Source organism: Streptomyces sp. SID12488 (assembly GCF_010548275.1).
GTDB lineage: Bacteria > Actinomycetota > Actinomycetes > Streptomycetales > Streptomycetaceae > Streptomyces.
This window is the reverse complement of sequence record NZ_JAAGLT010000028.1, coordinates 57,672-114,079: the sequence shown is the minus strand read 5'-3', so window position 1 is coordinate 114,079 and position 56,408 is coordinate 57,672. Positions and strand designations below refer to the sequence as shown.

General features: G+C 69.5%; 52 protein-coding genes and 3 pseudogenes (1 of these 55 only partly in view). 27 read left to right on the top strand and 28 right to left on the bottom strand.

Going from position 1 to position 56,408, the window contains the following annotated elements:
- Positions 1-232 precede the first annotated feature (232 nt).
- Positions 233-1,723 carry an aldehyde dehydrogenase gene (locus G3I56_RS33020; protein ID WP_164415459.1) on the top strand — a complete coding sequence of 497 codons (1,491 nt, stop codon included), beginning with the start codon at positions 233-235 and terminating at the stop codon, positions 1,721-1,723.
- A complete protein-coding gene (locus tag G3I56_RS33015) occupies positions 1,720-2,439 on the top strand; it encodes a gamma-glutamyl-gamma-aminobutyrate hydrolase family protein (RefSeq protein WP_164415457.1) in 720 nt (239 codons plus the stop codon). The genes G3I56_RS33020 and G3I56_RS33015 overlap by 4 nt, the downstream gene beginning before the upstream one ends.
- Positions 2,440-2,723: 284 nt before the next feature.
- Here G3I56_RS33015 and G3I56_RS33010 read toward each other — a convergent pair whose 3' ends face one another.
- Together G3I56_RS33010 and G3I56_RS33005 are read right to left on the bottom strand one after the other, a co-directional pair.
- Positions 2,724-3,299, bottom strand: a complete 576-nt coding sequence (locus tag G3I56_RS33010; protein ID WP_164415503.1) for a MarR family transcriptional regulator — start codon at positions 3,297-3,299, stop codon at positions 2,724-2,726.
- A gap of 750 nt (positions 3,300-4,049) precedes the next feature.
- Positions 4,050-4,649 carry a TetR/AcrR family transcriptional regulator gene (locus G3I56_RS33005; protein WP_164415455.1) on the bottom strand — a complete coding sequence of 200 codons (600 nt, stop codon included), beginning with the start codon at positions 4,647-4,649 and terminating at the stop codon, positions 4,050-4,052.
- 423 nt (positions 4,650-5,072) lie between these two features.
- Between G3I56_RS33005 and G3I56_RS33000 the strand changes: the two genes are divergently transcribed.
- The gene (locus G3I56_RS33000; protein WP_164415453.1) at positions 5,073-6,518 is read left to right on the top strand and encodes an aminotransferase class V-fold PLP-dependent enzyme; all 1,446 of its coding nucleotides are present in this window, start codon (positions 5,073-5,075) and stop codon (positions 6,516-6,518) included.
- A gap of 32 nt (positions 6,519-6,550) precedes the next feature.
- Here G3I56_RS33000 and G3I56_RS32995 read toward each other — a convergent pair.
- The 4 genes and pseudogenes from G3I56_RS32995 to G3I56_RS32980 form a co-directional block, all read right to left on the bottom strand.
- A pseudogene (locus tag G3I56_RS32995) lies at positions 6,551-6,814 on the bottom strand (transposase); the annotation flags it as partial.
- 405 nt (positions 6,815-7,219) lie between these two features.
- Positions 7,220-8,950 (bottom strand): LPXTG cell wall anchor domain-containing protein, encoded by a 1,731-nt coding sequence (locus G3I56_RS32990; protein WP_203691190.1) that lies wholly within the window; start codon positions 8,948-8,950, stop codon positions 7,220-7,222.
- A 178-nt stretch (positions 8,951-9,128) separates the two neighbouring features.
- Positions 9,129-10,157, bottom strand: coding sequence for a hypothetical protein (locus tag G3I56_RS32985; RefSeq protein ID WP_164415292.1), 1,029 nt, complete (start codon positions 10,155-10,157; stop codon positions 9,129-9,131).
- A 4-nt stretch (positions 10,158-10,161) separates the two neighbouring features.
- The gene (locus G3I56_RS32980) at positions 10,162-11,070 is read right to left on the bottom strand and encodes a MerR family transcriptional regulator (RefSeq protein WP_164415451.1); all 909 of its coding nucleotides are present in this window, start codon (positions 11,068-11,070) and stop codon (positions 10,162-10,164) included.
- Positions 11,071-11,519: 449 nt separating this feature from the next.
- On the opposite strand from G3I56_RS32980, the pseudogene G3I56_RS32975 reads away from it, so the two are divergent.
- A pseudogene (locus G3I56_RS32975) lies at positions 11,520-12,356 on the top strand (IS5 family transposase).
- 450 nt (positions 12,357-12,806) lie between these two features.
- Here G3I56_RS32975 and G3I56_RS32970 read toward each other — a convergent pair.
- Positions 12,807-14,225, bottom strand: coding sequence for a non-reducing end alpha-L-arabinofuranosidase family hydrolase (locus G3I56_RS32970; RefSeq protein WP_164415449.1), 1,419 nt, complete (start codon positions 14,223-14,225; stop codon positions 12,807-12,809).
- Positions 14,226-14,844: 619 nt separating this feature from the next.
- On the opposite strand from G3I56_RS32970, the gene G3I56_RS32965 reads away from it, so the two are divergent.
- Both G3I56_RS32965 and G3I56_RS43380 read left to right on the top strand, forming a co-directional pair.
- The gene (locus G3I56_RS32965) at positions 14,845-16,134 is read left to right on the top strand and encodes a tachylectin-related carbohydrate-binding protein (RefSeq protein ID WP_164415447.1); all 1,290 of its coding nucleotides are present in this window, start codon (positions 14,845-14,847) and stop codon (positions 16,132-16,134) included.
- A 368-nt stretch (positions 16,135-16,502) separates the two neighbouring features.
- Entirely contained in the window at positions 16,503-16,694 is a 192-nt protein-coding gene (locus tag G3I56_RS43380) for a hypothetical protein (RefSeq protein ID WP_203691188.1), read from the top strand.
- Between the two features lie 111 nt (positions 16,695-16,805).
- On the opposite strand, the gene G3I56_RS44265 is transcribed toward G3I56_RS43380, so the two are convergent.
- The 4 genes from G3I56_RS44265 to G3I56_RS32945 all read right to left on the bottom strand — a co-directional run bounded on the left by G3I56_RS44265 (position 16,806) and on the right by G3I56_RS32945 (position 20,050).
- A complete protein-coding gene (locus tag G3I56_RS44265) occupies positions 16,806-17,096 on the bottom strand; it encodes a hypothetical protein (protein WP_239135243.1) in 291 nt (96 codons plus the stop codon).
- Between the two features lie 1,059 nt (positions 17,097-18,155).
- The gene (locus tag G3I56_RS32950) at positions 18,156-19,343 is read right to left on the bottom strand and encodes a tachylectin-related carbohydrate-binding protein (RefSeq protein ID WP_164415443.1); all 1,188 of its coding nucleotides are present in this window, start codon (positions 19,341-19,343) and stop codon (positions 18,156-18,158) included.
- A gap of 56 nt (positions 19,344-19,399) precedes the next feature.
- Entirely contained in the window at positions 19,400-19,573 is a 174-nt protein-coding gene (locus tag G3I56_RS43375; RefSeq protein ID WP_203691186.1) for a hypothetical protein, read from the bottom strand.
- Positions 19,574-19,741: 168 nt separating this feature from the next.
- Positions 19,742-20,050 (bottom strand): hypothetical protein, encoded by a 309-nt coding sequence (locus G3I56_RS32945; RefSeq protein ID WP_164415441.1) that lies wholly within the window; start codon positions 20,048-20,050, stop codon positions 19,742-19,744.
- Between the two features lie 160 nt (positions 20,051-20,210).
- Between G3I56_RS32945 and G3I56_RS32940 the strand changes: the two genes are divergently transcribed.
- On the top strand, positions 20,211-21,206 hold the full coding sequence (locus tag G3I56_RS32940; protein WP_164415439.1) for a helix-turn-helix transcriptional regulator: 996 nt from the start codon (positions 20,211-20,213) through the stop codon (positions 21,204-21,206).
- A gap of 158 nt (positions 21,207-21,364) precedes the next feature.
- On the opposite strand, the pseudogene G3I56_RS44260 reads toward G3I56_RS32940, so the two are convergent.
- From G3I56_RS44260 to G3I56_RS32925, 3 genes and pseudogenes are all read right to left on the bottom strand, one after another.
- Positions 21,365-21,460: pseudogene (locus G3I56_RS44260) on the bottom strand (DUF5990 family protein); the annotation flags it as partial.
- Between the two features lie 602 nt (positions 21,461-22,062).
- Positions 22,063-23,112, bottom strand: coding sequence for a helix-turn-helix transcriptional regulator (locus tag G3I56_RS32930; RefSeq protein ID WP_164415435.1), 1,050 nt, complete (start codon positions 23,110-23,112; stop codon positions 22,063-22,065).
- 11 nt (positions 23,113-23,123) lie between these two features.
- Positions 23,124-23,705, bottom strand: coding sequence for an ester cyclase (locus G3I56_RS32925; RefSeq protein ID WP_164415433.1), 582 nt, complete (start codon positions 23,703-23,705; stop codon positions 23,124-23,126).
- A 116-nt stretch (positions 23,706-23,821) separates the two neighbouring features.
- Between G3I56_RS32925 and G3I56_RS32920 the strand changes: the two genes are divergently transcribed.
- Positions 23,822-24,442 (top strand): TetR/AcrR family transcriptional regulator, encoded by a 621-nt coding sequence (locus tag G3I56_RS32920; protein ID WP_164415431.1) that lies wholly within the window; start codon positions 23,822-23,824, stop codon positions 24,440-24,442.
- Between the two features lie 436 nt (positions 24,443-24,878).
- Here G3I56_RS32920 and G3I56_RS32915 read toward each other — a convergent pair whose 3' ends face one another.
- On the bottom strand, positions 24,879-25,610 hold the full coding sequence (locus G3I56_RS32915) for an alpha/beta fold hydrolase (protein ID WP_164415429.1): 732 nt from the start codon (positions 25,608-25,610) through the stop codon (positions 24,879-24,881).
- Positions 25,611-25,766: 156 nt separating this feature from the next.
- Between G3I56_RS32915 and G3I56_RS32910 the strand changes: the two genes are divergently transcribed.
- On the top strand, positions 25,767-26,162 hold the full coding sequence (locus G3I56_RS32910) for a helix-turn-helix domain-containing protein (RefSeq protein WP_164415428.1): 396 nt from the start codon (positions 25,767-25,769) through the stop codon (positions 26,160-26,162).
- 130 nt (positions 26,163-26,292) lie between these two features.
- Here G3I56_RS32910 and G3I56_RS32905 read toward each other — a convergent pair whose 3' ends face one another.
- The 4 genes from G3I56_RS32905 to G3I56_RS32890 form a co-directional block, all read right to left on the bottom strand.
- The gene (locus G3I56_RS32905) at positions 26,293-27,195 is read right to left on the bottom strand and encodes a helix-turn-helix transcriptional regulator (RefSeq protein ID WP_164415426.1); all 903 of its coding nucleotides are present in this window, start codon (positions 27,193-27,195) and stop codon (positions 26,293-26,295) included.
- Between the two features lie 64 nt (positions 27,196-27,259).
- A complete protein-coding gene (locus tag G3I56_RS32900) occupies positions 27,260-28,189 on the bottom strand; it encodes an alpha/beta hydrolase (RefSeq protein ID WP_164415424.1) in 930 nt (309 codons plus the stop codon).
- A 69-nt stretch (positions 28,190-28,258) separates the two neighbouring features.
- On the bottom strand, positions 28,259-28,726 hold the full coding sequence (locus G3I56_RS32895) for a cupin domain-containing protein (protein WP_164415422.1): 468 nt from the start codon (positions 28,724-28,726) through the stop codon (positions 28,259-28,261).
- Positions 28,727-28,787: 61 nt separating this feature from the next.
- Positions 28,788-29,168 (bottom strand): nitroreductase/quinone reductase family protein, encoded by a 381-nt coding sequence (locus G3I56_RS32890; RefSeq protein WP_203691184.1) that lies wholly within the window; start codon positions 29,166-29,168, stop codon positions 28,788-28,790.
- Positions 29,169-29,458: 290 nt separating this feature from the next.
- Between G3I56_RS32890 and G3I56_RS32885 the strand changes: the two genes are divergently transcribed.
- Positions 29,459-29,773, top strand: coding sequence for a hypothetical protein (locus tag G3I56_RS32885; RefSeq protein ID WP_164415420.1), 315 nt, complete (start codon positions 29,459-29,461; stop codon positions 29,771-29,773).
- 51 nt (positions 29,774-29,824) lie between these two features.
- Here the strand turns inward: G3I56_RS32885 and G3I56_RS32880 are convergent, their stop codons facing one another.
- Positions 29,825-30,700: an undecaprenyl-diphosphate phosphatase gene (locus tag G3I56_RS32880; RefSeq protein ID WP_164415418.1), complete on the bottom strand. Its 876-nt coding sequence runs from the start codon at positions 30,698-30,700 to the stop codon at positions 29,825-29,827.
- Between the two features lie 348 nt (positions 30,701-31,048).
- Between G3I56_RS32880 and G3I56_RS32875 the strand changes: the two genes are divergently transcribed.
- Genes G3I56_RS32875 through G3I56_RS32865 form a run of 3 tightly spaced genes read left to right on the top strand, consistent with a single transcriptional unit; the run spans position 31,049 to position 33,959 of the window.
- Positions 31,049-32,299 (top strand): Gfo/Idh/MocA family oxidoreductase, encoded by a 1,251-nt coding sequence (locus G3I56_RS32875; RefSeq protein ID WP_203691182.1) that lies wholly within the window; start codon positions 31,049-31,051, stop codon positions 32,297-32,299.
- Positions 32,296-33,231: a PmoA family protein gene (locus tag G3I56_RS32870; RefSeq protein ID WP_164415415.1), complete on the top strand. Its 936-nt coding sequence runs from the start codon at positions 32,296-32,298 to the stop codon at positions 33,229-33,231. The genes G3I56_RS32875 and G3I56_RS32870 overlap by 4 nt, the downstream gene beginning before the upstream one ends.
- Complete coding sequence (locus tag G3I56_RS32865; protein ID WP_164415413.1) at positions 33,228-33,959, top strand: cupin; 732 nt, start codon at positions 33,228-33,230, stop codon at positions 33,957-33,959. The genes G3I56_RS32870 and G3I56_RS32865 overlap by 4 nt, the downstream gene beginning before the upstream one ends.
- Before the next feature lie 6 nt (positions 33,960-33,965).
- On the opposite strand, the gene G3I56_RS32860 is transcribed toward G3I56_RS32865, so the two are convergent.
- Complete coding sequence (locus G3I56_RS32860) at positions 33,966-34,748, bottom strand: TVP38/TMEM64 family protein (protein WP_164415411.1); 783 nt, start codon at positions 34,746-34,748, stop codon at positions 33,966-33,968.
- 454 nt (positions 34,749-35,202) lie between these two features.
- Between G3I56_RS32860 and tuf the strand changes: the two genes are divergently transcribed.
- A complete protein-coding gene (gene tuf / locus G3I56_RS32855) occupies positions 35,203-36,372 on the top strand; it encodes an elongation factor Tu (RefSeq protein WP_164415409.1) in 1,170 nt (389 codons plus the stop codon).
- Positions 36,373-36,553: 181 nt separating this feature from the next.
- Positions 36,554-37,345, top strand: a complete 792-nt coding sequence (locus G3I56_RS32850; protein WP_239135251.1) for a fused MFS/spermidine synthase — start codon at positions 36,554-36,556, stop codon at positions 37,343-37,345.
- A gap of 30 nt (positions 37,346-37,375) precedes the next feature.
- On the opposite strand, the gene G3I56_RS32845 is transcribed toward G3I56_RS32850, so the two are convergent.
- A complete protein-coding gene (locus G3I56_RS32845) occupies positions 37,376-38,677 on the bottom strand; it encodes an MFS transporter (protein ID WP_164415406.1) in 1,302 nt (433 codons plus the stop codon).
- Between the two features lie 114 nt (positions 38,678-38,791).
- Complete coding sequence (locus G3I56_RS32840) at positions 38,792-39,898, bottom strand: hypothetical protein (protein WP_164415404.1); 1,107 nt, start codon at positions 39,896-39,898, stop codon at positions 38,792-38,794.
- Positions 39,899-40,754: 856 nt separating this feature from the next.
- Here G3I56_RS32840 and G3I56_RS32835 point away from each other — a divergent pair.
- Both G3I56_RS32835 and G3I56_RS32830 read left to right on the top strand, forming a co-directional pair.
- Complete coding sequence (locus tag G3I56_RS32835) at positions 40,755-42,650, top strand: RICIN domain-containing protein (RefSeq protein ID WP_164415402.1); 1,896 nt, start codon at positions 40,755-40,757, stop codon at positions 42,648-42,650.
- Between the two features lie 192 nt (positions 42,651-42,842).
- Positions 42,843-43,502 carry a DedA family protein gene (locus G3I56_RS32830; protein ID WP_164415400.1) on the top strand — a complete coding sequence of 220 codons (660 nt, stop codon included), beginning with the start codon at positions 42,843-42,845 and terminating at the stop codon, positions 43,500-43,502.
- Between the two features lie 86 nt (positions 43,503-43,588).
- Here G3I56_RS32830 and G3I56_RS32825 read toward each other — a convergent pair whose 3' ends face one another.
- Complete coding sequence (locus tag G3I56_RS32825; RefSeq protein WP_164415399.1) at positions 43,589-44,116, bottom strand: gamma carbonic anhydrase family protein; 528 nt, start codon at positions 44,114-44,116, stop codon at positions 43,589-43,591.
- 107 nt (positions 44,117-44,223) lie between these two features.
- Here G3I56_RS32825 and G3I56_RS32820 point away from each other — a divergent pair, with 107 nt between their 5' ends.
- Positions 44,224-45,027: an acyltransferase gene (locus G3I56_RS32820; protein WP_164415497.1), complete on the top strand. Its 804-nt coding sequence runs from the start codon at positions 44,224-44,226 to the stop codon at positions 45,025-45,027.
- Positions 45,028-45,051: 24 nt separating this feature from the next.
- On the opposite strand, the gene G3I56_RS32815 is transcribed toward G3I56_RS32820, so the two are convergent.
- A complete protein-coding gene (locus tag G3I56_RS32815) occupies positions 45,052-45,909 on the bottom strand; it encodes an EamA family transporter (protein WP_164415397.1) in 858 nt (285 codons plus the stop codon).
- 178 nt (positions 45,910-46,087) lie between these two features.
- On the opposite strand from G3I56_RS32815, the gene G3I56_RS32810 reads away from it, so the two are divergent.
- Positions 46,088-46,660: a helix-turn-helix domain-containing protein gene (locus tag G3I56_RS32810; protein WP_164415495.1), complete on the top strand. Its 573-nt coding sequence runs from the start codon at positions 46,088-46,090 to the stop codon at positions 46,658-46,660.
- Positions 46,661-46,703: 43 nt separating this feature from the next.
- Positions 46,704-47,261, top strand: a complete 558-nt coding sequence (locus G3I56_RS32805) for a YbaK/EbsC family protein (RefSeq protein ID WP_164415395.1) — start codon at positions 46,704-46,706, stop codon at positions 47,259-47,261.
- A 68-nt stretch (positions 47,262-47,329) separates the two neighbouring features.
- Here the strand turns inward: G3I56_RS32805 and G3I56_RS32800 are convergent, their stop codons facing one another.
- Positions 47,330-48,502, bottom strand: coding sequence for a 4-hydroxybenzoate 3-monooxygenase (locus G3I56_RS32800; protein WP_343240118.1), 1,173 nt, complete (start codon positions 48,500-48,502; stop codon positions 47,330-47,332).
- Positions 48,503-48,719: 217 nt separating this feature from the next.
- On the opposite strand from G3I56_RS32800, the gene G3I56_RS32795 reads away from it, so the two are divergent.
- Entirely contained in the window at positions 48,720-50,168 is a 1,449-nt protein-coding gene (locus G3I56_RS32795) for an alginate lyase family protein (protein WP_164415493.1), read from the top strand.
- A 27-nt stretch (positions 50,169-50,195) separates the two neighbouring features.
- On the opposite strand, the gene G3I56_RS32790 is transcribed toward G3I56_RS32795, so the two are convergent.
- Positions 50,196-50,603, bottom strand: a complete 408-nt coding sequence (locus tag G3I56_RS32790) for a CoA-binding protein (protein ID WP_164415391.1) — start codon at positions 50,601-50,603, stop codon at positions 50,196-50,198.
- A gap of 163 nt (positions 50,604-50,766) precedes the next feature.
- Here G3I56_RS32790 and mftR point away from each other — a divergent pair, with 163 nt between their 5' ends.
- Entirely contained in the window at positions 50,767-51,456 is a 690-nt protein-coding gene (gene mftR / locus G3I56_RS32785) for a mycofactocin system transcriptional regulator (RefSeq protein WP_343240117.1), read from the top strand.
- A 135-nt stretch (positions 51,457-51,591) separates the two neighbouring features.
- Here mftR and mftG read toward each other — a convergent pair whose 3' ends face one another.
- On the bottom strand, positions 51,592-53,139 hold the full coding sequence (gene mftG / locus G3I56_RS32780; RefSeq protein WP_164415389.1) for a mycofactocin system GMC family oxidoreductase MftG: 1,548 nt from the start codon (positions 53,137-53,139) through the stop codon (positions 51,592-51,594).
- A 142-nt stretch (positions 53,140-53,281) separates the two neighbouring features.
- On the opposite strand from mftG, the gene mftA reads away from it, so the two are divergent.
- The 5 genes in view from mftA to mftE are tightly spaced (at most 8 nt apart) and all read left to right on the top strand, a layout consistent with a single transcriptional unit that may run on beyond the window.
- Positions 53,282-53,428 (top strand): mycofactocin precursor MftA, encoded by a 147-nt coding sequence (gene mftA / locus G3I56_RS32775; protein WP_164415387.1) that lies wholly within the window; start codon positions 53,282-53,284, stop codon positions 53,426-53,428.
- Positions 53,429-53,436: 8 nt separating this feature from the next.
- Entirely contained in the window at positions 53,437-53,721 is a 285-nt protein-coding gene (gene mftB / locus G3I56_RS32770; RefSeq protein ID WP_164415385.1) for a mycofactocin biosynthesis chaperone MftB, read from the top strand.
- Positions 53,718-54,944 carry a mycofactocin radical SAM maturase gene (mftC, locus tag G3I56_RS32765; RefSeq protein ID WP_164415383.1) on the top strand — a complete coding sequence of 409 codons (1,227 nt, stop codon included), beginning with the start codon at positions 53,718-53,720 and terminating at the stop codon, positions 54,942-54,944. Before mftB ends, mftC begins: the two co-directional genes overlap by 4 nt.
- Complete coding sequence (gene mftD, locus G3I56_RS32760; protein WP_164415381.1) at positions 54,937-56,142, top strand: pre-mycofactocin synthase MftD; 1,206 nt, start codon at positions 54,937-54,939, stop codon at positions 56,140-56,142. The genes mftC and mftD overlap by 8 nt, the downstream gene beginning before the upstream one ends.
- Positions 56,143-56,144: 2 nt before the next feature.
- Positions 56,145-56,408, top strand: the 5' end (the start) of a protein-coding gene (gene mftE, locus G3I56_RS32755; protein WP_164415379.1) for a mycofactocin biosynthesis peptidyl-dipeptidase MftE. The gene runs 468 nt beyond the window's last position; only the first 264 of its 732 coding nucleotides appear in the window; its start codon is at positions 56,145-56,147; its stop codon lies beyond the right edge, outside the window.

The following is a 56,408-nucleotide window of genomic DNA, read 5'->3' as shown; positions in this document are numbered from 1 at the left end:
CATTGACCGACCGAGGGCGGTGGTCGGCCCCCGGCCGCCGAAGCAGACACCAAGCACCGGTACGCCGAGGTGGTGATCCATGCGCAGGGGCGCGAGCTCGCCCGTGCATGTCCATGGCCCGTTGACCGTACGACCGAACGACAAGCCGGTCGAGACCCCGGTCTCCCCTGCGGAGACCGCCCGTGGCTTATTGTTTGGATTCAAACGTAATGCCATGACCTGGAGGCTACGCATGCTGGACATCACCCACGACGACTGGCTGCGCCGGGCCAAGGCACTGGACGTGTCCGGTGCGCACCACATCGACGGCGCCGACGAACCCGGCGGCGGGCAGTCCTACCCGGCCCTCTCGCCCCGCGACGGGCAGGTGCTGGCGCACGTGGCCGACGCCCAGCCCGCCGAGGTGGACGCCGCTGTGGCCGCCGCGCGCCGGGCCTTCGACTCGGGGCCGTGGCCACGCCTCGCACCTGCCGACCGGGGCCGGGTCCTGTTGCGGATCGCTGATCTGCTGGAGGAGCAGCGTCACCGGCTGGCGCTGACGGTCAGCCTGGAGATGGGCAAGCCGATCACGGACGCGTACGACATCGAGCTGCGCGCCGCGATCAACACCTTTCGGTGGTACGGGCAGCTGGCGGACAAGCTCACCGACGAGTCGCCGCACACCGCGCCCGACGCGCTCGCCCTGGTCACCCGCGAACCGGCGGGTGTCGTCGGCGCGGTCGTCCCCTGGAACTTCCCTCTCACGCTGGCGAGCTGGAAGGTCGCTCCGGCGCTCGCGGCCGGCTGCACCGTGGTGCTCAAGCCGTCGGAGAACTCGCCGCTGTCCGCGTTGCTGCTCGGTCGGCTGGCGACCGAGGCAGGGCTGCCGCCGGGCGTACTCAACGTCGTCACCGGCGACGGGCCCACCGCCGGACGGGCGATCGGCCTCCACCCGGACGTCGACGTGCTGGCCTTCACCGGATCCACCGCCGTCGGGCGGCACTTCCTGCGGTACGCGGCCGACTCCAACCTCAAGCGCGTCTGGCTGGAGCTGGGCGGCAAGTCACCCAACATCATCCTCCCGGACGCACCCGACCTGGAGAAGGCCGCCGAAACCGCCGCCTGGGGCATCTTCTTCAACCAGGGCGAGATGTGCACGGCCCCTTCGCGGCTGCTCGTCCACTCCTCCATTGCCGAGCGCGTGACGGACACCATCGTGGCGCGGGCCCGGGAACTACGGATCGGTGACCCGCTCGACCCGGCGACCGAGATGGGGGCGCTGGTCGGTGAGCGCCACCTGCAGCGCGTACTGGAGCACATCGGCACCGGCCTCAACGAGGGCGCTCGGCTGCGGGCCGGAGGCAGCCGCACACTCGCCGACACCGGCGGCAGTTACCTGCAGCCCACCGTCTTCGACCACGTGGATCCGGGCATGCGGCTGGCCCGTGAGGAGATCTTCGGCCCGGTCCTGTCCGTCCTCACCTTCGACGACGTCGACGAGGCGGTACGGCTGGCCAACGCCACCGAGTACGGCCTCGCCGCCGGCCTGTGGACCTCCGACCTGTCCACCGCCCACCAGGTCTCGCGGGCGCTGAAGGCCGGCACGGTCTGGGTGAACTGCTACGAGGAGGGCGATCTCACCGTGCCCTTCGGCGGCGTGAAGCAGTCCGGCAACGGCCGCGACAAGTCCGCCCACGCCATCGAGAAGTACACCGAACTCAAGACCACCTGGATCCAGCTGTGACGACGCCCGCGCGACCGCTGATCGCGATCCCCGCCCGCTTCGCCGCCTCCACCTCCGCCCTGCGCTACGCCGCCGAGGTCAACGCTCGCGCGCTGGTCGAGGCGGTCTGGCGGGCCGGCGGCGAACCGGCCACCATCCACCCCGCCGAGCCCACCGCCGCAGGCGTGGCCGCCCGCCTCGCCCGCTTCGACGGCGTCCTCCTCCCCGGCGGTGGCGATCTCGCTCCGTACCGCTACGGCGCGACCGACACCCACGACAGCGTGTACGACGTCGACGACCTCCAGGACGCCTTCGACCTGGAAGTCGCCCGCCAGTCCATCGACCTGGGCCTGCCCCTGCTCGCGATCTGCCGCGGCCTCCAGGTCGTCAACATCGCCCTCGGCGGCACCCTCCACCAGGACATGGGCGGTCCGGACCGCGAGCACCGACATGTCGTGCACCCGATGGCGATCCGGCGCGGCTCGCTGCTGGAACAGGCCACCGGCGCCGAGAAGGTGGAGGCATCCTGCTACCACCACCAGCGGGTCGACCGTACGGGCGCCGGCCTCACGATTACCGCCCGGGCCGCCGACGACACGGTGGAAGGGCTCGAACTGCCCGGAGTTCTCGGCTGGTTCGCCGCGGTCCAGTGGCACCCCGAGGACACCGCCCTCGAAGACCCCGCCCAGCAGGGACTGTTCGACGCCCTTGTAGGCGCCGCACGCGACCGCCGTTGACAGCACGAGAACTCACCGCCGTCTTCCTCGACGGACGCCGCACAAGTCCTGCCCCCGCGGCTACCTCGCTCCCGGCATAGCTCTGCGGCGCATCATCGCCGCCCGAGGGCTGGGACCGCAGGACATCGCCATCGCCCGATGCGATCAGCTGCCGCGGTCCACCGGCGGGGAGTGGGATCGCTGCCCCCGCGTCACCGGTAACGCGGGGGCTCCGAGCGCCGCCGGCCGTCATCGCGGCGGAGGCGTTCTCCCTCTGAGTCCTGCCCCGCTGCGCGGGCTCCCCTTCACGCCTTCGGCTTCGGACGGCGACCACTGCGACGCAGGGCGGGCTCGGCACCGTTCGGCAGGGCGCGCCGACGCTCCTCGCCGTGCTCCTCGACCTTGAGCACAACTCGCCGCAGTCCGTCCGCGACGCTGCGGCACTCGTCGTCCAGCTGTTCGACCACGAATGCCTCCTCCTCGTTGAACTGCGGAAACACCCGCCGCATCAGTTCCTCACCCTCGTCCGTGAGGCTGAGCAGAACCAGCCTCCCGTCGGTGGGATGACCGCCCCGTCGTATTAGCCCCCGAGCCTCCAGCGTGCGCGCGACCCCAGTGAGTGTGCCCTTGGAGATCCCCGCTTCCTCAGCCACGTGCCGGGTCTCCGGCTCGCCCCAGATCCAGACCACCCAGAGCACGACGAACGCCGTCCAGGTGAGATCGGATCCGCGGAGTACGGAGTTCTCCAGATGCTGCCGCACCGCCGAGGCCGCCCGGTGGATATTGGCCACCACAGCCATCTGCTCATGGCGGATCGGGATGCCGCCGAGCTTCGCAGCGGCCAGCTTCTCGGCTTCGGTGATGGATCGATGGCCGGGCAGGGGCACACCCCTTCGACGTCTCTGCGACGCACTGGATCGACATTACCGTTCGGCCCCAAATTGTACGAAGCTCGAGTGAGGGAGCGCTCGGCCATCGGCCGCCGATGTGCCCGTGGGCGGCTTCGCTTTCCGTATGGGGTGGTGGACTTGCCGGCGGCGAGGTCGCTGAGGTGCTGAGGTGCAGCGGAAACAGCCCCGGTGCTGGACGTCACCAGGAGATGCTGGACAACCGCCGTCAGTTCCGGATGCTGGTGGTCGCCCTGAACTGCGACCAGGGTGCGGCCGACGTGCAGACAGAGCTGCACACCTGGCGAGGCGGTTGCCACGGGTTCGATGTCATCACGCCGTCGATTCCCCTGTCCGGTCATGTCCCGCGGGGTTCGGGGAGACTCGTTGGCGCGAACACCGGCTGGATGAGCCGGCGAGCCGGCGCGGTGTACTGCCCGGACGAGGGCATCGCCGCCAGCGTGCCACGGCACCTGCCTACGCCGCCGCTGCCGAGAAGCCCGGCGCGGCGATTCTCGCCCCTTCGTATGTCTGCAGGGCGGAAGACGGCGCGAAGCCGGGCCGGCGGTGGTGCACGCCAACCGGACTACGGCACAAACGAGCTGCTGAGGCGTTCCCGGCTGCCGTAGTTTTCCGCTGTGGACGGTGGTGTCGCGGGTCCATGGGCACCGGTGGTTGTGACACAAGGGGTGGATCAGATGCAACTGATCCACAGGTGAGTACTTCTGCGTCTGCGTGCTCAAATCATGAGGTGCTGGTCTGCAACCCCGCGATGAGTCCGTCGAGTATCCGCAACTGGCGGGAGGGTGTGGTCAGGCGAGCCGCGAAGATCGCGTTGATCTGGAGTCCCATCAGCGTGGCCATCGCAAGGTCCAAGAACGCATCGAGATCGCAGGATGGGTTGATCTCTCCCGCTTCAGCCGCAGTGTGCAGGTACGAGAGCATCTGATCGCGCCAGCGCGATATCGCCTGGTCGTAGACGCCGATCAGTTCCTGATCGGCTACCGCGTAATTCCAGAAGCCGATGACCACGCGGGCCTCATTGAGACGCTCGTCGTCCAGGGGCATGATCTCGACGCAGAACTTGCGGAACGCGTTCAGGCCGTTGGCGCCGGCGATGGTGTGGGCGGCCCGCTGCTCGGTGGCTGCATTGGCGCGCTCCAGCGCGGCCCGCAGAATTGCTGCTTTGGTGGGAAAGTATCGTGCGAGCGCACCGTTGGTGAATCCAGCTTCGGCGGCGAGATCCCGCATGTTCAGCGCCGCGAATCCTCGCCGCGCGACAAGGCGCCATACGGCTTCGATGATCTCTTCACGCCGCGCGTCGTGGTCCACGATCTTGGGCATGGTGACACCTTACCAACGGGTAGACGCCTGAATGCTGAGGGCTGTGGTCGCACTCGCGGGCCTCACGGCGGATGACCCTGAGGGGTCGTGTGACCCGCAGACCCAACGCTGTGACCTGGTGAACCTCTGACGCCACGTGCTCGCGGCAGGGGCGCACGGAGCGAGGGCGAAGAGGTGTCATTCCCGGTGGCCGTGAGAGGGGTCCCCATGGCGCCCCCTTCCCAGCGACCCCACAAGGGATTACATTGGAGCTATTAATCTACAACTGTAGACGACAGGCTCTGGTGCGGCACCAGTCGGTACGCGGCATCGAGGCCCTCTGAATCCGGTAGCGGCCAGTTCGCCCCGGGCACCTGATCGTCCCCAGCGCTCAGGTAGGCGCTCAGCCCTCGTCATGACCAACACCACCTCTTAGGACAGAGCATGCCTGATCTTGAGCCAGATGAATTCCGCCGCCAGGGCCACCAGTTGGTCGACTGGGTCGCCCAGTACCGCACCTCGCTCCCTTCCCTGCACGTGCGGCCGAAGGTCTCGCCGGGCTCCGTGAAGGCGCAGCTTCCTCGTGAACTGCCTGAGCAGCCGTCCCAGTCGCTGGGCGATGATCTCATCGCCTTGCTCAACGACGTGGTCGTCCCCTCGTCGCTCCACTGGCAGCACCCGGGCTTCTTCGGCTACTTCCCAGCGAACGCGTCCCTGCTGTCGCTCCTCGGTGACATCGCATCGGGCGGGATCGGAGCGCAGGGAATGCTCTGGTCGACATCGCCGGCCGGGACGGAGATCGAGCAGGTCCTGCTCGACGGCCTGGCGGATGCCCTGGGCCTTGGTCGCGAGTTCACTTTCGCCGGGGGTGGAGGCGGTTCGCTGCAGGATTCGGCTTCGTCGGCATCGTTGGCTGCCCTGCTGGCTGCGCTGCAGCGCAGCAACCCGGACTGGCGCGAACACGGCGTGGACGGCACCGAGACGGTGTACGTCACTGCCGAGACCCACTCGTCACTGGCCAAGGCCGTGCGTGTGGCCGGGCTCGGCGCGCGAGCATTGCGGATCGTCCCCTTTACCCAGGGCACGCTGTCCATGTCGGCGGATGCCCTGGCAGACATGCTGGCCAAGGACGTGGCCGCCGGAAAGAGGCCGGTCATGGTCTGTCCGACCGTGGGAACAACCGGCACGGGTGCCATCGACCCCGTGAGAGACGTCGCGCTGGCAGCGCGTGCGTACGAGGCGTGGGTGCACGTCGACGCCGCGTGGGCAGGAGTCGCGGCGTTGTGTCCCGAGTTCCGCTGGCTCCTGGACGGCGTGAACCTTGTCGACTCGTTCTGCACCGACGCACACAAGTGGTTCTACACCGCCTTCGACGCCTCGTTCATGTGGGTGAGGGATGCCCGAGCGCTGCCCACAGCGCTGTCCATCACGCCGGAGTACCTGCGTAACGCTGCGACCGAATCGGGCGAAGTCATCGATTACCGCGACTGGCAGGTCCCGTTGGGCCGTCGTATGCGTGCGTTGAAGATCTGGTCGGTGGTGCACGGCGCCGGACTGGAAGGCCTGCGCGAAAGCATCCGCGGCCACGTCGCCATGGCCAACTCCTTGGTCGGCCGGATTGAGAGCGAGTCGGGCTTCGCCCTGGCCACCCCGCCATCACTGGCACTCGTATGTCTGTACCTCGTCGACCGGCAAGGGCGTCCCGACGACGCCGCTACCAAGGCAGCAATGGAGGCGGTCAACGCCGAAGGGCATTCCTTCCTCACGCACACATCGGTCAACGGTCACTTCGCGATTCGCGTCGCCATCGGCGCGACGACGACGCTGCCCGACCACATCGACACCCTGTGGGAATCGCTTCGCAAAGCCGCTCGCCAGAGCGGTGGATGACTACTGACCTTGCCGGATTGGCTTCGGGTGCCGGGGTTGAGGGTCAGGCCGGTTTCGGTGAGGCAGCCGTCGATGAGTCCTGGGTGGGGCCGGATGTGGGCGAGGCCTCGGCGGAGGGTGCGGGTGAGGTGGTCAGGGTCGGTGAATGCGGTGTTGGCCATCGGGTCTCTTCGTAACAGGGACCAAACCCCTTCCACCGGGTTCAAGTCGGGGCTGTAGGAGGGGAGCTGGACGATCGTGAGCCAGTCGTGGCCCGCAGCGCAATCACGCAGGCCAGCGGTGCGATGGGTGTTGAGACGCATACCGCATGACACCGGCATACCGCAGGGATCACTCAAGGTCACTACCCGAAGGCAACCCGCAAAGCTCAGTAACCATCGGCATCGTAAAGTTGAGTCGGCGGTGCGCACTGTTGAGCCGAGACCTGCCAAGGGCCATGCACATGACGGCCGTCGGCGTCGCCGTGCCGGGTCTTGCACTCTGTCGTCGTACTGCCCGGAGTAGGCGCCGTTGTTGGCCGTGTGGCAGATCTCTGTCCCGGAGCCGGCGAGCGGGCGGCCGTGGCCGTCCAGGACGCGCCCGGAGCCGATCTGCCGCTTGTTTGTTTTCTGACCGTCGACGTCGGCGCGGAGGCCGACGGCCCGGCGCGCACGCCACGGGCGGGTGGCGTTGCTGCCGGGCCGTCAGTCACTCACGCGGTCTCACTTCCCGTGCAGACTCCCGCGGCGACGTCCGCGAAGCACCAGCACGCCGCCGGCAACGATGACCAGCAGGCCACCGAAGGCGCTGTACGTGACAGCGTTGCTCGCCCCGGTGGAAGCCAGGGGGCCGGACGCGCTGCTGCTCGGGGTCGGCTGGCCGACGGGTGCGCCGAACTCCCCCTGCGCACGGGTGCCGGTCGTGCCGGACGCGGAGACAACCGGCGTGGGGGCGGTCGGTGTGGCTGCGGTCGGCGTGGCGGCGGGCGTCAGCTTGTCAGCGCGGGCAGTACCCGACGCGGGCTTCAGCTGAAGAGTCGTGATCGAGTACGGCGGCAGCGTCTGTGCGATCGCCGTGCCCTGCTTCACCGTAGTCAGGGCGGTTCCTCCCTTGGCATACGAAACGGTCGTGACCGCCCCTGCGGCCGGGGTGAATCCGGCGTACGAGAGTGACACCCGCGCCGTGTCCTGCGGGCTCTTGTTGATCAGCATGACGTTCAGACCGCCGTTGCTGCTCCGCACCGCGTGCACAGTGACCGACGAGTTGCGCGAGGACGACTTGACCATGGTGTCGCCGGGCCGCGCCAGTGCGGTCAGTGAGCGGATGCCCCAGTAGGTGGGGAAGGGCGTGTCGCGCGACGGTTCGCACTTTCCCCCGGCGCAGGTTCCAGCGGAGAGCACACCCCCGTCCTGGTAGTCGGTCTGGCCGTGGACGGTGGTGGGTGCGTCGCCCGAGCCGTTGTGCAGGTTCCACCAGTCCACGTGGGTGGCACCTTGCTCGAACCAGGTCATGTAGGTGTCCGGCGCGAACAGGGCCGCGGCCTGGCTGGTCAGGGCGGGCGAGAAGACGGTGTCCGTCTCGGTGACCGCGATCTCCACCGAAGCGGCGTTCGAGCCCGCGTACTTGGCGATCAGCGAGCGCAGCGAGGACCTGACACCGGCGATCCGGGAGGAGGTGTTCAGCAGGTCGGCCGTGGTGGTGCCGCCCGGGTACCAGTGGACGATGACGAAGTCGATCGAGCGTCCCGCGATGGAGAGCACCGTGTTGTTCCAGTCGGCGGTGTCACCGGGTGCCTTCTCCTTATCCGGCCAGTAGCCGGGGGTGGTGAGCACCGCTCCGATCTTCACCTTCGGGTCCACGGCCTTCATCGCCTTCGCGTAGGCGACCAGGTTCTTCGCGTACTCCTTCGGGCTCTTGTCGGCGTGCGTGTCGGTTTCCCAGCCCTTGCCGTTGCCGTAGTGCCCGTTGCCGTAGACCTCGTTGCCGATCTCCCAGTACTTCACGCCGTAACCTTTGTCGACGTTGGCGTACTTGACCCAGTCGGCGGCCTCCTTGGGAGTGCCGGAACCGTAGTTCGCGGTCAGAATCGGCTGGGCGCCGACCTTCTTCGCGGTGGCCATGAAGTGGTCGAAGTCGGTGTTGGGTACGACCCAGCCACCGTCGCTCATGGTGTGGGTCTTCCAGTGGTAGCCGTCCGCGCCGGAGCCACCGGGAAAGCGCAACTGCCGAACTCCCGCGGCCTTCATCAGCGATGACACCTTGACGTCCCCCATGTGCTCGTCGCCGACGCCCGTGTTGAGGCCGACACCACTGCTGGGCACCGTGCCCAAGGAGGTACCGGCATTCACACTGATGTCGACGGTCGGCGCGGCGACCGCGCTGGGCGCCAGGGCGCCGACGCCGGCCGAGGCGGCGAGCACCGCCACCGCCCCCGCGACAAAGCGCCGGCGCATCGGGCTACGGCGGGGCGTGCGACCCCGAGGCATCGGCTGCTCGGCGGATCTCGGGTTGTCTGGTGACACTTGTGGAGCTCCGATCGGGTGTTGATACAGAAGGCGTAGCGCCGCTGACCACGGCTCGCCCTCGTCGGTACACCCCCAAGTGGCCACTCAGAGCGGAAAGGTTGCCATCTCAATCATTTTTTTCGCCGAGTCGCGGTCGCACCGGGTCACCGGACCCGGTGACCCGCCCGGGCTCCCTTTCCACCTCGACGGTGCGAACCATCACATGCTTCCGGCCGCACACCGCCCCGCGCGGCTGTGCGGCTGAAGCCGCACAGGAAGCACAGGAAGAGGGAAATTCCCGAGTGTCCGCGGACCTCACTCCATCGAGCGGTTGAACTGCGAAGACGCCCCCGCGTCGCATCTGATGCGAAATTCTCGCGTCAGATGCGATAGACGGAGAGTGATGGCAAATGAGTGGGGACGGGGCCTCGTTCCAGGTTCTGCTCGGCTGCATCTGATCGACGGTCTGCCGCTGCTGCGGCCGGACGAGCGAGTCTTCGAGGCGATGATCAAGGGCTGGCGCAACCAGCAGCTCGCCCGGAATCTCTCGCCGGGATACGTCAACGACCAGGAACGCACGGTCCGGGCCTTCACCCAGCATGCCGATGCCATGCCGCGGCAGTGGACGCCGCAGCACGTCGATGAGTGGTCGGCGGATCTGCGGGCCGTGCACGGCTGCGTCCGCTCCACCTTGCGGAACCACCAGGGTTCCGTGCGCCAGTTCTGCGACTTCCTGACCAATCCGGCCTATGGCTGGGGCGACGAGTTCCTGCGGCACTTCGGGACCCACCCCGTCCAGGTGGTCTACGACTGGAACGCCGCGACGCACGCCGATGAAGCCGAGGGCGAGCCGGAACGCCGGGCCTTCACCCGGACCGAGTTGGAAGCGTTCTTCGACCACGCTGACGAGGAAGTCCTGCGCGTCCGCGGCAAAGGCCGCAAGGGCTGGTTGCCGGCCTTCCGGGACGCCGCCTTGTTCAAGACCCCTTACGCCTACGGCCTGCGCCGCAAGGAGCCCCAGATGTTGGATCTCACCGACTTCGGCCGCAACCCGGAGGGCCGGGAGTTCGGACAGCCACGGCCCGTAGGCGATCAGCTCGTCCCGGTCGAGCGGCACCGCAAGGTCGGCGGCCTGCCCCGTGCCGTGGTCGAGCACCAGGTCAGGTCTGATCCGCGGCGCGCAGGGCCCGCGCCAGCCATTCGAGCTCCTCGGTCGCGTCGGGCGATGAATTCTGCCCGCGCACACGGGCGACGAGCCTGCGGTAGTGCTCCGCTCCTGCCTCGATCCCGGCCTCCAGGCTGCGCAGCACGGCGGCCCGATCGGCGTCACCGAACAGCTCGGACAGCACCTCGGCCGCTGCCGGCCCCTCGGGAGCGACCCCGCCCTTTCTGACCTCCGTGACGGTCTGCACGATCTGCCTGGCCCACCAGATGGACGCCCCGGGGGGACGGCCCTGCCCCGGTATGGGCGTGTTGAGCTCCATCCATGTGCGCAACCGGGCGCGGAAACCGGGCTCTCGCACCAGTTCGGCCAGTTCGATCCAGGCGTCGACCTGCTCAGGTGTGGGATCGTCGGGCAATTCGATGCTGAAGGCGCGCATACGGTCGAGCAGGCGAGGGTCGTCGAGGCCGCCGAACACCTCCTCCTTGAACTCGTCGATGATCTGCTTGCGTTCGGCGGCGGAAAGCCGCGCCAACCGGTTCATCAGTGCTGTCTCCTCAACGGTCGAACCCCGCTTCGCCACGGTGGACAGGACGGCCCGGCTCACCTTGAGGGAGCGGATCTGCGCGTCGAGCGCGGCCACATGCGCGTCGGCGACCTCGGCGACCGTGGTGCGGCCGCTCAGGACTCGGCACACGTCGTCGAGCCCGAGGCCCAGCTCCCGCAGGGTGCGGACCAGCTCGACGCGGGCCACGGACTCGGCGTCGTACAACCGGTAGCCGCCTGCGGAACGGCCCACAGGCGGCACCGCTCCCTCGTCGGACCAGAAGCGCAGGGTACGTACCGGAAGTCCGGTGCGGTGCGCGAGCCGGCCAATGGTGAGCACGTCGGGGCGTTCGTCGTCCATGAGTAAGATCCTGAACCCTCCGGCGGCTGGAGACTCAAGCGCCTCAGTGCGACATCCAGTGAGTTCTCCAGAACTCTGCCGAGTCTTCTCACCACCGCCAGCGTCGACAGCATGCGCCTCCTCGCCTTCGACCAGACTGCAGACCGATCAGATCGGACGAGAAAGCTTCAGGAATCCCGAACTCACGTCACTGACCGGCCGATCACGCGAACGAGAGAGAAGCCCCAGGCCAGGGGCTCAGGGTTCCGGCAAGAACCACGGGAACCCACGGGATGTCGCACAGCTGGCCGGTTGGCTACAGGACTCCGTGCCGCCGCAGGAGGGCCGGGCGGGTGTCTCGTCTACATTCCTCCTGCTTAATCCCATGACGCGCCTTCGTGCGTCGTCCGCTTCGCGCGCCCGATGCATGCGCCTGGGCGGAACCGGCGGCTGACCGGTACTTCAAGACCATGGCCGAACGCCGTCGTTATCCGAGCGATCTGTCGGACGCCCGCTGGGAGTTGGACGAGCCGGTCCTGACTGCCTGGCGGGCCGAGCGTCGCGGCCGGGGACTGGGCATCGGCCGCCCGCCGGACCATGACCTGCGCAGCCTCCCGGACACGATCCTCTACGTGAACCGCACCGGGATCCCCTGGCACTACCTCCCGCACGACTACCCGCACCGGAACACCGTCTACGCCTACTTCGCCCGCTGGCAGGAGGAGGGCGTCTTCGACCGGCTCAACAGTCTCCTGCGCCGGCAAGTTCGCAGGCAGGAAGGCCGGGAGGTCGAGCCCAGCGCATGCGTGATCGACTCGCAGAGCATCAAGACGTCCACCAATGTTCCCGCGGCCGGCCAAGGCGTTGACGCAGGCAAGAGGATCGTGGGCCGCAAGCGGAGCATCGCCATCGACACCGTCGGCCTGCTGCTGGGGTACTGGTCACGGCCGCGAGCGTTCAGGACTGCGTCGCCGGCCAGGCCCTCATCGAGAAGGTGGCCACCGAGCACCCCACCGTCCGCAAGACCTGGGTCGACGGCGGCTACCGCCAGCACCTCGTCGAGCATGCCGCGACCTGGGCATCACATGCACATCGTCCGCCGTGACCCCAGCATCAGGGGATTCACCGTCCTGCCTCGCCGCTGGACCGTCGAACGCACCCCGGGCTGGCTGATGAACCACCGCCGCCTGACCCGCGACTACGAAGCCCACCCCCACCGCCCCGAAGCCATGATTCACCTCGCGATGACCAACCTCATGACCCGCCGCCTCACAGCTGGATCCACCCCGAGCTGGCGCGGCACCTAGAACCCCGCCGAATTAGGGCATCCAGGGACTAAACAATGGAATGAAACGCCCTCTCACTGCTCATGTCTATGCGAACCGACTCCAACGAGATCGGCACCAACACCTCGAACCTCTGGATCATCGACGAGGTGCTTGCGTTCCAGGACTACCTCAGAAGGCGACGTGGGTCCAGGGGAACGACGGCGACACGGACCGACGCCTGGGATGGGCTTGCGGAATTCTCGGCACACCACGGCCGGCAGGCGGATCCCAGGATCCCCGGTGGCGTCATAGGGCTTCGGTCCGTGCCCACGAGGAGAGTCCACGAAAGAGAGGAACCCCAGCCGACGCGCGGCTGGGGTTCCTCAAGGCGGTGAGTATCGGTCAGCAGGTGGAGTTACCCACGCCGTAGACAGCTCGTCCACGCGTCGGCGGACCGCACCCCATCGCGATCACCGTGGATCAGGCGGGTCAGCGCTGCAGGGTGAGCAGGCCCGGCCGGTACGGCAGGCTCAGGTAGCCGGTGTTCGGCGGGATGTCTTTGAGGAGGCCCTGGTAGAGGAACTGCAGGTTGCAGGGATCGATGGTCATGGTCTGGTCGGGGTTGTTGCGGATCAGGTCACCGTGGCTGACGCCCTGGGCCCAGGTGGAACCGCTGTTGGCCTGGCCCGCGAAGGGGCTGCTCTCGCTGCCGGCCTGGACGGTCCACGGACCGTTGAGGCTGGAGGCGGTGAACGAACGGAAGTAGCGGTTCGAACCCTGCGCCTCAACGATCATGAGGTACTGGTCCCGGCCCTGGACCTTGTAGACCTCCGGCGCCTCGAACAGAAGGTCCCTGTTTGTGTCGCTCATGACGGTCGTGTACGAGGAGCCGAAACTGCTGGGGAAGTTCCCGAGCGGCATGCTCGTCCGGTAGATCTTGCCGTTGTCACCGGCGAAGAACAGGTACATGTTCTGGTTGTCGGCGATCATGGTCGCGTCGAGCGGGGCGCCGTCTTCGCCCGCGGGGAGGCTGCCGGTGAACAGGGGCTGCGGGGCGGACCAGCCGTTGGGGTTGGTGGGGTCGCTGGACGTGCTGTAGACGAACGACGGCCACTGGTACACCATCACCCAGATGTTCTTGGTCGAGAGGTAGAACAGGTCGGGCGCCACCGCGTCCTGGTTCGTCTTGGTCTGGGTGGCCGCCCCCATGTCCGACCAGTCCGTGAAGGGACTGAACCCCGTCGAGCCCCACCCGCTTTCGTTGGCGGTGGTGGCGTAGACCAGGTTCTTGCCGTTGTACTTCACGGTGGCGAAGTCCTTCAGCGCGAGCTGCCCGTTCGCCGGCTGCGCCAGCGGACCGGTCGAGGTCCAGCGGTAGGTCGACGGAAGAGCGCACGCGTTGCCCGTCCCGGACAGGCCGGTCCACTTCTGGTTGGCGCCGCCGTGGCACGACCAGAGCCGCACCTCCGTGCCGTTGGCCTTGCCCCAGCCCGAGACCTCCAGGCACAGTCCGGACCGCACGCCGACGATCGTGCCGTCGGGGTTCACCCGCCACTGCTGGTTCTCAGTGCCGGTACACGTCCAGATCTGCACCGGGGTCCCGGGCGTGGTGCCGCCGCCCCGGGCATCCAGGCACTTGTTGCCGTACACGGTCAGCTGGCTGCTGTCCGTCAGCGTCCACTGCTGGTTGGTGCCGCCGTGGCAGTCCCAGATCTGCACGTTCGCGCCGTCGGTCTGGCTGACGCCCGCCACATCGAGACACCGGCCGGAATCAACACCGCGCACATCGCTGGTGGTGGCCGCCTGAGCCGGGCCGGCGACGAGGAGCGCCGCCAACGCGGCCAGGGCCGCGACCACGGCGGCGAGCACCGCCGACGGACGTCCGCGGCTGAAACTACGTCTGCGCATAAGGACCTCGTCATCCTTGAGCAGGCGACTCCGGTCTGGCCCGTCAAGGGCTGCCCGGATGCCGGTGTGGCGGAACTCCGAATGTTCGATATATAGAACGGCGGTCGAAGTGTCGATCGAGAGAATGCTAGGCATCCCATGAATGACGTCAATACTTCTCGCAAGATCCGCGGTCAGGAACGTTCGCAGGCTGAAACCAGGTGGCTCGAGCTGTCTGATCGCCAACTGTTACTCGAAACCGTCGACAAACGCCGTGGCCGATTCCCCTGAGCCTCTCCGGGATGTGAATGAAGGCCGCAGGATCTGAGTGCCCGGCACGGAAACGGCAGACAGTAAAAGGCCCCGGGTGTCGACCGGCATGCTTCGTCCGCGGGACTGGGTGGCCCATAGCCCGGCCAGCCTGGACGCTGTCATGGGCGAACGCCCCGTCAGGACGCAACCGGCCAGGGACGTTTGCGGCCATCGGATCTCTCTTCCGGCACCCATGACCTGCGGCGAAAGTAGTTCCTGACACCGGGCGCCACACCCGCGAACAACTCTCACAGCTGTACCTGCAGGACAGCTGTCCGGGCCAGGGACGTGCGTTCGCCCACTCGACTTCCGTGCCGCAGGAGAGACCATGAAGCTGAGCAACGTCATTCGCCGTACGTCCGCCACACTGGCCGTCGGGGCGATGTCCCTGGGGCTGGTCACCGTCGCCGGCGAGGCCGCGCAGGCCGTTGCCTCGTGCAGCGGGAACGTGTCGATCTACGGCACACTGGCGGACGGCCGGCTGACGTACTCGCAGATCGAGCCGAACACCGGAGACCGCGTGAAGACGCTCATCGGCCCGAACCTCGGTTTCACGCCGAAGGCGATAGCGACGCTCAACTTCAACACGGTGCTGGTCACTTCGACGGCCGGTGACCTCTACCGCGTCGACATCCAGACCAACAACACCGCCCTCGCGCTCGCCGGAGTCACCAAGATCTGGGACGGCGGCTGGACCTTCGACAAGATGGTCTACGACGGCGCCGGCCACCTCTACGGCACGGTCGACGGGCAGCTTCACCAGTACCTGGTGTCGCAGGACAAGCCTTCCGGGTCGGCCCACATAGGCCAGCATGTCGTGATCGACACGGGCTTCGTCCTCAAGACGCTGGCCGCGGCGGGCGACGACCGCATCATCGCCTCCACCTCGGACGGACGCCTGCTCAGCTACAAGATCAACGGCGTGAACGACTGGGACCGCGCGGTGCTGAAGTCGAGCGGCTGGTCGGCGGTCGACTCGCTGTCCTCCCCCGGCGGGGGCCTCTACTACGGCCGCACCAACGGCGGCATGTACTGGTACCACGACTCCGACCCCACCGACGCGGACGGCTCCGACATCGCGTACCACCCGAGCGACCCGGTGGACGCCTCCGGCTGGACGCAGAGCCTGCTGTCGGCGTACGCGGACAACTGCGCCTACGTGCCCCCGGCCCCGCCTCACTCCGCGCAGGGCGGCACGATCTACCGCAGCGAGGTCATGACCCGGGCCAAGGACTGGTACAACCGCAACATCCAGTACAGCCAGAGCGCTTACGCCACCGACATCGAGGGCGACGACACCTACCGCACCGACTGCTCCGGCTTCGTCTCCATGGCCTGGCACTTCACCTCCTCGCTGACGACGCAGACCCTCGACAACGCCGCCGCGCAGATCTCCAAGGCCGACCTCCGGCCCGGCGACGCGCTGAACTCCAGCAGCGAGGGGCACGCGGTCCTCTTCGCGGGCTGGAAGGACCAGGACGCCGGCACCTTCTACTACTACTCCGAGGGCAGCCCGGACTCGGACATGAACTACCGGTCCGCGAACGCCTACAGCGGCACCATCGACAGCCACCCGGCCTCGGCGTACGTGGCCCTGCGCTACAACAAGATCGCCTGACGCCCCGGCCCTGCCCCGCCGCCGCCGAGGGCCCCGCCGACACCGGCGGGGCCCTTTCGGTATGCGCGCATGCCCGGCCCAAGGGCAGGGGCGCCGTACCGGCAGACGATGTCCCCCCTCGGCACGCACGCCCGCCCGCACGACGAAGGGGGGCACTCCCTCCTCCGAGGGTCGCCGCCCTTGTGCCGTATCCGTAAGCCCGTAACTACGGTCCTAAAGCCAATGCCGTGACTCTGGTGGTGATCTTGCCGGGGTCAGTTGGGGGCGGTGCAGAGGGCGTGGAAGTGGCTGGGTGCCCGCCGGGGACGGGTCGGTTCGGCGATCCAGTCGGCGATGCGGGTGACGTTGCGGGCCAGTGCGGTCTGGACGTGCCCGATGTGCGTTTTCGGCAGGCCGCGGTAGCGGGTTCGGCGCAGGCCGTGGGCGCGGACGTTCTGGGAGCGGGTGGATTCGATGCCGGCGCGTATCGCGTACTGGCGCTGCCAGTCCTCGGTGCGCTGGTCGAGACGGTTGCGCTGCTGGATTTCATGCAGTTCGGGGGTGGGCAGCAGCGCGGGTGAGCGTGGACCACTGGCCGCGTCGGTGGACTGCGGGCGCGCGGGGCAGGCCAGACAGGTGGCCTTGTCGAACTTGATCTGGATGTAGTCGTGTCCGCTGATGCGCAGGGGCCGCTACTCGCGGCTGAGGTTGCCCTGGGGGCAAGTGGCCCGGCGGCGCTCCCAGTCGGTCGACAAGGCGGCCTTGTCGAACCCGGCTCCGCTTTTGGCCTGCTGGCTGTGGTCGGGTGCGACCGGGCAGAGCAGGGTGATGCCGTGCACCCGCTGGGCGCGTTCGATCTGCGCGGGGCTGATGCAGGCGGCGTCGACCGCGTGCTCGGCGGGAGTGAGGTCGATCGCCGCGAGGTCGTCGTGGATTGGGGCGGTGAGCTTGGCGTCCTGGGCCGGGGCGATCGTAGTGGCCACGTGTACGACCACCTCCGGTAGCTCTGAGGTGCACGTTTCGGTGAAATTGGGTGCGATAGCCGGACCATGCGGTGTCGTGTTTGACGCAGTAGTGTGCATCGGTGTCGTACGGGGAGTCGAACCGTAGCGACGCGGGTGGCAGCGTGTGGCCGTCGCGCCGGCGCGGACGCCCGCGGGCGTCCCCGTAATAGTGGTGCACCCAGACCACCCGGCGCAGGATCTCCACCTGCGTCAGTGTCCGGAGCCTGGGCGGGGCGGCGGCCGCCCGGGCGGCGGCCAGGACCTTGTGCCCGTCCCGGCCGGTGGCCTCGGCCAGGGCGGTGACCGCGGCCTTCCCGCCAGGGACCTTGCCGATCTCCGCCTTGCGCCCGTAGCGCTTGTCCCACTCCGGCTCGACCAGCGGCACTAGCCAGTCCGGGTCCGCCTGGGCGAGCTGTTCCAGAGCGGCCCGCAGGCTCTCGCCGACCAGCTCCAGCCGGCTGAGCGTGCGTACCGCCGCGAGCACGGGGGTCGTGTCGGTGCGCTGCCGTCCGCCGGATGTGAGCAGTCCGGCCTCGGTCAGCCGGTGCAGCATCACCTGCAGCAGCCGGTCCGCTGCGTCGGCTTCGGCCAGCCGGGCCCGGAATTCGCACAGTACCGAATGGTCGAAGCCGGGATCGTCCAGCTCCGGGCCCAACGCGTATTTCCAGTCGATCCTGGTGCGGACCGCGTTCACGGCCGCACGGTCGGACAGGTTCTCCGCGAACTGCGGCACCGACACCAGCGCCAACCGCCCCGGCGACAAGCCCGGTCGGCCGTCCTCGGGGAACAGGTCCGCGAACTCCTCGTCCTTGAACACCACATCCAGCCGGTACCCGAATCAGCATCGCCGGCGTGCCCTGAGGGCACGCCGGCCACGCCGTCAACACCGTTCGCGTCGGGGTCCGTTGGTAGCTCCTGGCCGGTAAGGACATCTCCGGCCCTCTCCCCGGAACCACCCCGCCCCATCCCAGCAAACCGCCGAACAGACGACCTGTCAGCACCCCCGGCAAGATCGCCAACAGAGTCACGGCACTGGCCCTAGTACCAGTTGTTCGCCTGCCAGAAGTTCCACGCGTTGCACGGAGAGCCGTAGCGGCCGTCGATGTAGCTCAGACCCCATCTGATTTGGGTCAGCGGGTTCTCGTGCCAGTCGTCGCCCGCGGAGTCCATCTTGGAGGCGGGCAGCGACTGCGGGACGCCGTACGCGCCGGAGGACTGGTTCGTGGCGTTCCAGCGCCAGCCGCTCTCGTGGTCCCAGAGGTTCTCCAGGCAGGCCCACTGGGAGGCGTTGGCCCAGGCCGCGTCCTTCTGGTTCATCAGCTGCCGCCCGGCCGCCTTGACCTCGGTGATGTTGCCGCGGTCGACGGTGTCCACGGAGGTCGTGCAGGTGTAGGTGCTGGGCTGCACAGACAGCAGCTTCTGCGTCCAGCCGCTGGTGTTGACCGGGTCGTCGAGGTGGTACGAGATGTCCGCGCCGGAGCCGTCGGTCGGGTTGGCGTCCTTGTACCAGTACATGGCCCCGGTGGAGAGCCGTCCGTAGTACAGCCCAGCGCCCGGGGAGACGAGCTGGTTGAAGCCCGACCAGCCGGAGGACTTCAGAGAGTTGCTCTTCCAGGAACCGGCACCCGCGACGGTGTAGTCGAGCAGGCGCCCGTCCTCGGTGGTGGCGCCGAGCCGGTCGTCGCCGGTGGCGGTGAGGGTCTTCAGGACGAACCCGGTGCCGATCTCGGTGCGTACGCCGATGTGCTGGGAGCCGGCCGGCTTGTCCTCGGTGACGTTGTAGCGCAGCAGCAGGCCGGAGGTGGTGGTGCCGTAGAGGTGGCCGTGACCGTCGTAGGTCAGCTTGTCGTGGGTCCAGCCGCTGTCGGCGATCCTCACCGGCGGGTTCAGCAGGGTGAGGCTGGTGTTGTTGGTCCTGATGTCGACGCGGTAGAGGGCGCCGCTGGTCGAGGTCATCAGGACGGTGTTGAAGTTGAGGGTCGCCATGGCCTGCGGCTCGAAGCCGAGGTCCGGTCCGACGAGCACCTTGGCGAGATCGCCGGTGGCCGGGTTGATCTGGCTGAAGGTGAGCCTGCCGTCGCCGAGTACGCCGTAGATGTTGACGCCGCCCGAGCAGGTGGTGGCCGCGTCGGCGGTGGGAGCGGTCACCGTGAGGAGGGCGGTGCTCAGGGCGGCGGTGGTCAGCAGACCGGCTGCTCTGCGGCCGTGGGTGCGGATGGTCTTCACTTCTGGTTCCCCCCGGGGGCGGTTGGTGTCGGGCAGTCAGTGGCGGCGCGGACGGCTTACTGCCAGCCGGCGTCGGTGGGGGCGGCCTGCCAGCCGGCGTCCGCGGTGACGACGGAGGAGAGCTCGGCGGCGTCCGTCCCGTATGCCGAGGTGACGGCCGGGGTGGCGAGGGCCGCGGTGACCACGAGGGAGACGACCGCGACGGCCTTGGCGATACGGGTGCGAGGCATGGCTGTCCGTTCCTTCCGGGACGAGGGGTGAGGTCCGGCCCGCCGTCGCGTCCCGCGGTGACGCGCTGACCGGCCGGTGATCACCAGGTTCGTCGCCGCCCGGGCCCATGAGAAGGGTTCCTCGGTGGACGGAAAGGGCCTTGGACCGATACGTCCACACGGGCCGCTTCAGTCCACCGGCTGCGCCTCGAACGCCAGAGGTATCAACGGCACCCCGGCCCCCGTCAGTCGCGCTCCCGCCAACTGCGGCACGTCGCACAGCAGTCGGCCACAGAAGCGGACGGCCCGTTCCTCGGCCTCTCCCAGACCGTCGGCCAGCAGGTAGAGGCCCAGGGTGAGTCGGGAGGAGGAGCGGGGATGCACGGCGACGTGCTCGACGCGGTCACCGGGAACGAGGGACGCGCGCACCAACTCACGGAGGTCCGGCGGCAGACGGTTGCCGGGAGGGAGTTCCAGGTGCGCGTGGACGAGATACATGCACTCCAGCGTCTCAACGGATGAGGCCGCCAAGTCCGTCTGGCGGGTGGCCGGTTGTGTCCCTGGCCCGTTCCGGCCCGCCCCTGTGACGAAACGTCTCTGTTCTGCGAAGATCGGCGCTGAAGAGGGGGCGTTGTGTGCAGAAAACGGGGGGACGCACGTGCTGACCGCACTCGGGCTCGACGCTGTCGCGGAGACGGTGTACCGCGCCATGCTCAGATATCCGGCCGCCGGTGTCGCGGACCTCGGCGACGCCGTGGGGCTGTCTGAGGAGCAGGTGCGCGACGCCCTCGACACCCTGAGCGAGCTGGCGCTGGCGCGTCCCGCCGCCGGGGACGCGGGGCGGCTACGGGCGGTCTCGCCGGACATCGGCATGGAGATCCTGATGGCCCGGCAGCAGGCCCAGCTGACGGCGCAGCAGCAGCGACTGGAGGCATCGCGGGCGGCCGCGGCCCAGCTCATCTCGGAGTACGCCGAGCTGAGGCCGGCCGCGAGTCACCCCGGCGTGGAGCAGCTGGTGGGGCTCGATCAGATCCGCGACCGGCTGGCCGTGCTCACCCGTGAGGTGCGCGAGGAGTTCCTGACGTTCGCGCCGGGCGGGCCGCAGACCGCGGAGAACATGGCCGCGTCCCGGCCGCTCAACGAGGATCTGCTCGGCCGTGGGGTGCGGATGCGCACGATCTACCTGGACAGCGTGCGCGCCAACCGGCCCACTGTCGAGCACGCCAACTGGCTGGCCGGGCTGGGCGGTCAGGTCCGCACGGTGCCGTCGCTTCCCACCCGGATGATCCTCATGGACCGGCAGATCGCCATGATCTCCGTCAGCAGCGACGACACCGCCGCCGGCGCGGTGCTCCTGACCGGACAGGGCACGCTCACCGCACTGTGCGCGCTCTTCGAGACCATCTGGGAATCCGCTCAGCCGCTCGGCCGGCTCGTCCCCACTGACGCGCACGGCCTCACCGGCCAGCAGTCCACCGCCCTGCGCCTGCTCGCCGAGGGCCACACCGACGAGGCCATCGCCAAGCGCCTCGGAGTCTCCCATCGCACTGCCCGCCGCATAGCCTCCGAACTCATGGACCGCCTCGGCGCCCGCAGCCGCTTCGAGGCCGGCGTACGAGCCGTCCAACAGCACTGGCTCCCGTCCCACCCGTAACCCGCGCCCGTACAGTGACAGTGCCTGTCGCCAAGGCACAGGGGCCTACGTGACCGCCGCGCGGGCCATCCACGCTGACCTGCGATTATGCAGCTGCCGCCGCTGAGCGTCCTGGCGGCGCTGATGTCGGCCGGAACGGCGTGCGACCTCTCCTGGCCGGCGCGTTCGGCGGTCCAGGTGATGTGCGGGGGCCGGACTCGTGTGCACAGGGGTCTGCCCTGTGCGTTGGTCAGGCCGAGGCGTCCGATCAGCAGTTCAGAGGCGTTCGGCCGCCAGGCGAGGGCGGTCCGCCAGCTTCTCCTGCTGGGTTCGCTTCCTGAACCTTCAAGGGGTGGGCGGGGCAGGGGATAGATGCCCGTGGGCGTGGTTGAGCAGGTACAACGAGGCCTGGAGGATGAGTGCGACGCGGTGCTTGGGCAGGGTGTCGACCAAGCCGTGGCAGACGTCGTTGCGCAGGTTCATGCCGCGGTCGGGGTCGACGAGGAGCAGCTCCAGGGCGCGGCTCCAGTCCCGGGATACCCGGCGGCCGGCATGCTGCGGATGAGCCCTGCCCTTGCCGAGAACTCCGTCCGTGCAGTTCAGGCCGGATGTCGGTACTCCTGGAGGGTGCCGCCTAGGTGGTCACGTCGGCGTATGTCGAGGTGGGTGAGCTGCTCCGAATCGGTGATCGGTGGGAGCAAGGCGTGCAGTGGTCGGGCGCCTGCGATGCCTTGGTGGGGCCGGTGGAAGGCGACCAGCGTGAGGGCTTCGGAGCGGTCCCCTCCACCCCGGGGCCTGGCGCGTGCCGACCAACATCGACACCACCACACTCGCGGCACCGCGCGCGGCCCGCGTCACCGCCCGAGAGGTCGCCTGGTTACAGGCCGCCGGGATCCGCATGTTGCGCAGCCATGCCGACTCGTTGGCCCTCAGGAGACCGACCGTCGCGTCCTCCTGCTCGGAACGGCGCACCCACGTGCGCAGTGTCTGCGGGTTCGCTCCGAACTCGACCGACAGGTGCGGCAGGCGGCAGCCCGGGGCGCAATCCTCGGGCGCGGCCGGAGACCTCTGAATCGGGATGGACCAGCCCGTTTTCTGCTAAATGACAGGCTGCGTGCAGAGCGTACATCTTCTCTACGTCGGTGGTCTCGGCCGCAGCCGTACACGTGAGGATCCTGAGGTTGGTGCCGGCAGGCGTCAGAACGTCGACGTCGATGGTGATGTCACCCATCGTTGGATGTTCGATGGTCCTGCGGTCGCCGGCCCAGGGGCCGGCCGTGCCGTGGATCCACAGTCGGGCGAACGCCGGTTCCCGTCGAAGCAGGCCTTCGACGAGGGAGGTGAGGCGTGCGTCATAGGGATGGGCGGCCGCTGTCACACGCAGGTCGGCGACGAGGTCCTCTTCCTCGGCATCGCTGCCTCTCCATGTCCGAACGGGCCATGCCGCACTTGGGTCCCGGTCTCGGCCGGCCCTTGTCTGGAACATCCCGGCGACGAGATTGTGCGCCTCCCAGCCGTACGTGCGGGGATCGCCGACCGCAGCCGTCCACATCCTGTTCCAGCCGATGATGGTCCAGTCAGCGGCGAAGACCCCGGCGGGAACCGCTCCCAACCGGTGTACCAGTCGCTGCACGCTCATGGGGATGTGCCTGGAGACGTTCCCGGCGGAGGGCGGTGCGAGGTTGGCGCAGCGATACAGATGGTCACGCTCGGACGGGTCAAGGCGCAGGGCTCTGGCCAGGGCGGTGACCACTTGGGCCGAGGGATTGCGAGCGCGGCCCTGTTCCAGCAGCACCAGGTAGTCGACCGATATACCTGCCAGACGGGCCAGTTCCTCGCGGCGCAGTCCAGGGATGCGCCGCTCCGCGCCGGCCTCCAGCCCGCTGTCCTGCGGCGACATGCGCTCGCGCCAGGCGCGCAGCGTCATGCCGAAGTGGTTCACTGCGCGGCGCCCGTGCCTTGTGCGCCCTGCGCGGCCTCTGCCGCACGCGTGGAGACGGCTGCCGCCGCGCGTCGGTCGCGGCCGGTGAGCTTCCAGCCGGCGAGCCGCGCGATCAGGGGAAGGGTCGGCGGGAAGGTGCCGAGCTGGCCGAGCATGGTCATGTCGTCGCGGACGGCCTCGTGCCTGATCACCTTCCCGTCACGCACGGTCAGTACGTGGATCTGCTCGTAGTCCAACTCGCGGCCGGTCGGCGGCATGACCCTCTCCAGCGTCCCGTCGCGGAAGAGCACGAACGGCCCGGTGTGCCGCCCCTGCATGCGCACCTGGACGAACACCTGCCCGCGCTCGTCGTCGACGCCCGTGTCGAGAACGGGGAAGCACAAGTCGGTGAACGCCGAACGCATCCAGGCACTGGAGGCGAGCACCCCGGCCGGTCCGGGGATCGCGCAGGCGGCGGGAGAGCTGACTGCCTCCCGGTTGTGGAAGTCGGCGTGGACAACGTCCGCGGCGAGCGCCGGGTCACCGGTCTCTATCACTCTGAAGAGGGAGTGCGCGCTGTCGATGGTGGTGCTGCCCATGGGAACTCCGCGGTCGTGGGTCGGTGGACGAGATGTCTCGTCGAATTAGCTCCAGCAAGAGCCTATTGAATAGGCCGATAGTATACTCAAGAAGTCCCGCAGGTATAGTGACGGCCATGCCGACCAAGCGCGCCTACGCCTCCCCACTGCGGGAGAAGGCGGCGGCGCAGACGCGGGAGGTGATCCTGCGGGCCGCGACGGAGTTGTTCGGGCAGCGCGGCTACGCACTGGTGACGGTCGCTGACATCGCCGCCGCAGCGGGCGTCTCGCCGAAGACCGTGTTCGCGAGCGTCGGCAGCAAGCGCGAGATCATGGACCACATCATCGACGCGGGCGTGATCGCGGGTCGCTGTGACGAGGCGATGGAGCAGTTGCGGCAACTGCGTACACCGCGCGACGTCCTCACGGCGCTGGCGGCGGGCACCCGCTTCGGCAGCGAATCCCAGTTCACGGTGCATGAGGCGATCCGGCTGGCGCTGCCCGTGCACGAGGACGGCGCGGCACTGTGGGAGCGGGCCACCCGCAGCTCCCGTGCGGCGATGAGCGACACGGCACACCACCTGCACACCCTCACACCGCGCCCGCGCTACGCGGCGGCGGAGACCGCCGACCTGCTCTGGCTCTGGTTCGGCCCGCACGGCTGGCGCACCCTCGTCACCGACGCCGGGTGGTCCTGGGACAACGCCGAAACCGCGATCCGCGAGACGGCCATCGCAGCCCTCTACCACGGGTGCTGAACTCGGGCCTGCAGGGGGACACTGCCCAGCCAAGAATGAGTCCCGCCGCAGCCGCCGTGAGGCGACATCTGCAGTCGCGCACAGTCAGCCCTTCGAGCTCCACCATCCGTCCGGAGGCGCCGATCGGGAGCCGGTGGACTCGTCCGGGGGCTCGGACCGATGGTTCGTCAGGCCGGCCAGGAAGTTCTCGACCAGGGCCGGTGCGCGTGTCGCGGACGAGGGAGGGGGGATATGAGGGCCCAGTCATAGAAGGGGCCGACGATGCTCTCGAAGTAGCCGGGGCGTCGACCGTGGGTTCGCCGCGGACTGCGGCGCGTTCAAACCACCAGCCTGCCCATGGCGCTTCTTTCGCGAAGTGGGCGGCTTCGTGGGCCGGGTCCGCTGTCCGATGGTGGCGGGACTTCTCCGGCTCGCTGCCGCAGTAACGGTCCGGACGCTACCGAAGGGTGGTTTCAAGCAGCAGTTCACTAAGGTCCGCCGGCGTGGTGATCATGCAGTCGTGGCCGGTCGACAGTTCCCGTATCCGTGCCGGGGAGCCGTTGGGCTGTGTCGCGGGGACGGGTCGGCGCACGATGCCTTCCGGCTCTGCGCCCACACAGTGGATGTGCGTGCGCGGAATGGAGTCCACGGCAGGGTTGTCCAGTCGGACCGGTTGCTGCAGGCAGCGAACTGGCTGGTCCGAGAGCGTTGCACGCAGCCAAGCGACGTCCGCCGGGTCGGTGACTCCGAACAGGCCGAAGGGCGGAGGCATCTCGGGCAGCGGCGGGATGCGCCAGCCGCTGTCGGACTTGGCGGCCAGGTCGATCAGGTTCTGGGTCATGGGCTGCACGTCGACGGCGGTCTCGCCGTGCTCCGGGACCATCGCGTCGAGGTACACCAGGTGCGCGATCCGTTCCGGTACCTCGTTGGCCGCGGACGAGACGACCAGCCCCGCGTAGCTGTGACCCACGAGCACCACTTCGGTCAGGTTCTCCTCATGGATCAGCTTGACGACGTCCGCGACGTGCGTGTCGAGCCCCACCTCGGGACCGAGCAGGTGTGCCTTGTCGCCGTAGCCGGTCAGTGAGGGCGCGAACGCGCGGTGCCCGGCCGATTCCAGCAGCGGGACCACCCGCTCCCAGCACCGGCCGCTGTGCCAAGCACCGTGTACCAGCAGAAAAGTTGACATAAAGGGAATTTGTCCTCTTCGGGGCATGGAGGCGCAGGAGCATTACGGTTCCTGTTTGCGCCTCGGTACTCTTCAGGAACCGAAGTCATCGTGCTGCACCTGCCGCACCCCGATCAATAAGGCACATTTCAGTGCCCCGGTTCTCTGGAGGTAACCATGAGCGGCACAGTGGGCGGCGAATCGCAGCCGGCGCGGCCGGAGGACCCGTGCCAGGCCCGTGAAGTGCTCGGCATCGTCGGCGACAAGTGGTCGCTGCTGATTGTGCGTAACCTCAGCCAGGGGCCGCGCCGCTTCACCGAACTCAAGCGGGCCGTCGACGGGATCAGCCAGCGCATGCTCACCGTCACCCTGCGCGGCCTGGAACGCGACGGGATCCTCACACGGACCGTCCGCAACGTCATGCCGCCGCACGTCAGTTACGAACTGACTCCGATGGGCAGGACCCTCCGCGAAGCCACCGCTCCCCTGTTGGAGTGGAGCATCACGCACCTGACGCACATCGACACCGCCCGCGCCGCGTACGACACCCGCCCCGACACCTCGCCCGCCTGACCCCCGCCCGGCTGTCACCCACCCATCGGCAGGTACGGCTCGATGAGCTTGCCCGAGGATGAACGGACCGGGCTGCCGGCCCGGTTGGCCGAGGTTCCGGCGCATCGTCCTGAGCCTGGGATCGGCGTCATCAGCCGAAGCTGGAGATCTCCGACGTGGGGCGGGACGGGCTCCTGCCCGGCGGATGGCAGACGGCACGCAGAGCGTTCATCTTCTCCGCGTCCGTGGTCTCGGCCTCGGCCGTGTACGTGACGATCCTGAGGTCGGTGCCGACGGGGATCAGGACGTCGAGATCGAGAGCGACGTTGCCCACCAGCGGATGTTCGATGGTCTTGCGGTCACCGACATGGGTACGGGCGGTGCCGTTGGACCACAGCCGGGCGAAGCGGGGATTGTTTCGCCGCATGTGGTCGACGAATGAGACGAGTCGTCCGTCGTGGGGATAGGCGGCCGCTGTCACACGCAGGTCCGCGACGAGGTCCTCCTCCTCCACGTCGTCGCCGGCCCAGCACAGCACGGGCCATGCCGCGATCGGTTCCCGCGCTCGTCCGCCGCTCGACCGGAACATCCCGGCGACGAGATTGCACTCGTCCCAGCCGTACGTACGGGGATCGCCGACCGCGGCGGACCACATCGCGTTCCAGCCGATGAGGGTCCAGTCGGCGGCGTAGACCGCGGCGGGGTCGTCTTGCAGCCGGCTCACCAGTCGGTGCACCCTCGCTGGCATCTGCCGGGACACGTTGCCGGTGGCGGGCGGTGCGAGACGGGCGCAGCGAAACAGATGGTCACGCTCGGACCGGTCGAGGCGCAGAGCTCTGGCCAGGGCGGTGACGACCTGGGTCGAGGGGTGCCGAGCGCGGCCCTGTTCCAACCGAACCACGTAGTCGACCGACAGCCCGGCCAGTCGGGCCAGTTCCTCGCGGCGCAGTCCGGGGATGCGCCGGTCCCCGTCCGTCTCCAGCCCGCTGTCCTGCGGTGACATGCGCTCGCGCCAGCCCCGCAGAGCGATGCCGAAGTGGTTCATCGTTGCCATGCAGGTCATCGTCGTCCAGATGCCGTGGACCGCATGGTGATTCCACTGCCGCACAACGGACTTTTTACTCGCCGCCAACACCGTGCCGGACGCATCGGGCGGTGGCGGCCCAGTGCGCGCGGGTGAACGCGGCGGCAGCCCGCAGCGCGGTGTCGGCCTCGTCGAGCATCGTGGCGAACGCCTGGAAGACGTGGGGTACTTGGGGCCAGACCTGCAGTTCGACGTGGACGTCGTGTGCGGCGGCGCGTGCTGCCAGCCGTACGGCGTCGTCGAGCAGGATCTCGTGCGAGCCGACCTGGATGAGCAGGGGAGCCAGGCCGGTCAGATCGGCGAAGACGGGGCTGGCATGCGGCGTGGCGGGATCCGTGTCCCGCAGATAGTCACGGGCGCGCGTGCGCAGGCCTTCCGAGGTCAGCGCGGGGTCGACGGCGGCTTTGCCGACCGCGCTGTCGCCGGACACGCTCAGATCGGCCCACGGGGAGAAGACCACGGCCGACGAGGGCTGGGGCAGGTCCGCGTCCTTGGCGGCGACCAGCGTCGCGACGGCGAGACCGCCGCCCGCCGACTCGCCGATGAAGGCGATGGCGGAGCTGGGAACACCGTCGTCGAGCAGAGCGCGGTAGACGGCCAGGGCGTCGTCGACGGCTGCCGGGAAGGGGTTCTCGGGGGCCAGCCGGTAGTCCACACACACGGCGCGTGCACCGGTGCGCCGGGCGACGTCCCCGGCCAGGCCCGCGGCGTCGGCCGCCGAGCCGATGGCATAAGCGCCACCGTGCAGGTACACAAGCACGGTCGCCGGGTCGTTCGTCGGCGTCTCCACGGTGACGACGGGTACGCCACCCAACTCGCCTGCCGTGGTCGATACATCGGACGGTAACGGTATGGACGTCATCATGTTGTGGAAGACGGCGCGCTGTTCGGCGACATCGCCTCCGAGGTCGAGCGGGCCGTGCCGCAGCAGGTCGTCGAGGGTCTGGCGCTGTTGCCGGGACATGGCAGTGCCTTTCGTGGTTCCGGTGAGTGCCGTACGGCGGAGCGGTGATCGCTGCGGACCTGCCGACGGTCAGCGCGGCGGCCCGACGATGATCTGGCCGTACATGTCGGCGGCTTCGGCCATGAGGTCCCGTGAGATCTCGAAGCCTTCGGGGCGCGGGGTGGCCAGGTCGCGTCCGGCGTGCCTGAACATGCCTTCGATGCCGCCGGGGGTGCAGATCATCAGCAGGTCGGCGGTGTCGGAAGTGATCCGGTAGCCGTGGGGGACGTTCCGGGGGAGGTAGATGATGCCGCCTTCCGACAGTTCCATCTCCTGGTCGTCGCACCACAGCAGCGCACTTCCCTTGATCAGCATGAAGATCTCGTCCTCACGGGTGTGCGTGTGGTAGGGCGGCGCCTCACCCTTGCTGACGGAGAACCGTCCGACGGTCAGCTGTCCGCCGGTGGCCGCGCTGTCCAGGAGTACGGCGAACTCGCCGCCGTCGAGCCATTCGAGCCTCTGCTGCTGCTCGGGCTGGGCGAGGTAGGCCATGGTCATGACGGTGTCCGTTCTGCGCGATCGGCGGACTCGGCGCCGTCGCCGAGGGGAATGAGCGCGATCACAGGGATGACCCGCTCGGTCTTGCTCCGACAGTCGGCGAAGCCGGGACAGCGGCGAACGCTGTGTCCCGCTCCGCGCCCTGTAGTTCGACGGCGCGCACGGCGAGGATCGTGTCGCCCACCTCGATGCGTACCTTGGTATGCGCTAGCAGGTTGTGGTACCAGTCCGGGTTGCGGTCGCAGCTGGCCTTGGAGGCGAAGACGAGGAAGCGACCCCTGGCGGCCAGGCACGTCATCGGATTCACGCGCGAGCGGCCCGAGCGCGCGCCGACGGTGTGCAGCAGGAGCAGGGGCGCCCTGCTGAAACCACCACCGACCTTTTCTTTGTTGGCACGGAACTCATCGATGATGCGTGCGTTCAAGTCCGGTTCGCCAATCATGACTGTCTCCGGTTCGGACTATGCCTTGCCTGTGACGCTCCGGGCCCGGGCCGCAGTTCGCTTGTTCGATCATCCTCTGGGCGATTCGCCAGCCGCCAGTCGCGAGAGTGGGAACAGCAGTACCACTCTCCCTCGATTCGTCTTCTACGCCACCGTGCAGTTCGCCGCATGCGTACTGTTCGTGCTCATGGTCCGGGAGATCCGTCATGACGGCCTCTATCGGATGGGTACGCGCCCGAGGTGTTCCCCCAGGCGGTTCGCTGACGGGTCCGCACGGTGAGACAGTCGAGATGACGCACACGTGGGAGGACATGGAAGCGCGCCTCGACCGGCTCATCCTCACGGCCGCCGCCGCGCTGGACGACCTCACCGGTGCTACCTGGGACACGGTGGATGAGCGGCTGCGTTTCCTCGTGGCGAGGGTCGCGGCCTGGGCCGGACATGAACCTCAGCTGACCCGCTCTGCCCTCTGTGCGGAAGGGCCCGCACGGCAAGCCGTGCGGGCCCTTCCGTGTCATCCCGGCTTTGCGGACGCACACGCCCTAGGGGGAGTGCGTCCCGCCTCCCGGGTGGGAGACGAGTGGGAGATGATCATGGCGTGGTGATGCAGTCAGGCGCTAGGAAATGCCAGATGGTGCTACATGTGTGGCCCGGGATCAGGACCCGGACTCCGCCGCGTGCGGGCTCAGCGCACCTGTCGTGACCAGCGCGATGATGACGATGCCGAGCGCGATGCGGTAGTAGACGAACGGCATGAAGCTCTTGTGCGAGATGAACTTCATGAACCATGCGATCACCGCGTAGCCGACCGCGAAGGCGATCACCGTCGCGAAGGCCGTCGGGCCCCAGGAGACATGGCCGCCCTCCGACGCGTCCTTGAGCTCGAACACGCCCGAGGCGAGCACGGCCGGCATGGCCAGCAGGAAGGAGTAACGGGCCGCCGCCTCGCGGGTGTAGCCCATGAACAGGCCGCCACTGATGGTCGCGCCGGAGCGGGAGACGCCGGGGACCAGTGCCATCGCCTGGCACAGGCCGTAGATCAGACCGTCCTTCACGTTCAGGTCCTTGAGGCCCTTGCGCTCCTTGGCCGCCCGGTGCTTTCCGCCGGTCTCGTCGCGTGCCGCGAGGCGGTCGGCGACGCCGATGACGATGCCCATCACGATCAGCATCGTCGCGGTGATCCGCAGATCCCGGAACGGTCCCTCGATCTGGTCCTTGAGCGTGACCCCGAGGACACCGATCGGAATCGAGCCGACGATGACCAACCAGCCCATCTGCGCGTCGTGGTCGCTGCGCATCGCCTTGTTGGTGAGCGAGCGGAACCATGCCGAAAGGATCCGCCCGACGTCCTTGCGGAAGTAGATCAGCACCGCCGCTTCCGTACCCAGCTGGGTGATCGCGGTGAAGGCGGCACCCGGGTCCTCCCAGCCGGAGAACGCGGCCGTCAGGCGCAGGTGCGCACTGGAGGACACGGGGAGGAACTCGGTCAGCCCCTGGACGAGTCCGAGGATGAGGGATTCAAACCAAGACATGAAGTTACGTGGTCCAAGCGCTGATCGTGGAAGGGCCGGCGGACACACCGGGCCGTCGCGCGCGGAGCGAAGGACGGCAGAGATCAGGTGTGTTGGGGGCAGCCTAGCGGCCCGCGGTGACAGGCCGAGCACAGGGGCCGGGGTCAAGGGGTGGTAAAGGGCGGTGTTCTCCGCATTGCTCGCCAGCGCCATCCACCCCGTGGACACCTCCGACGTGGTGTTGACCGACCGCTCGGACGGAACATACTTTGCAGCGAAGAGAAAGCGCTTGCTGCCCCCGGGGTGTCCGGAGCCATCACGCGTTGGCCCACGTCAGTCATCGCGTCCGATGGAGTGCTGATCACACACATGACCACACCCGCAACCAGTCCCACCTACCTCGTCCCCCCGGGGCAGCCCCCGGCCGGAGGCGCTCCCGCCGACCTCACCTCGCTCGCCCCGCTCCCGCCGCTCACCGGCCGTCGTATTCGTGCCGCCGTCATCGGGGCGGGCGCCATCGGGCGCGGGTCGCATCTGCCGGCGCTCGCCCTGCTGGCCGAGGAGGGCGAGACCGAGGTCGTCGCGGCCGTCGACATCGATGCCGACGCGGTGAAGGCGTTCTGCGCGGAGAGCGGGATTCCGCACGGGTACACGAACCTGGAGCAGATGCTCCGGGAACAGCGGCCCGACCTGGTGACCATCTGTACGCCGCCCACCCTGCACCGTGAGCAGACCGTGGCCGCGCTGCGCGCCGGTGCCTGGGTGTGGTGCGAGAAGCCGCCGGTGCCGACGCTCGCCGACTTCGACGCCATCGAGGCGGAGGAGGGGCTGGGGGGCGGCCCGTACGCCTCGATCGTCTTCCAGCACCGCTTCGGCTCCGCCGCCACCCACGTACGGCGGCTGCTCGCCGAGGGGGCGCTCGGTCGGCCGCTCGTGGTGCACTGCCAGACCACCTGGTACCGCGACACCGCCTACTACGCCGTGCCCTGGCGCGGGCGCTGGGAGACGGAGGGCGGCGGGCCCGCGATGGGGCACGGTATCCACCAGATGGACCTGCTGCTGGATCTGCTCGGGCCGTGGAGCGAGGTGCGGGGCATGGCCGGACGGCTCGTGCACGACGTCGAGACCGAGGACGTCTCCACCGCGCTCGTCCGGTTCGCGAACGGCGCGCTGGCGACCGTCGTCAACAGTGTGCTCAGCCCCGACGAGGTCAGCCGCATCCGTATCGACTGCGAGCGCGCCACCGTCGAACTCACCCATCTGTACGGGCACAGCAACGCCAACTGGACGATCACCCCGGCGCCGGGCGTGCCGGAGGCGGAGGTGGCCGCCTGGCGTGACTTCGGGGCGGATGTACCGAGTTCGCACCTCGCGCAGTTGCGTGAGCTGGTCGCGAGCATGCGCGCCGGGGAGCGTCCACGCAGCAGCGGGGCCGACGGGCGGACCAGCCTGGAACTGATCACCGCGCTGTACAAGTCCGCCTTCACGGACACGACCGTCAGGGCCGGCGACATCGGCCCCGGCGATCCCTATTACGCCGCGCTGCACGGCGGTGCGCCCGGCTGGGCGCCCGCGACGGAGGATGGTCCCGAGTCCGCTACCGAGGAGGCGTCCGCGTGACCACGTCCACCGACCTGAGCATCGTCCACGCGCACGGCGACCGCATCACCGTGACCGAACCCGTCACCGGGGTCGAGCTGTTCAGTTACGTGTACGGGGCGGAGGCCGCCTGGGAGGCGCCGAAGCCGTATCTGCACCCGGTCCGGACGCTCGCCGGCAACGTCGTCACCGACTACCGGCCCAACGACCACCGCTGGCACAAGGGCCTTCAGCTGACGGCCTCGCACCTGTCCGGGGCGAACCTGTGGGGCGGCAACTCCTACGTGCACGGAGAGGGATATCTCGCCCTCCCCGAGCGCGTCGGCTCGATGGCCCACGTCGGCTTCGACGAGGTCGCCTCGGACGCTGGCCGGGCCGTCATCGCGGAGCGGCTCACCTGGCACCCGTACAGCGGGGAGCTGTGGGCGGAGGAGTCGCGGCGGGTCGAGGTGCACGACGTCGATCCGGCGGCGGGTTCCTGGGCGCTGACCTGGACGAGCGCGATCACCAACCGGCGCGACGAGCCGCTGCTCTTCGGGAGCCCCACCACAGCCGGGCGCGAGGGGGCGGGCTACACCGGCCTGTTCTGGCGCGGCCCGCGCGCCTTCCGGGACGGGCGCGTCCTCGGCCCCGACTCCGAGGGGACGGGACTGATGGGCGAGCAGGCGCCGTGGCTGGCGTACTCCGGCGAGTTCGACGGCGCCGACGGACACGGCACCCTGTTGTTCGTACACGCGCCCGAGAACGACCACCTGGGGAGCGGGGGCGCCCATCCGGCCCACTGGTTCGTGCGCAACGAGCCGTTCGCCGCCGTGGCCCCCTCCTGGGCCTTCTACGACGAACTGGAGCTCGCACCCGGCGACACGCTCACCCGCCGCTACCGGGTCGTCGTCGCCGACGGGGTGTGGGAGCGCGAGGGTGTCGCCAAGTACCTGGAGGAGCACCCGTGGTGAGTGCGGGACCTGGCGGGACGGCCTTCGTGGGGCTGCCCGGTGGTGTCGCCGTGTCGCATCTCTCCGTCTACGACTGGCCGGCCGTCGACGGGGTGTGCGGCGGAACTCCCCATATGCATCTGACCTGTTCGGAGGCTTACGTCGTCACGGGAGGGCGGGGCGCTGTGCAGACGCTCACTACCTCCGGGTACGAGGTGACGCCGCTCGCGCCAGGTACCGTCGCCTGGTTCACGCCGGGCACCATCCACCGGCTGGTCAACGAGGACGAACTGCGCATCACCGTCCTCATGCAGAACGGCGGGCTGCCGGAGGCGGGGGACGCCGTGCTCACGCTGCCGCCGCGGTACCTGACCGACCCGGAGACGTACGCCGCCGCGACCGTGGTCCCGGCCGACGCGCCCGTGGCCGAGCAGGAGCGGGTCGCCCGGGCCCGGCGCGACCTCGCGCTTGAGGGGTACCGGGCGCTGCGGGACGCGGAGGGGCCGGAGGCCCTTGCCGTCTTCCACAAGGCCGCGGCTGCTCTCGTACGGCCCCGGCTCGCCGACTGGCGCGAGCGCTGGCGACGCGGCGCCGAGGCGGCGGCCAAGGCGACGGGCGGCCAGCTCGACCGGCTGGAACGGGGCGACACGTCCCACCTCGCGGAGGCCGTCGTACGGGCCGAACAGCCTTCGGCGCACGGGAAGTTCGGGATGTGCGGGCGGCTGGACGTGTACCGGGGCACCCCTTGAGAGGGGTCAGTGCCCGCGTAGATGGTGTCGTTTGCGCCAGGCCACCACGGCGCCCACCACGGCCGGTACGGCGATGAAGGCCATCGCGATCAGGAAGGCGGGGGAGGTCGGCGACGAGGCCTGGGCCCCGGCGACGACGTACGCGGCGGTGTTCGGGACGGACCCGAGGGCCGTCGCGACGAGGAACGGCAGCCAGCCCATGCGGGAGACGGCCGCGCAGTAGTTGGCGGCCCAGAAGGGCACCCCCGGGAACAGCCTCGCCGCCATCATCGAGCGGAAGCCGTGCCGGCTGAGCTGGCCGTCCGCCGCCTGGAGCCAGCGGGCGCGCAGCAACGGGCGCAGCGCGTCCTGGCCCAGGACGCGGCCCAGGCCGAAGGCGGCCCCGGCGCCCAGGACCGTGCCCGCGAGCGCGGCAACCAGGCCCAGCTGGGAACCGAACAGCGCGCCCGCCGCGAGGTTCAGCAGCGGGCGTGGCACGAACGCCACGGTGCACAGGCCGTACGCGGCCCCGAAGACCATCGCCGCGGCGGCACCGCCGACCTGGGGCGGCCAGCCGTCGGCGAGCAGCCGCTGCGGTTCGAAGAGCAGGACGCACGACGCGGCAGCACCGAGCAGCAGTACCAGGAGCGACAGCCGTGACCACGGTGAGAGCAGTGCTCTCGTGCAGCGCGCGGCGAGGCCGCCGGCCGGGGCGACGACGACGGTGGGGGAGAGCGGGGCGAGCTCCGTGGCGATGGCCCGGGGAGTGGCCGTGGCGGTGCCCCCAGAGCGGGTGGTGGCATCGAGCATTCGCCGACACTAACCGACGTGTATGTGTGATCGCCGTATGGTTCGTCTCAACGGTGGAACAACAGGGGGGACTACCGGCGCGCCGGGTGACACGTGCGCCCACACCCTGCGGAAACTGCACGCCGTGACATGCGCCACGGTGATGGACGCGCCTGTCCCCTTTGGCTGTCGTTCGCGGAAAACCATTCGACGTACCGTGACGCGTCGGCGAAAATCGGCCTCATGTTCCGGTACGCCTTCCTCCTCGCAGCATCCGCAGTCGCGGATGCCCCGAAGGCTGCCGTCCTGATCATCGTGGCAGCCGTCGACGGCGCCCGAAGCTGACCCTTCCCGGATCGTCCGGCGGACCCCGCAGGGGGAGGGTCGGCGAACTTCCTCGGGGTCCCCGTCCCGGCCGCGTTCTCCGCGCCGGGGCCATCACTCAGTACCGCTGAAGAGGCTTCGAGGTACCGCCATGTCCAAGACGGCATACGTCCGCACGAAACCGCATCTCAACATCGGCACGATGGGTCACGTCGACCACGGCAAGACCACCCTGACCGCCGCCATCACCAAGGTGCTCGCCGAGCGCGGCTCCGGCACGTTCGTTCCGTTCGACCGGATCGACCGCGCCCCGGAGGAGGCCGCGCGGGGCATCACCATCAACATCGCGCACGTGGAGTACGAGACCGACACCCGGCACTACGCGCACGTGGACATGCCTGGTCACGCCGACTACGTCAAGAACATGGTCACCGGGGCCGCGCAGCTCGACGGGGCGATCCTCGTCGTCTCCGCGCTCGACGGAATCATGCCGCAGACCGCCGAACACGTCCTGCTGGCCCGGCAGGTGGGCGTCAACCACATCGTCGTCGCCCTCAACAAGGCCGACGCGGGTGACGACGAGCTGACGGACCTCGTGGAACTGGAGGTCCGCGAACTGCTCACCTCGCACGGCTACGGCGGCGACGCGGTACCCGTCGTACGGGTGTCCGGTCTCAAGGCCCTTGAGGGGGACCCTCGTTGGACGTCGTCGATCGACGCGCTGCTCGACGCGGTGGACACGTATGTGCCCATGCCCGAGCGGTACGTGGACGCGCCGTTCCTGTTGCCCGTGGAGAACGTGCTCACGATCACCGGCCGGGGGACGGTGGTCACGGGCGCGGTCGAGCGCGGCACCGTCCGGGTGGGTGACCGGGTCGAGGTGCTGGGCGCGGACGTGGACACGGTCGTCACCGGCGTGGAGACCTTCGGCAAGCCCATGGAGGAGGCGCAGGCCGGGGACAGCGTGGCGCTGCTGCTGCGCGGGGTGCCACGGGACGCGGTCCGACGCGGGCACATCGTCGCCGCGCCCGGCAGCGTCGTGCCGAGCCGGCGGTTCTCCGCGCAGGTGTATGTGCTGTCCACCCGGGAGGGCGGGCGTACGACGCCGGTGGCGACGGGGTATCGGCCGCAGTTCTACATCCGTACGGCGGATGTGGTCGGGGACGTCGATCTCGGCGAGGTCGCGGTCGCGCGGCCCGGCGACACGGTCACGATGACCGTCGAGCTGGGGCGTGAGGTGCCTCTGGAGGCGGGGCTCGGGTTCGCCATCCGTGAGGGTGGACGGACTGTCGGGGCGGGGACTGTGACAGCCGTCGTGTGAGGGTGGTCGGGGTGCGTGGGGGACCGCGGGACCGTTGTGGCTGGTCGCGCCCACGCGGCGGAGCCGCATGTCGACACAGCCCCGCGCCCCTATCGGCGCGGCTTTTCCCAGGCACAATGAGCAAGTGAACGAGGAGTCGATACCTGTTGCCCGTGCCGTCGATCACGGGTTCGCCAAGCTGATGCCCGACGTCGACCGTGAGCGTGCCTGGCTGCTCACGGTCGACGGGGCGCCTCAGTCGTACGTCGATCTGGATGAGCCGACACATCTGGAGTTCGAGTACGCGCGACGGCTCGGGCATGTGCTGGACATCGTCGCCGAGCCGGGGCGGACGCTGGACGTGCTGCACCTCGGTGGGGGTGCGCTCACGCTGCCCCGGTACGTCGCCGTGACCCGGCCCGGCTCCCGGCAGGACGTCGTCGAGGCCGATCGGGGGCTGCTCGACCTGGTTGTCGAACACCTTCCGCTCCCCGCCGACGCGGGCATCGCCCTGCACGCGGCCGACGCCCGCGCCTGGCTCGAAGCCGCGCCCGACTCCTGCGTCGATGTGATCGTCGCCGATGTTTTCGGCGGCTCGCGTGTTCCGGCGCACCTGACGTCCCTGACGTACGTCGAAGAGGCCGAGCGGGTGCTGCGCGGCGACGGTGTCTACCTCGCCAATCTGGCCGACTCGGCGCCCTTCGCCTTTCTGCGATCCCAACTCGCCACCTTCTCAACGGTGTTCGAGGAGCTGGCACTGATCGCCGAGCCGGGCGTCCTGCGGGGCCGCCGTTTCGGCAACGCGGTGCTCGTCGCCTCGCACCGCCCCCTGGACCCGGCGGCCCTGTCCCGGCGCGTCGCCTCCGACGCCTTTCCGGCCCGGCTCGAACACGGGCCTGCCCTACGGGACTTCATCGGGGGTGCTGCACCCGTACGGGACGAGGAGGCGGTGCCGTCACCGGTTCCGCCGCAGGGAGCGTTCAGTATCGGCTGAGGCTCGGTCGGCGGGGCAGTGGCGCAGTCGTCAGCCGCCGGTACTCTCCAACTCGCCCTGCGCCTGAGCCTCCTGGGTCGCGTCCCGGGTGACCTGCTTCGTGCGCCGGGTGAGGTTTCGTACGTCCCGTACGGACAGCGCCCCCGCCGTCACCAACACGACCAGGACCGCGCAGCCCCACAGGGCCGGTGTGCGGCCGAAAGTGTGTTCCGCCGGGCCCGCCAGTGCCGTGGCGAGCGGAAGCATCGCGACCGAGCCGAACCAGTCGTACGCGGAGACGCGGGAGAGCTTGTCCTCGGGGATCTCCTGATGCAGTGCGGTCATCCAGCTCACGCCGAACACCTCCTGCGTCACGCCGGTCACGAACATCACCGCGCAGAGCACGACGATCGGCACCGGCACGGCGAGCGCGGCGGCCGGCAGGGCCAGCGGGAACACGCAGAGAGTGCCGGCGAGCAGCAGCCGACGTGGTTTCCAGCGCATCATCAGCACGGCCCCGGCGACCGTGCCGGCCCCGAACGTGGCCAGCGCCAGCCCCCATGGTCCGGCCCCGCCGAGGCTGTCGCGGGCCACGAGCGGGCCGTAGACCGACTGGGCGGCGCCGATGACCGCGTTGGCGACGGCGAACTGGACGACGATCACCCACAGCCACGACCGTCCGGCGAACTCCCGCCAGCCCTCCCGCAGATCGGCGAGCATTCCGCCGCCCGGCCGGCGCGCCGGGATGTGACGCACGTCGAGGAAGGAGCGCAACGCCCCGGCGACCGCGAATGCCACCGAGTCCACCGCGAGGACCCAGCCCGGCCCGAGCACGGCGACCATCGCGCCGCCGACAGCCGCGCCGCCGAGTGCCGCGCTCTGCATCGCCATCCGGAACACCGCGAAGGCGCGGGCGGCCTGATCGCCCTCGACCGAGGACAGCAGCATGCCCTCTGCGGCCGGGCCGAAGAACGCCTGCCCGGTGCCGCCGAGCGCGGTCAGGAGCATCATCTGCCACAGTTGCGGTTCCCCCGCCAGCACGAGCACCGCGAACGCCGCCTGCGAGAGGCAGTTGAGGGCGTTGGCGGCGACCATCACATGATGCCGTGGGAGCCGGTCGGCGATCACGCCGCCGATCAGCAGGAACAGCACCAGCGGCAACGTCCGCGCCGCCGCCACCAGTCCTACGTCACCGGCGTCGCCGCCCGTCTCCAGCACGGCGAACGCGGCGGCGATCGTCGCCCCGTTGCTACCGAGGTTCGTCACGACCGCCGAGGCTGTCAGCAGCCTGTAGTTGCGGCCGGCCCAGGAGGGGAGGCGCGGACGTAGGACGGGGGAGTCGGCGGAGGTCACCGGGCGACTATCGCGGGCCGCCGCCGACCTGCCAAACCAATTTCCGACTCGCCCCGACCGGAACCGGCCGCTTTCAGCCGGTCAGCGGCACCCGCGCTCCGCCCGGCGGGTCGCTCACGCGCCCGTCGGATCCCCGTGCAGTCGTACCGTGCTCAGGATCTGCATGATCGTCTTTTCGGAGACCTCCGCGGGGACACCCGTCGCCCCGTACAGACTCCACGCCACGTAGTCGCCGGCCGAGTTCTTGAAGCCGAAGGTGATGGCCTTGCCGTCGCTCGCGCACTTCCCCTTCTGGGGCGTGTTCTTCGAATGGGCCCTGGCGAAACTGCCCTTGATGCCGGACTTCGTCGTGTACGGCGTCGCCTTCTCGTCGAAGGCGAGGCTCTTCTTGTCCGGCTGTGTGTAGCCGCCGTAGACCCACCAGGGGACCTGGTTCACGGCGACCTCGTCGGCGTTCTTCGCACCGCTGGCGCCCTTGGTGCCCACGGCCGCGAGGGCGGTGTCCGACGTACGGCCGTCCTTGTCGTCGTCCGACACGCACCACTTCGACTTGTAGTACGCGGGTGCCGACATGGTGATGAGCGGCTTGGCGCCGGCCTTGGCGTCGTCGTCCTCGAAGCCGATGAGCGTGCCCGGCGTCTCCACCTCCCAGTCCGCCGGTACGTCGAAGGCGGTGCCCCATTTCGGGTTCACGACCACCTTCCAGCCGGCGACGGTCGGCTGCTCGGCCTGGGAGTCCCGCGGGTTGTCGTCGGAGGCCGGCGCGGAGGCCGAGTCGCTCGGGTCCGCGGATGCCGAGGCGGGCGTCGAAGCGGGCGCGGACCCGCTCGACTGCTTGTCCTTGTTGTCCGAGCCCGCCTCCTTGTCCTTGTCACCGCCCAGGACGAGGAAACCGGTCACCCCGGCCGTGATCACGACCGCGGTGGCGGCGACGATCGCGGTGATCTTCGTCCGGTTCCCGTTTCCGTCTCCACCCCCGCCCGGCGGTGGCTGCGGCGCGCCCGTCGGCGTCGGAGCGCCCCACCCCGGCTGCGGTTGCTGTTGCGGCGGCTGGGTATGGGGGTTGGGCTGCGGATACCCCGTCTGCTGGTATCCGGGCTGTTGATACGGGTTCGGCTGCTGATAGCCCGGTTGCTGGTACGGATTGTGCGGCGGGACCTGCGCGTGCTGCGGGTCCTGCGGGTTCTGCTCGCCCCCGGGCGGCTGCTGTTCTGGCCACATGGCCGGTAACGATACGACGGCCGGGCCGGCGGCCGACGGGCCGTATCTGGCCAGAGCTTTCTACTCGTGGGTAACATGAGGTCATGACGCCATGAGTGCGGAGCGGATCTTGATCGGCGGACCGCACGTCGGCGCCATGTTCACACTTGGGGAGTCGGCCGGCGGGGCCGTCACCGGTGAGATGACCGTTGTCCGGACCCTCCGTCCGAACGGCTGAGGGTCGTCCCCCGACAGGTCACCGGCTCCCACGAGTCGCCATGACCCGGCAGGTCCACGGACCTGCCGGGTCATGGGTCTTTTCGGACCGCCGTCCGGCCGGTGCGGCTGGTATCGGTGGTCAACCACGTTCGAGTGTCGGTGGTTGGGCCTGGCCGCCCCGGCTCGGCGGTGTGCGGGGATGTTCTCGGCGTCCTGCGCCCACTACCGTCCCCATGAGGCCGGAAGTTGAAGATTGTGTGTGCCATCCGGGTGCTCATGCACACAACTCGACGGGTGACCGGGGTGCATTTTCGAATGCCGGTGCGGATACCGTCGGTAACACATCTGAATTCTCTTCGTTTTGAACTTTGGTCACTCGCACTGCTTGTTTATGGTGAGACGTGTGTGCGAGTGTGAGCCAACTCGCGCGGGGGCGGAGGTCAGACCCCCTTTTCCCGCTCGGGATTCCGTGCCGGTCGACCCGAAGTCCCACAGCTGACGAGTCGTAGGTACGCACCAATCAAGCACCTCTTTCCCGTGGGTGTGCAATTTGCTCGCGCCGTCCTGCGGCTTGGAAGGAATTGGTTCTGTGCATTCCCCTCACCCCCCACGTCCGCCGTACCCTCCTCGTCCTGGTGCTGGCCCGGCCGAATCCGACATGAACCTCGCCGCGCAACTGCGCGGGCGAGTGGAGGGCGAGAGCGCGTACGCCGTCGCGATGCTGCTGGCGCGGCACTGGCAGTCGGCGTACGACTACGCGGCCATCTGTCTCGCGGCCGAGGGGGACCTCGCCACCATGGCGGCCACGTCGGCCTTTCACCGGGTGTTCGGACGGCTGGAGCGCAGTGAGTCGAATCAGGCGCTGCGGCCCCAACTCCTCGTAGCAGTACGGGAAACGGTCCGGGAGTGGTCCGCTGAAGACAGTATTTCGGTGGTGCTTCCGGAACTCCGCAAACCCACTGGTGCGCGTGGTCTACGCGCGGCGAGGGCCCGGACATCGGAAAGGCGTCAACTCGCCGAGCGGTCATTCCGTGCCCTGCCGAGAGCGGCCCAGTGCCTGCTCTGGCACACCGATGTCGAGGCCGAGCCCATTTCCGGAACGGCCGCTCTGCTGGGGGTGGACTCCGCAAGCGCTTCGGCAGCGCTGGAACAGGCCCGCGAGCAATTCCGCTCCACCTGTGTACGCGCCCATCGCGAACTCGCGCCGACCAATGAATGCCGCTTCTACAACCGTCTCCTCGATGTCTCGATCCGACGCGGCGGCGCCCTGCTGCCCGATGTCGAGCAGCATCTGCTGACGTGCCCTCACTGCAGGCACGCCGCCGAGCAACTCGGCCATTTCGAAGGCGAACTCGGCACTCTCCTCGCCGAGGCGGTTCTCGGCTGGGGAGCCCGCCGCTACCTCGACTCCCGCCCGGGACGCGGCGGCCAGGGGGCCTCTCCCCGTGGCCCGGCCGGTCGGGGCAACGGGCGCGCCGGTGGCCGCCATCGGTTCATGGCCCATCTCCCGCTGCCCGACGAGGGGTACGTGCTCCCGGGAAGACGTAGACGGGCCGTGGCCGTCGGAGTCGGCGTCATGTCCTTCGCGCTGCTCGCGAGCGTGCTCGGCGCCCGCAACTGGTCGGACGAGAGCACCGTCCCGACGGCCACCTGGGGCACGGCGAGCGGCTACTCGGCCGCCCCGGACACCGACTCCCCGAGCCCCGCCGACCACGGGTCGGCCTCCCAGTCGCAGGCCGGCGATTCCCCGCCGACCACCCCGGCCGCCTATCCCGGCGTGACGGAACGCGGCAGGCTGCGCCACGTCGCCACGGGCCTGTGCCTGGACATCCAGGGCGACCGGGTCGTGGCCGGCGCCGGGACCCGGCTTGCCGCGTGCTCCTCCGCCGAGACCCAGCAGTGGTCGTACGAGTACGACGGCCTCCTGCGCAGCCTCGCCGACCCCAGCCTGTGCCTCGACTCCCACGCCGGCGACGGGGACGTCGTTCTCTCCGGGTGCGTCGGGTCCGACGCCGACGACGTTCGCTACGACATCACTGTCCAGGGCGAACTGCTGCCCCACTGGCGCGAGGACCTGGCCGTCGTGCCCGTCTCGCTCCGCGCCGGCGTGGACGTGGTGGTCAGGACGAGGACCGGGTCGGCGGGGGAGATGTGGACGTTCGTCTCGAGGTCGTCCTCGGCCGACGACTCCGCCGAGGAGGGTGACCGGCAGGACAGCGGCAAGGACGGTGAGGGCGCGAAGGGCGGGGAGCCCGGACAGGGACAGAAGGAGAAGGGGGAGGGCGGTCCGGAAGGTTCGCAGCAGGAGCCCAAGCCCGATGCGGGAGAAGGGACTTCGGGATCCGGTGCAGCGCCCACGCCCTCACCGGAGGCCACTTCCGACCAGCAGTTCGAGACCCGGTACGTCACGGACAACGGCAGCCAGGAGTCCGCGCCCGCCCCGGGGACGGCCCTGCCGCCGCAGCCGCTGAACGCGGCGGAGCCCGTCGTCGCCACGGTGGTACAGGCGGTCGGCTCCATCACGGGGGCCGTCGGTGCGCTTCTGCCCAGGTGATTGACACGAGTCATCGACGGTCGAGGTGCGCGCGGCGTCGTGACACCGGGGCCCCGTTCCTGCACGAGGGTGTCCCGCGCGCGGGCGGCGGTGTCACCCTGACCCGGTAGGCTTTTGGCGTGCGCCCGGGGCCGGGCGCACGCCGGGGACACAGGCGTACCGGGCGTACGGCGAGATCGGAAGGAACCGGCGTTGCACGTGCAGGAATGGCTGGAGACGATCCCCGCGGTCAGTATCTACGCGCTGGTGGGACTGGTCATCGGGCTGGAGAGCCTGGGCATTCCGCTGCCGGGCGAGATCATTCTGGTCTCCGCCGCGCTGCTCGCCTCCCAGCACGGCGAGATCGACCCGTTCGTCCTCGGCGCGTGCGCGAGCGCCGGCGCGATCATCGGTGACTCCATCGGTTACGCCATCGGCCGCAAGGGCGGTCGGCCACTGCTGGCCTGGCTCGGGGCGAAGTTCCCCAAGCACTTCGGTGAGGCGCATATCGGCACGGCCGAGCGGTCTTTCGAGAAGTGGGGCATGTGGGCGGTCTTCTTCGGCCGCTTCGTCGCTCTGCTGCGGATCTTCGCGGGGCCGTTGGCCGGTGTGCTGCGGATGCCGTACTGGAAGTTCCTGATCGCCAACGTGCTCGGTGGGATCGTCTGGGCGGGTGGGACGACCGCGGTCATCTACTACGTGGGTGTCGTCGCGGAGTCCTGGTTGAAGCGGTTCTCGTGGTTGGGGCTGGTGCTGGCGGTGCTGATCGGTCTGACGTCGATGCTGGTGCTGAAGCGCAAGGCGAAGTCCGTTTCGCGGGACGCGGAAGCGGGAGCCGGAGCGGACGTGGAGACCGTGGGGGCTGCTGAGTGACTTTGGGTGCGGGTCCGTTGTGGCTTGTCGCGCCCACGTGGCGGAGCCGCAAATCGACACAGCCCCGCGCCCCTTGGGTGGGTCCCCTACTCGTGGATCTGTCGGTGGGCCTTCGCCAGTTCCGCGTAGTGCGTGCCGTTGAGAGTTACGCCTTGGCGTTCCTCCTCCGTCAGTTCCCTGCGCACCTTTGCCGGTACTCCCGCCACCAGTGAGCCTGGCGGGACTTGCATGCCCTGCGGTACCAGTGCCTGTGCCGCCACCAGGGAGCCCGCGCCGATCACCGCGCCGTTCAGGACCGTCGCGCCCATGCCGATCAGACAGTCGTCCTCGATCGTCGCGCCGTGCACCACCGCGTTGTGGCCTACGGAGACCCGCTCGCCGATGGTCACGGGGAAGCCCGGGTCGGCGTGCAGGGTGCAGTTGTCCTGGATGTTGCTCCGCGCGCCGACGGAGATCCGCTCGACGTCGCCGCGCAGCACCGCCCCGTACCAGACGCTCGCACCCGCCTGCAGGGTCACATCCCCGATCACCGAGGACATGGGCGCCACGAACGCCTCCTCGTCCACCTTCGGTTCTCTGCCGCCGATGCCGGTGATCAACGCCTTGTGCGTCATCTCGCCTCCTGGTCCTCGAGTACGTCAGACCGTACGCCACCTCCGTGGGGTGAAGATCACAGGTGTACGGCATGCCGGGCCCGCTCGGCCGTGAGTACGGTGTGCGGGTGCCCAAGCCCAAGAACACGTTCTCGTCATGGCGGCGTCGGCTGGCGCAGCGCGCGGTGCACGCGGGCTGGGCCTGGGTACAGCGCACGGGCTCCGTCACCGCCGAGAACCCCGGGCGGCTGACCTTCCGGGCGATGGGAACAGGTACCAGGCTGGCCTTCCCGCTGGGCACCGTCTTCGGTGAACCCTGGATCGAGCTGGGCTCCCACTGCATCGTCGGCGAGCAGGTGACCCTGACGGCGGGCCTGATGCCGGACCTCGATCTCGGCCCGGACCCGATCCTGCGCATCGGTGACGGTGTCGTCCTCGGCCGCGGCAGCCATGTCATCGCCGACACGACGGTCACCATCGGCAGCGACTGCTACTTCGGGCCGTACGTGTATGTGACGTCCACCAATCATTCGTACGACGATCCGCACGAGCCCATCGGCAAGCAGTGGCCGCGTATGGAGCCGGTGGAGATCGGCCCGGGCTGCTGGATCGGCACCGGTGCGGTGATCCTGCCGGGGGCGCGGATCGGGCGGAACGTGGTGGTGGCCGCCGGTGCGGTGGTACGCGGGACGGTACCCGACCACTCGGTGGTGGCGGGGGCTCCGGCCAGGGTCGTTCGCCGCTGGACGCCGGCCGGGGGCTGGCGTCCACCGCTGCGGACACCGGCCCCCACACCGATACCGGAGGGGACCACCCCGGATCAGCTGCGGGCGTTGGCGGAGCTGGACGAGGAGGCGGTGGCGCGGCTGGCGGAACTGGATGCCGCGGAGCACGTCGAGGAGCATGTCGGGGACGTACGCACCGAGTCCTGACCCGGCGGTCAGGGTGGCCGGGGCTCAGCCCGTCGCCAGCAGGAGTGTGCCCACCAGGGCGAGGCCCGCGCCCGCCGCCTGGACCGGGCGCAGACGTTCGCTGAGGAATCCGCGTGCCGCCACGGCGGTGACCACCGGGTAGAGCGAGGCGAGTACGGCGGCCACGGTGACCGGGCCGTGCTGGGCGGCGATCGAGTAGGTGCCGTTGGCGGCGACATCGGCGAGGCCGACGAAGCCGAGCGCAGGGAGCAGGCGCCAGGGGAAGCCGCCTGCCGGGAGGGCGGAGCCACCCCGCCGGACCGAGACGTACAGCGCGATGCCGCCGACGGCCACGTTCGTCACCCGCTGTACGAAGAGGGCGAGGAAGAGACCGGTGAGTGTGGTCGACGCCTCCGCGATCAGGGCGAACACCGTGCCGAAGCCGAACGCCGCGAGCAGGCTGAGCAGGATCGCCTGCCGTTGCACCGGCGCGCCCCTGAGCTGCGGGCCGCCCGCGAGCACGACCCCGACGACGGCGACCGCGATCCCCGCGAACTGGAGCAGCCCGGGGCGCTCGCCGAGGAAGAGCCCGACGCTGATGGGGACGGCGACGCCGAGGGAGCCGAGTGGGGAGACGACCCCCATCGGGCCCAGGGCGAGTGCCTTGTAGAAGGAGAGCAGGGCCACCGGTCCGGCGACGCCGGCGGCGACCGCGAACCAGAGCCTCGGCCCCGCCTCGCTCCAGCCGCCGGTCAAGGCCACGATCGTGCCGAGCACGACCGCCGCGATCGCCTGCGAGACCACGACCACCGTCAACGCGGACATGCGCCGGGTCAGCAGGCCGCCACCGAAGTCGGCCAGCCCCCAGAGAAGGCTGGTGACCAGGGCGAAGAATGCGGTCATGAGGACGCCTCGCAGTACAGTGGAGTGAACGATTCGGTGCACCACACGGTAGTGCAGTGGAGTGAACCTTGTCATCCATAATCTTGCACTCAGGATCGTACGGCAGGATGAGGCCCTGAAGACGAGGGCGAAGGCAAGGCTGAAGACAAGAGTGTCGGACGAGAACTTGGACGGAACGTTGTCGGACCTCGACCTGCTGACCCAGTCGCTGGCGCGCAGTGTGAAGCGCTGGCGTGCCGAGCGTGGCTTCACCCTGGAGGCGCTCGCCGCCCGTGCCGGGGTCAGCCGCGGGATGCTCATCCAGATCGAGCAGGCCCGCACCAACCCCAGCCTCGGCACGGTCGTGAAGATCGGTGACGCGCTAGGCGTCAGCATCACCACCCTGCTCGACCAGGAGCAGGGGCCGAAGGTCCGTATCGTCGCCGCCGACCAGGCCGTACGGCTGTGGCACACCGACGCCGGCAGCTACAACCGGCTCCTCGCGGGCACCGAGGCGCCGGGCCCGCTGGAGCTGTGGGACTGGCACCTCATGCCTGGCGAAAGCAGCCCGTCCGACCCGCACCCCGCGGGCACGTTCGAGATCCTCCACGTCACCGCGGGCGAACTGACGCTCACGGTCGACGGAGCCGAACACCGCGTCCCGGCGGGCGCGAGCGCCACCTTCGAGGCCAACGTGCCCCACACGTACGGCAATGACGGCGCCGAACCGCTGGAGATGCTGATGTCGGTGTCGGTCCCGCCGGTGAGCTGAGACACCCGGCCGGGTGTCCGCCCACGGTTGTTAACGTGCTGTCATGCGCGCCCCCATCGGAGACTTCGACTCCGCCACCCCGGCCCCGGACTGCCTCGACGAACTCGTCGGCCCGGTCGCCGACGCCGTACGCCGCTGGACCGGCATCGTCCCTGCCGACCAGATCCTGTACGTCGACACCGACCCGGAGTGGGCCGACACCGCCGTCTTCGTCGAGCACTACGGGCGGGACCTGCTCGAACAGTCGGCGAACTGTGTGGTCGTGGCCGGCAAGCGCGGCGGCGAGACCACCCTCGCCGCGTGTCTCGTCCTCTCCACCACCCGGGTCGATGTGAACGGGGTGGTGCGCCGCCGACTCGGCGCCCGCAAGGCGTCGTTCGCGCCGATGGACACGGCTGTCGGGGAGAGCGGCATGGAGTATGGAGGCATCACGCCGATCGGACTCCCGGACGCCTGGCCCCTGTTGGTCGACTCGGCCGTCATCGACCTCCCCTGGGTGCTGGTCGGCAGCGGGCGGCGGCGCGGCAAGCTGCTGGTGCCGGGAAAGGTGTTCGCCGAACTTCCGGGTGCCGTGGTGGTGGACGGGCTGGGCGTCAACTGACGGCGGGCGGCGGCCAGTGGGCGTCGGGGTGAGCCCGTGTCAGGTACGGGTCGTCGCGCGTTCCGGTGTCAGTGGTCGGCGTCCTTGCCGATGTACACGTCGGCGAACGCCGCTGCGGCTGCAGGGGAGTTGAGGATGCGGCGGAGGCGGGCCAGCGTCGTGCCTGAGCGGAACGGGTCGCCCGACGACGCCCCGTGGTAGATGTCGGACAGCCACAGGGAGAATTCCTGGTACTGCCAGACACGCCGCAGACACGCCTTCGAGTAGTCGTTGAGGGCGTCGGGGTCGCCCTTCGTGAGGTAGTTGACGAGTCCGTCGCCGAGCAGGAACGCGTCGTGCAGGGCGAGGTTCATTCCCTTGGCGGCGATGGGAGCGGTGAGGTGGGCCGCGTCGCCGGCCAGGAACAGCCGCCCGAACTGCATCGGCTCCACGACGTAGTTGTGCATGTCGAGGACGCGCTTCTCGATCAGGCGGCCCTCGTTGAGCGGGGGCGCACCCAACGCGCTCAGCCGTTCGCGGAGTTCGGCCCAGACGCGGTCGTCCGGCCAGTTCTCCGGGTCGTCGCCGGGCGGGCATTCCAGGTAGTAGCGGGTGACCTCGGGGCCCCGGGCCATGTGTCCGGCGAAGCCGCGCGGGTGGATGCCGAACATCACGCAGTCGTTGGACGGCGGCGCCTCGGCGAGGAGGGCCAGCCAGCCGATGCCGTAGTCGTGCCGCGCGACGCGGGCGTGCGCCGCCGGAATCGCCGTCCGGGTCACCCCGCGTGCCCCGTCGCATCCGGCGATGAACTCGCCCTGCACATACTCCCGTTGGCCTGTCTCCGCGGAGACGTAGGACACCGCGGGCCGGTCGGTGTCGAGGTCGTGGACGAGTACGTCCCGCACGCTGAAGCGGATGTCGCCGCCGCGCACGTCGGCGTACTCGCGCACCAGGTCTGTCACCAGCAGCGGCTGGGGATAGGCGAAGTGGCGGTGGCCCGACAGCTCGGCGTACTCGAAGCGATGGCGTCGACCGTCGAACCGGAACTCGCACTTCGTGTGTGTACCGGCCCGCTCCAGCAACGTGTCGGCCAGGCCCCGTTGTTGGAGCGCGAGTACCGCCCACTCTTCGATGAACCCGGCCCGGGGATGCCGCTCGATGAACTCCCGGCTCTCCGTCTCCAGCACCACACAGTCGATGCCCGCTGCCCGCAGGATGTTCCCGACGGTGAGTCCGGCGGGTCCGGCGCCCACGATCACCACCGGAAACCGTTGCGCTGACGGGGAGTTGGGCGAGTGGCCGGGGGGAGGTGAGGCGAAAGTCACCCGAGCATTATGGCGACCGTCCGCTGTGGTTGGGCAACCCGCATTTTTCGTTATCGGCGGCCCTGGAGCGCGTCTCCTCTCCGTAACTCCGAGAGCAACTCACCCCCCAGAGCCAAGGACCGGAGCTTTGAACACAGGTATCAGCCGTCGCGGCATGTTGAAGTTCACCGGCGTGACGGCGGGCGCCGTCACCGGCACCGTCGGTACGACCTTCGCCGCCCCGCAGGCCACGGCGGCCGACGCGGGTCTCGTCCACCCGGGCATGCTGCACACCCGGACGGATCTGGACCGGATGGCGAAGAGGGTGAAGGCCGGGGCCGCGCCGTACACGGCGGGATTCGCGCGGCTGACCGCCAACCGCCATGCGCAGAGCGGCTGGACGGCCAACCCACAGGCCACGGTCTACCGGGGCGCGGGCTCGCCGCAGAACTACGCGATCCTCTACAACGACATCCACGCTGCCTACCAGAACGCCCTGCGGTGGCACATCACCGGTGAGAGCGCGTACGCGGACACCGCCGTCGCGATCCTCAACGCCTGGTCGGCGAAGCTGACGGAGGTAGCGGGCTCGGCCGACCGGTTCCTCGCGGCGGGTCTCTACGGTTACCAGTTCGCCAACGCGGCCGAACTCGTGCGCGACCATGCCGACTTCGACCTCGCCCGCTTCCAGAAGATGATGCTGGACGTCTTCTGCCCGCTCAGCGAGGACTTCCTGGCGAACCACAACGGTGCCGTCATCACCAACTACTGGGCCAACTGGGACCTCACGGCCGTCGCCTGCGTCCTGGCCGTCGGCATCCTCTGCGACGACCGCGCCAGGATCGACCGGGCCGTCGAGTACTTCAAGCACGGCGCCGGCATGGGCTCCGTCAAGAACGCGATCCCGGTCGTGTACGACGACCAGGGACTCGGCGAATGGGTCGAGGCGGGCCGCGACCAGGGGCACGCGCTGCTCGGCGTCGGCCTGATGGGCACGGTCTGCGAGATGGCCTGGAACCAGGGCATCGACCTGTACGGCTACGACGACAGCCGTTTCCTCAAGGGCGCCCAGTACGTGGCCAGGTGGAGCATGGGCGGGGAGGTGCCGTACACGGCGAACACCCGCAGGAAGGGGGCGGTGGGCGGCTGGTCGGGCAGTGAGAGCGCGACCGGTGCCGCCGCCGTGGACCCGGCGATGACCCGGCCGATCTGGGCCATAATCGCCAACCACTACACCAAGCGCCGGGGCCTGTCGGCGACCTACCTGACCCGCATCGCCGCCCAGGCGTCCCCCGAGGGCGGCGGCGGTGACTATGGCCCCAACAGTGGGGGATACGACCAACTGGGCTTCGGGACACTTGCGTTCACCCGGGACAGGGCGATCGTGAGCGTGCCTCCGAGCCCAGGTGCGAGTGCCGGCAAGGAGAAGGAGGGCGTGAACGCCAGTCGGGCGGGCGCGTCGCCTTCGGCCGGGACGACTGCCCAGGGCGGCAAGGCCGAGGACCTCGCCGCGACCGGTACGACGGATTTCGTCGCCTGGACCGCCGCGACCGGAATCACCGCTCTCGCGGGCGGACTTCTCCTGCTGCGGCGTCGGGGTCGGTCTGGTGGGCCGGCACAGTGAGGCCGCCGGAACGAGACCGTGCGAGGGTCAGCCGAGGCGGGGCAGCTCGATGGCCGGGCAGCGGTCCATGACCATGTCGAGGCCGGCGGCGCGGGTGCGGTCGTACGCGGCCTCGTCGATGACGCCGAGCTGGTACCAGACGGCCTTCGCACCGATGGCGGCGGCTTCGTCGGCGATCTGACCGGCGAGGTCGCTGTTCAGGAACACGTCGACGACATCGACGTCGAAGGGGATGTCTGCCAGCGAGGCGTAGCCCTGCTCGCCGTGAACCGTCTCGGCCTTCGGGTGGACGGGGACGATCCGCTTGCCGTGCCGCTGGAGCACCTCGGCCACGCGGTACGCGGCCCGCTGCTGGTTCGACGACAGGCCCACGATCGCCCAGGTGTCGCCGAGCTCGGTCAGGATCCTGCGGATCGTCGCTGGGTCGCCGTACACGCCGGGCCTCCTTGGGATTCGTGCCTGGGATTCGTGCCTGGGGTCTGTGATTGAGATTCGTACAGCCGTTGTTGTGCGCGACAACAGCGGCTCGCCTGCGATGATTCCCCGCGTTGCCGCCGGGGTGGGTGTCCGGGGGCTCGGCCGATGCATGATGTGCGGTGTGGTTGCTGACACGGGACGGCGGGAGAGCGTGGCGGGCGGAGCGGCTGGGGTGCGGTCGGCGGAGTACCCGGCGGGCGGTGACGCCCGGGAAGGGGCGACCCGTACGGGCCGGCCTCGGGTCACCTCGCGGGCCGCTCTCGAACGCCTGGGCTTCGAGCTCTTCGCCCGGCAGGGCTTCGACGCGACGACTGTCGACGACATCGCTGCCGCCGCAGGCATCGGCCGACGTACCTTCTTCCGCTACTTCGCCTCCAAGAACGACCTCGTGTGGGGCGACTTCGAGGACCAGCTGGTGAGGCTCGAGCACCTGCTGGCGGCGACCGACCCAGCCGCTCCGATGATGGACGCGCTGCGCGGCGCGGTGGTCGAGTTCAACCGTTTCGACCCGGCGGTGGTGCCCTGGCACCGGCAGCGGATGACGCTGATCCTGCGTGTGCCCACGCTCCATGCCGACTCGACCGTGCGCTACACGACGTGGCGGGCGCTCGTCACGGAGTTCGCCGCGCGGCGCATGGGCCGGCCGGTGTCCGACCTGCTGCCGCGGCTGCTGGGGCATGCCGCTCTGGCCGCGTGTATCGCCGCCTACGAGCACTGGCTGGAGGACGAGGAGGCGAGTCTGGGCGCGCTGCTGGATCAGGCGATGCGGCAGCTCGCCATTGGGTTCGACGGGGCGTTTCCCGGTCCGTAACCCATGTTCGGCGGGAGAACTGCTGCGAGGGGTTGTCGGTTCGGTGCGGCGCCGTCGTGGCTGGTCGCGCAGTTCCCCGCGCCCCTTGTAGGGCGCTGTACCGAACGGGGGTTCAACGGTCCCGCCCACAACTGCCTATCCCGCGGAGCGCATCGCGTCCGCGATCAGCTCGCCGATGAGGACGGCGGTCGCCGCCGGGCCGCGTAGTGGGGCCGAGGGGAGGATCGAGGTGTCCGCGACTCGGAGGCCCCGTATGCCGTGCACCCTCCCGTACGGGTCGACGGCGGGGCCCATGGGGACCGTGGCGCAGGTGTGGTGGGAGGTGCCCAGGTGGGCGTGGATCCAGGTGTCGAGCGACCGGTCGTCGTCCAGTGTCCCGGGGCCCGGCTCGACGAGGCCGGCGGACACCTTGCCGAAGGCGGGGGCGGCGAGCAGCGCGGCGGTCGTGCGGACGGCCTCGCGCATCCGGCGTCTGTCCTCGGGGGTCCGTAGGTAGTTGTAGTCGAGGCTCGGGGGTACGTCGGGGTCGGCGGACCGGGTACGCATACGGCCCCCGAGACCGGGTGACTGGACGGACACGAGGAACGCGAGGGGCGCGAGAGGCGCTCCGGGCACGGTCACCGTCCCGCCGACCAGTCCGGACAGGGGGACGAGTGACTGGAGGATCTCCAAGTCGCCGTCCGGGTGGTGACCGTCCGACGCTGGCAGATGCAGGCCCCCGCCGAGCCAGGAGCCGACCGGTTCGGGTAGGGGGGAGCGGGGCGTCCACTCCATGACGATCTGGGGATGGTCGCCGAACCGGACTCCGACGGCGGGGGCGTCCCGGACGACGGCGATACCGAGGCGTTCCAGGTCGTGGCGCGGTCCGACGCCCGAGAGGTGCAGCAGGTGCGGGGAGCGCAACGCCCCGGCGCACAGGACGACTTCGCCGCCTTCCACGGTCTCGCGGTGCCCATCACGTTCGACGACCACGCCGGTCGCGCGGCCGTGCTCGATGACGATCCGGTGGACCGTACTGCCGCCCCGCACCGTCAGGTTGGGCCGGTCGAGCGCGGGGAGCAGGTAGCTGAGGCCGGTGTTGAGACGTAATCCGTCGACGGCGTTGCACGGGACCGGTCCGAACCCCGGTCCCTGTTGGGCGTTCTTGTCGGGCTCCGGTGGAAAACCCAGGTGGTGGGCCGCGTCCCGGAACGCGACGGCGGCGGGGTGCCGCAGGTCCGTGCGCCGTACCCGCACCGGGCCGGTCGTCCCATGCGACACGTCGGCGCTGTGGTCGAGATCGGTCTCCAGCGCCCGCAGGAACGGCAGCACACCGTCGTACGACCAGGCGGCGCCGCCCGCTGCCGACCACCGGTCGAAGTCCTCGCGCCGGGCTCGCACGAAGTACCCGCCGTTGACAGTGGTCGAGCCACCGAGGAAACGCCCCCGGACGACCGTGTACGGCCGCCGCGGTGTGAGGTGCGCCGGGTACCGACGCACCGCGGGGTTCCCTGGCTGTGCGCCGGGCACGAGCCGCGCGTCCAGCAACTCGGCCGGGAACGCCGAGAGTTGGCGGGGCACCGGGCCGGACTCCAGTACCAGCACGGTGCGATCGGGGTCCTCCGTCAGCCGGGCCGCGAGGGCGGCGCCGCTGCCGCCGGCCCCTATGACGATGACGTCGGGCGTCATCTGTGCCTGGTGCATGGGGAGTTGACCTTCTCCTGGGTCCGTCGAATGTTCCTCGCGTGTCTCTCGCGGTTCTCGTGGCTCCCCGCCCCTTCACTTTCGGCACTCGGTGCCATTATTCTCCGGATGTCCGATGGGAGCGATGTACAGGGAGAGTCGCATGACCGAGATCCACGTCACCCAGTCCGTCCCGGCCACCGAGATCCGGGGTGAGGCGACCCCGGCCGAAGAGTCGTTGGAGTCGCTGATCGAGGCGGACGACCTCATCGAGGAGGTCTCCATCGACGGCATGTGCGGCGTCTACTAGGCCGCGCCATGACCACGGCCGGCGTTTTGGACCTCGACCGGGCCTGGGACCTGCATCCGCAGGTCTCCGTACGCCCGGAGCCCTTCGGTGCGCTGCTCTACCACTTCGGGACCCGCAAGCTCTCGTTCCTCAAGGACCGTCGCCTGCTGGTCGTCGTCCAGTCCCTGGCGGCGGCGCCCACGGCCCGTGCCGCCTGCCTGGCGGCGGGCCTCGGCGATGACGAACTCCCTCGCTACGGCCGGGCGTTGGCAGTCCTTGTCCAGTCGTCGATGGTCGTCGGAAGGACACCATGACCGCTCCCGTTACTGCCACGCCACGGCTGGTCGACCTGTTCGAGCACGGGCTCGACGCGCCGATCTGTCTCACCTGGGAGCTGACCTACGCCTGCAACCTGGCCTGCTCCCACTGTCTGTCCAGCTCCGGCCGGCGCGACCCCCGTGAGCTGAGCACCGAGGAGGCCAAGGCCGTCATCGACGAGCTGGAGGCCATGCAGGTCTTCTACGTCAACATCGGTGGCGGCGAGCCGACCGTCCGCGCCGACTTCTGGGAACTCCTGGACTACGCCACCGCACACCACGTGGGCGTGAAGTTCTCCAGCAACGGCGTCCGCATCACCCCCGACGCCGCCGCCCGCCTGGCCCACTACGACTACGTGGACGTCCAGATCTCCCTCGACGGCGCGACCGCCGACGTCAACGACGCGGTGCGCGGGACCGGTTCGTACGCCACAGCGCTGCGGGCGCTGGAGAACCTAGCCGCCGCCGGAATGCGGAACTTCAAGATCTCCGTGGTCTGCACCCGGCACAACATCCCGCAGCTGGACGCCTTCAAGGCGCTCGCCGACCGCTTCGGTGCCCAACTGCGCCTGACCCGGCTGCGGCCCTCCGGGCGCGGCGCCGACGTCTGGGATGACCTGCATCCGACGGCCGGCCAGCAACGGGAGCTGTACGACTGGCTGTTGGCGCACGGCGAGAACGTGCTGACCGGGGACTCCTTTTTCCATCTCTCCGCGTACGGTGAGGCGTTGCCCGGTCTCAACCTGTGCGGTGCCGGACGCGTCGTCTGTCTGATCGACCCGGTCGGTGACGTGTACGCCTGCCCGTTCGCCATCCACGACGAGTTCCTCGCGGGCAACGTCCGTGAACCGGGGGGCTTTTCGGGGGTGTGGCGCGGCTCGGAGCTGTTCCGGCGGTTGCGGACCCCGCAGCACGGCGGAGCCTGCGCCTCCTGCGCGTTCTACGACACCTGCAAGGGCGGCTGCATGGCCGCGAAGTTCTTCACCGGGCTGCCGCTGGACGGCCCCGACCCCGAGTGCGTACAGGGATACGGCGAGGAACTGCTGGCCCAACGGGACGGAAGCCGGGTGCCGAAGCCGTCCGGCGACCACTCCCGCACGACGGTGGACCTCGTCCTCACCCGCCGGCCACCGGTCAGGCCGCCGGTAAGCGACTGCGACGAACACCCACTGGCCGGGCTGGAGTTGACGCCCACCGGAAAGGACGCGAGACATGCCTAGGAACCCCTGGTTCGAGACGGTGGCCGAGGCGCAGCGCCGGGCCAGGAAGCGGCTGCCGAGCTCGGTCTACGGCGCGCTCGTCGCGGGCTCCGAGCGCGGGCGCACCATCGACGACAACATCACGGCTTTCGCCGAACTGGGCTTCGCCCCGCGCGTCGTGGGCCATCACGCGCAGCGCGACCTGTCGACGACAGTGCTGGGCGTGCCCACCGCGCTGCCCGTGCTCATCTCGCCGACCGGTGTGCAGGCGGTCGACCCGGACGGGGAGGTGGCCGTGGCCCGGGCCGCCGCGAACAGGGGCGTCATCATGGGCCTCAGCTCGTTCGCGAGCAAGCCGGTGGAGGAGGTGTCCGACGCACAGCCGGACTTCTTCTACCAGCTGTACTGGAGCGGCACGCGCAGCGCGATGGTCCAGCGCATGGACCGGGCGAGGGCGGCGGGCGCCAAGGCGCTCATCGTCACCCTGGACTGGTCGTTCTCCCACGGCCGGGACTGGGGCAGCCCCGCGATCCCGGAGAAACTCGACCTCCGGACCATGCTGAAGTTCGCCCCCGACGTGCTGCCCAGGCCCGGCTGGCTGTGGCGCTACGCCAGATCCGGGCGCGTCCCCGACCTCACCGTGCCCAACCTGAGAGCGCCCGGCGGCGAGGCGCCCACCTTCTTCGGTGCCTACGGCGAGTGGATGCAGACCACGCCGCCGACCTGGGAGGACGTCAAGTGGCTGCGGGCGGAGTGGGGCGGCCCCTTTCTGCTCAAGGGGGTGACCCGGGTCGACGACGCCAGACGGGCGGTCGACGCCGGGGTGTCGGCCCTGTCCGTGTCCAACCACGGCGGGAACAACCTGGACACCACCCCGGCCACGATCCGCGTGCTCCCCTCCGTCGCGGAAGCCGTCGGCGACCAGGTCGAAGTCCTCCTGGACGGCGGCATCCGACGCGGCAGCGATGTCGCCAAGGCCCTCGCCCTCGGCGCCCGAGCCGTCCTGATCGGCCGCGCCTATCTGTGGGGCCTGGCCGCCAACGGGCAGGCCGGTGTGGAGAACGTGCTGGACATCCTGCGCGGCGGCCTCGACTCGGCCGTACTGGGCCTCGGCCACTCCTCCGTCCATGAACTGTCGCCCGGGGACCTGGTGATACCGCCGGGCTTCCCACTGACCCTGGGCGGCGCCGGCCTGCCTGGACCCGCTCCGGTCGCCTGACCATGGCGGCCCACGTCCTGGCTGACGCCGTCTGGTCGGCCGTACCGTCCGGTGCGCTGGTCCTCGTCCCGGTCGGGTCCACCGAGCAGCACGGCCCGCATCTGCCGCTCGACACCGACACCGTCGTCGCGCGTGCCGTCGTACACCGCACGGCGGACGCCCTGCCCGGGTCGTGGGTGGCACCGCCGGTCACCTACGGAGCCAGCGGCGAGCACGCGCACTTCCCGGGGACCGTCTCGATCGGGCACGAGGCGCTGCGCGCGGTG

Coding starts and splice junctions, on each gene's coding strand:
- G3I56_RS32990 (WP_203691190.1), bottom strand. CDS start 8,950: ATGCGCCGGCGCTTTGTCGCGGGGGCGGTGGCGGTGCTCGCCGCCTCG.
- mftB (WP_164415385.1), top strand. CDS start 53,437: ATGACCACGGCCGGCGTTTTGGACCTCGACCGGGCCTGGGACCTGCAT.
- mftA (WP_164415387.1), top strand. CDS start 53,282: ATGACCGAGATCCACGTCACCCAGTCCGTCCCGGCCACCGAGATCCGG.
- G3I56_RS32835 (WP_164415402.1), top strand. CDS start 40,755: ATGAACCTCGCCGCGCAACTGCGCGGGCGAGTGGAGGGCGAGAGCGCG.
- G3I56_RS32885 (WP_164415420.1), top strand. CDS start 29,459: ATGACGCACACGTGGGAGGACATGGAAGCGCGCCTCGACCGGCTCATC.
- mftC (WP_164415383.1), top strand. CDS start 53,718: ATGACCGCTCCCGTTACTGCCACGCCACGGCTGGTCGACCTGTTCGAG.
- mftD (WP_164415381.1), top strand. CDS start 54,937: ATGCCTAGGAACCCCTGGTTCGAGACGGTGGCCGAGGCGCAGCGCCGG.
- G3I56_RS32910 (WP_164415428.1), top strand. CDS start 25,767: ATGAGCGGCACAGTGGGCGGCGAATCGCAGCCGGCGCGGCCGGAGGAC.
- G3I56_RS32905 (WP_164415426.1), bottom strand. CDS start 27,195: ATGGCAACGATGAACCACTTCGGCATCGCTCTGCGGGGCTGGCGCGAG.
- G3I56_RS32915 (WP_164415429.1), bottom strand. CDS start 25,610: ATGTCAACTTTTCTGCTGGTACACGGTGCTTGGCACAGCGGCCGGTGC.
- G3I56_RS32945 (WP_164415441.1), bottom strand. CDS start 20,050: ATGTATCTCGTCCACGCGCACCTGGAACTCCCTCCCGGCAACCGTCTG.
- G3I56_RS32875 (WP_203691182.1), top strand. CDS start 31,049: ATGACCACACCCGCAACCAGTCCCACCTACCTCGTCCCCCCGGGGCAG.
- G3I56_RS32840 (WP_164415404.1), bottom strand. CDS start 39,898: ATGTGGCCAGAACAGCAGCCGCCCGGGGGCGAGCAGAACCCGCAGGAC.
- G3I56_RS32815 (WP_164415397.1), bottom strand. CDS start 45,909: ATGACCGCATTCTTCGCCCTGGTCACCAGCCTTCTCTGGGGGCTGGCC.
- G3I56_RS32980 (WP_164415451.1), bottom strand. CDS start 11,070: ATGGACGACGAACGCCCCGACGTGCTCACCATTGGCCGGCTCGCGCAC.
- G3I56_RS43375 (WP_203691186.1), bottom strand. CDS start 19,573: ATGCCTCGCACCCGTATCGCCAAGGCCGTCGCGGTCGTCTCCCTCGTG.
- G3I56_RS32880 (WP_164415418.1), bottom strand. CDS start 30,700: ATGTCTTGGTTTGAATCCCTCATCCTCGGACTCGTCCAGGGGCTGACC.
- G3I56_RS32895 (WP_164415422.1), bottom strand. CDS start 28,726: ATGACCATGGCCTACCTCGCCCAGCCCGAGCAGCAGCAGAGGCTCGAA.
- G3I56_RS32850 (WP_239135251.1), top strand. CDS start 36,554: ATGCCCGACGTCGACCGTGAGCGTGCCTGGCTGCTCACGGTCGACGGG.
- mftG (WP_164415389.1), bottom strand. CDS start 53,139: ATGCACCAGGCACAGATGACGCCCGACGTCATCGTCATAGGGGCCGGC.
- tuf (WP_164415409.1), top strand. CDS start 35,203: ATGTCCAAGACGGCATACGTCCGCACGAAACCGCATCTCAACATCGGC.
- G3I56_RS32795 (WP_164415493.1), top strand. CDS start 48,720: ATGTTGAAGTTCACCGGCGTGACGGCGGGCGCCGTCACCGGCACCGTC.
- G3I56_RS32900 (WP_164415424.1), bottom strand. CDS start 28,189: ATGTCCCGGCAACAGCGCCAGACCCTCGACGACCTGCTGCGGCACGGC.
- G3I56_RS32930 (WP_164415435.1), bottom strand. CDS start 23,112: ATGACGCTGCGCGCCTGGCGCGAGCGCATGTCGCCGCAGGACAGCGGG.
- G3I56_RS32925 (WP_164415433.1), bottom strand. CDS start 23,705: ATGGGCAGCACCACCATCGACAGCGCGCACTCCCTCTTCAGAGTGATA.
- G3I56_RS32970 (WP_164415449.1), bottom strand. CDS start 14,225: ATGCGCAGACGTAGTTTCAGCCGCGGACGTCCGTCGGCGGTGCTCGCC.
- G3I56_RS32860 (WP_164415411.1), bottom strand. CDS start 34,748: ATGCTCGATGCCACCACCCGCTCTGGGGGCACCGCCACGGCCACTCCC.
- G3I56_RS33005 (WP_164415455.1), bottom strand. CDS start 4,649: ATGCCCAAGATCGTGGACCACGACGCGCGGCGTGAAGAGATCATCGAA.
- G3I56_RS32920 (WP_164415431.1), top strand. CDS start 23,822: ATGCCGACCAAGCGCGCCTACGCCTCCCCACTGCGGGAGAAGGCGGCG.
- G3I56_RS33020 (WP_164415459.1), top strand. CDS start 233: ATGCTGGACATCACCCACGACGACTGGCTGCGCCGGGCCAAGGCACTG.
- G3I56_RS32825 (WP_164415399.1), bottom strand. CDS start 44,116: ATGACGCACAAGGCGTTGATCACCGGCATCGGCGGCAGAGAACCGAAG.
- G3I56_RS32805 (WP_164415395.1), top strand. CDS start 46,704: ATGCGCGCCCCCATCGGAGACTTCGACTCCGCCACCCCGGCCCCGGAC.
- G3I56_RS33000 (WP_164415453.1), top strand. CDS start 5,073: ATGCCTGATCTTGAGCCAGATGAATTCCGCCGCCAGGGCCACCAGTTG.
- G3I56_RS32965 (WP_164415447.1), top strand. CDS start 14,845: ATGAAGCTGAGCAACGTCATTCGCCGTACGTCCGCCACACTGGCCGTC.
- G3I56_RS32890 (WP_203691184.1), bottom strand. CDS start 29,168: ATGATTGGCGAACCGGACTTGAACGCACGCATCATCGATGAGTTCCGT.